The organism is Telluria sp. LT2P80, assembly GCF_059685955.1.
In genome coordinates, this window is sequence record NZ_JCASIO010000004.1 from 57,672 (window position 1) to 115,342 (window position 57,671).

At 63.9% G+C, this 57,671-nt stretch carries 43 protein-coding genes, 2 tRNA genes and 1 riboswitch (2 of these 46 cut by a window edge); of the genes, 24 read left to right on the top strand and 21 right to left on the bottom strand.

The window, feature by feature from the left end:
• Positions 1-617, top strand: partial view of a heme-degrading domain-containing protein gene (locus tag AC56LW_RS12045; RefSeq protein WP_499634553.1) — the 3' end only. Its footprint begins 1,561 nt before the window's first position; 617 of the gene's 2,178 nt are visible here — the last part of the coding sequence; its start codon lies off the left edge, out of view; it ends in the stop codon at positions 615-617.
• Here the strand turns inward: AC56LW_RS12045 and AC56LW_RS12050 are convergent.
• On the bottom strand, positions 593-2,620 hold the full coding sequence (locus tag AC56LW_RS12050) for a hybrid sensor histidine kinase/response regulator (protein WP_499634556.1): 2,028 nt from the start codon (positions 2,618-2,620) through the stop codon (positions 593-595). The genes AC56LW_RS12045 and AC56LW_RS12050 overlap by 25 nt on opposite strands.
• 179 nt (positions 2,621-2,799) lie before the next feature.
• Here AC56LW_RS12050 and AC56LW_RS12055 point away from each other — a divergent pair, with 179 nt between their 5' ends.
• From AC56LW_RS12055 to AC56LW_RS12115, 13 genes are all read left to right on the top strand, one after another.
• Positions 2,800-3,384, top strand: coding sequence for a hypothetical protein (locus AC56LW_RS12055; protein WP_499634559.1), 585 nt, complete (start codon positions 2,800-2,802; stop codon positions 3,382-3,384).
• 130 nt (positions 3,385-3,514) lie between these two features.
• On the top strand, positions 3,515-3,796 hold the full coding sequence (locus AC56LW_RS12060) for a hypothetical protein (RefSeq protein WP_499634561.1): 282 nt from the start codon (positions 3,515-3,517) through the stop codon (positions 3,794-3,796).
• Positions 3,797-3,801: 5 nt separating this feature from the next.
• On the top strand, positions 3,802-6,717 hold the full coding sequence (locus AC56LW_RS12065; RefSeq protein ID WP_332531326.1) for a monovalent cation/H+ antiporter subunit A: 2,916 nt from the start codon (positions 3,802-3,804) through the stop codon (positions 6,715-6,717).
• A complete protein-coding gene (locus tag AC56LW_RS12070; protein WP_332531325.1) occupies positions 6,717-7,061 on the top strand; it encodes a Na+/H+ antiporter subunit C in 345 nt (114 codons plus the stop codon). Before AC56LW_RS12065 ends, AC56LW_RS12070 begins: the two co-directional genes overlap by 1 nt.
• Complete coding sequence (locus AC56LW_RS12075; protein ID WP_332531324.1) at positions 7,058-8,740, top strand: monovalent cation/H+ antiporter subunit D; 1,683 nt, start codon at positions 7,058-7,060, stop codon at positions 8,738-8,740. The genes AC56LW_RS12070 and AC56LW_RS12075 overlap by 4 nt, the downstream gene beginning before the upstream one ends.
• A complete protein-coding gene (locus AC56LW_RS12080; protein ID WP_332531323.1) occupies positions 8,737-9,255 on the top strand; it encodes a Na+/H+ antiporter subunit E in 519 nt (172 codons plus the stop codon). Before AC56LW_RS12075 ends, AC56LW_RS12080 begins: the two co-directional genes overlap by 4 nt.
• Positions 9,239-9,517: a K+/H+ antiporter subunit F gene (locus tag AC56LW_RS12085; protein WP_183555197.1), complete on the top strand. Its 279-nt coding sequence runs from the start codon at positions 9,239-9,241 to the stop codon at positions 9,515-9,517. Before AC56LW_RS12080 ends, AC56LW_RS12085 begins: the two co-directional genes overlap by 17 nt.
• Complete coding sequence (gene mnhG / locus AC56LW_RS12090) at positions 9,514-9,888, top strand: monovalent cation/H(+) antiporter subunit G (RefSeq protein WP_183555196.1); 375 nt, start codon at positions 9,514-9,516, stop codon at positions 9,886-9,888. Before AC56LW_RS12085 ends, mnhG begins: the two co-directional genes overlap by 4 nt.
• 284 nt (positions 9,889-10,172) lie before the next feature.
• Positions 10,173-10,688, top strand: a complete 516-nt coding sequence (locus tag AC56LW_RS12095) for a gluconokinase (protein ID WP_499634566.1) — start codon at positions 10,173-10,175, stop codon at positions 10,686-10,688.
• 97 nt (positions 10,689-10,785) lie between these two features.
• Entirely contained in the window at positions 10,786-13,764 is a 2,979-nt protein-coding gene (locus tag AC56LW_RS12100) for a TonB-dependent receptor domain-containing protein (RefSeq protein WP_499634569.1), read from the top strand.
• 12 nt (positions 13,765-13,776) lie between these two features.
• A complete protein-coding gene (locus tag AC56LW_RS12105; RefSeq protein WP_499634572.1) occupies positions 13,777-15,093 on the top strand; it encodes a gluconate:H+ symporter in 1,317 nt (438 codons plus the stop codon).
• A 20-nt stretch (positions 15,094-15,113) separates the two neighbouring features.
• A complete protein-coding gene (locus AC56LW_RS12110) occupies positions 15,114-18,143 on the top strand; it encodes a glycosyl hydrolase family 28-related protein (protein ID WP_499634574.1) in 3,030 nt (1,009 codons plus the stop codon).
• Between the two features lie 10 nt (positions 18,144-18,153).
• The gene (locus tag AC56LW_RS12115) at positions 18,154-18,921 is read left to right on the top strand and encodes a ThuA domain-containing protein (RefSeq protein ID WP_499634577.1); all 768 of its coding nucleotides are present in this window, start codon (positions 18,154-18,156) and stop codon (positions 18,919-18,921) included.
• Here AC56LW_RS12115 and AC56LW_RS12120 read toward each other — a convergent pair whose 3' ends face one another.
• The 5 genes from AC56LW_RS12120 to AC56LW_RS12140 are packed head-to-tail and all read right to left on the bottom strand — an operon-like array spanning position 18,922 to position 27,626.
• On the bottom strand, positions 18,922-20,367 hold the full coding sequence (locus AC56LW_RS12120; RefSeq protein WP_499634580.1) for a PepSY domain-containing protein: 1,446 nt from the start codon (positions 20,365-20,367) through the stop codon (positions 18,922-18,924).
• 11 nt (positions 20,368-20,378) lie between these two features.
• A complete protein-coding gene (locus tag AC56LW_RS12125) occupies positions 20,379-22,475 on the bottom strand; it encodes a TonB-dependent receptor (RefSeq protein WP_499634583.1) in 2,097 nt (698 codons plus the stop codon).
• 5 nt (positions 22,476-22,480) lie between these two features.
• On the bottom strand, positions 22,481-22,807 hold the full coding sequence (locus AC56LW_RS12130; RefSeq protein WP_183555189.1) for a DUF2149 domain-containing protein: 327 nt from the start codon (positions 22,805-22,807) through the stop codon (positions 22,481-22,483).
• Complete coding sequence (locus tag AC56LW_RS12135) at positions 22,804-23,247, bottom strand: MotA/TolQ/ExbB proton channel family protein (protein WP_499634587.1); 444 nt, start codon at positions 23,245-23,247, stop codon at positions 22,804-22,806. The genes AC56LW_RS12130 and AC56LW_RS12135 overlap by 4 nt, the downstream gene beginning before the upstream one ends.
• Complete coding sequence (locus AC56LW_RS12140) at positions 23,244-27,626, bottom strand: cobaltochelatase subunit CobN (protein WP_499634590.1); 4,383 nt, start codon at positions 27,624-27,626, stop codon at positions 23,244-23,246. The genes AC56LW_RS12135 and AC56LW_RS12140 overlap by 4 nt, the downstream gene beginning before the upstream one ends.
• A 176-nt stretch (positions 27,627-27,802) precedes the next feature.
• Positions 27,803-28,021, bottom strand: a riboswitch (cobalamin riboswitch).
• A gap of 109 nt (positions 28,022-28,130) precedes the next feature.
• Between AC56LW_RS12140 and kynU the strand changes: the two genes are divergently transcribed.
• Genes kynU through AC56LW_RS12155 form a run of 3 tightly spaced genes read left to right on the top strand, consistent with a single transcriptional unit; the run spans position 28,131 to position 30,745 of the window.
• Complete coding sequence (gene kynU, locus AC56LW_RS12145) at positions 28,131-29,393, top strand: kynureninase (protein ID WP_183555186.1); 1,263 nt, start codon at positions 28,131-28,133, stop codon at positions 29,391-29,393.
• Between the two features lie 33 nt (positions 29,394-29,426).
• The gene (gene kynA, locus AC56LW_RS12150; RefSeq protein WP_499634594.1) at positions 29,427-30,314 is read left to right on the top strand and encodes a tryptophan 2,3-dioxygenase; all 888 of its coding nucleotides are present in this window, start codon (positions 29,427-29,429) and stop codon (positions 30,312-30,314) included.
• 26 nt (positions 30,315-30,340) lie between these two features.
• Positions 30,341-30,745 (top strand): VOC family protein, encoded by a 405-nt coding sequence (locus AC56LW_RS12155; RefSeq protein ID WP_499634596.1) that lies wholly within the window; start codon positions 30,341-30,343, stop codon positions 30,743-30,745.
• A gap of 9 nt (positions 30,746-30,754) precedes the next feature.
• Here the strand turns inward: AC56LW_RS12155 and AC56LW_RS12160 are convergent, their stop codons facing one another.
• The 4 genes from AC56LW_RS12160 to ssb form a co-directional block, all read right to left on the bottom strand.
• The gene (locus AC56LW_RS12160; protein ID WP_499634599.1) at positions 30,755-31,219 is read right to left on the bottom strand and encodes a hypothetical protein; all 465 of its coding nucleotides are present in this window, start codon (positions 31,217-31,219) and stop codon (positions 30,755-30,757) included.
• 526 nt (positions 31,220-31,745) lie between these two features.
• On the bottom strand, positions 31,746-32,606 hold the full coding sequence (locus tag AC56LW_RS12165) for a hypothetical protein (protein WP_499634602.1): 861 nt from the start codon (positions 32,604-32,606) through the stop codon (positions 31,746-31,748).
• A 663-nt stretch (positions 32,607-33,269) separates the two neighbouring features.
• Positions 33,270-33,437, bottom strand: a complete 168-nt coding sequence (locus tag AC56LW_RS12170) for a hypothetical protein (RefSeq protein WP_499634605.1) — start codon at positions 33,435-33,437, stop codon at positions 33,270-33,272.
• Positions 33,438-33,606: 169 nt separating this feature from the next.
• Positions 33,607-34,128, bottom strand: coding sequence for a single-stranded DNA-binding protein (ssb, locus tag AC56LW_RS12175; RefSeq protein WP_499634608.1), 522 nt, complete (start codon positions 34,126-34,128; stop codon positions 33,607-33,609).
• 469 nt (positions 34,129-34,597) lie between these two features.
• Here ssb and uvrA point away from each other — a divergent pair, with 469 nt between their 5' ends.
• Positions 34,598-37,459, top strand: a complete 2,862-nt coding sequence (gene uvrA, locus AC56LW_RS12180) for an excinuclease ABC subunit UvrA (RefSeq protein ID WP_499634611.1) — start codon at positions 34,598-34,600, stop codon at positions 37,457-37,459.
• Between the two features lie 63 nt (positions 37,460-37,522).
• Here the strand turns inward: uvrA and AC56LW_RS12185 are convergent, their stop codons facing one another.
• Both AC56LW_RS12185 and AC56LW_RS12190 read right to left on the bottom strand, forming a co-directional pair.
• A complete protein-coding gene (locus AC56LW_RS12185) occupies positions 37,523-38,545 on the bottom strand; it encodes a MerR family transcriptional regulator (protein ID WP_499634614.1) in 1,023 nt (340 codons plus the stop codon).
• Positions 38,546-38,715: 170 nt separating this feature from the next.
• Positions 38,716-40,581 (bottom strand): phosphoenolpyruvate carboxykinase (GTP), encoded by a 1,866-nt coding sequence (locus AC56LW_RS12190; RefSeq protein ID WP_499634616.1) that lies wholly within the window; start codon positions 40,579-40,581, stop codon positions 38,716-38,718.
• A gap of 369 nt (positions 40,582-40,950) precedes the next feature.
• Here AC56LW_RS12190 and AC56LW_RS12195 point away from each other — a divergent pair, with 369 nt between their 5' ends.
• Complete coding sequence (locus AC56LW_RS12195) at positions 40,951-41,943, top strand: D-2-hydroxyacid dehydrogenase family protein (protein WP_499634619.1); 993 nt, start codon at positions 40,951-40,953, stop codon at positions 41,941-41,943.
• Positions 41,944-41,961: 18 nt separating this feature from the next.
• Here AC56LW_RS12195 and AC56LW_RS12200 read toward each other — a convergent pair whose 3' ends face one another.
• On the bottom strand, positions 41,962-42,717 hold the full coding sequence (locus AC56LW_RS12200; RefSeq protein ID WP_183555178.1) for an L-asparaginase: 756 nt from the start codon (positions 42,715-42,717) through the stop codon (positions 41,962-41,964).
• Between the two features lie 145 nt (positions 42,718-42,862).
• Between AC56LW_RS12200 and AC56LW_RS12205 the strand changes: the two genes are divergently transcribed.
• Positions 42,863-43,348, top strand: coding sequence for an asparaginase domain-containing protein (locus AC56LW_RS12205; RefSeq protein ID WP_499634622.1), 486 nt, complete (start codon positions 42,863-42,865; stop codon positions 43,346-43,348).
• A 64-nt stretch (positions 43,349-43,412) separates the two neighbouring features.
• Here AC56LW_RS12205 and AC56LW_RS12210 read toward each other — a convergent pair whose 3' ends face one another.
• From AC56LW_RS12210 to AC56LW_RS12235, 6 genes are all read right to left on the bottom strand, one after another.
• A complete protein-coding gene (locus AC56LW_RS12210; protein WP_183555176.1) occupies positions 43,413-44,309 on the bottom strand; it encodes a recombination-associated protein RdgC in 897 nt (298 codons plus the stop codon).
• A gap of 75 nt (positions 44,310-44,384) precedes the next feature.
• Positions 44,385-45,491 carry a DNA polymerase IV gene (gene dinB / locus AC56LW_RS12215; protein WP_499634624.1) on the bottom strand — a complete coding sequence of 369 codons (1,107 nt, stop codon included), beginning with the start codon at positions 45,489-45,491 and terminating at the stop codon, positions 44,385-44,387.
• Positions 45,492-45,568: 77 nt separating this feature from the next.
• Entirely contained in the window at positions 45,569-46,840 is a 1,272-nt protein-coding gene (locus AC56LW_RS12220; protein WP_499634627.1) for an acetamidase/formamidase family protein, read from the bottom strand.
• Positions 46,841-46,967: 127 nt separating this feature from the next.
• Positions 46,968-48,770 (bottom strand): S8 family peptidase, encoded by a 1,803-nt coding sequence (locus AC56LW_RS12225; protein WP_499634630.1) that lies wholly within the window; start codon positions 48,768-48,770, stop codon positions 46,968-46,970.
• 358 nt (positions 48,771-49,128) lie between these two features.
• Positions 49,129-50,946: a S8 family peptidase gene (locus AC56LW_RS12230; protein WP_499634632.1), complete on the bottom strand. Its 1,818-nt coding sequence runs from the start codon at positions 50,944-50,946 to the stop codon at positions 49,129-49,131.
• A 345-nt stretch (positions 50,947-51,291) separates the two neighbouring features.
• Complete coding sequence (locus AC56LW_RS12235; RefSeq protein WP_332531302.1) at positions 51,292-53,529, bottom strand: TonB-dependent receptor; 2,238 nt, start codon at positions 53,527-53,529, stop codon at positions 51,292-51,294.
• Between the two features lie 375 nt (positions 53,530-53,904).
• Here AC56LW_RS12235 and AC56LW_RS12240 point away from each other — a divergent pair.
• Positions 53,905-53,980 (top strand) — tRNA-Val (locus tag AC56LW_RS12240).
• Between the two features lie 40 nt (positions 53,981-54,020).
• Positions 54,021-54,097, top strand: a tRNA-Asp gene (locus tag AC56LW_RS12245).
• Between the two features lie 85 nt (positions 54,098-54,182).
• Here the strand turns inward: AC56LW_RS12245 and AC56LW_RS12250 are convergent.
• Positions 54,183-55,334: a GGDEF domain-containing protein gene (locus tag AC56LW_RS12250; protein WP_499634635.1), complete on the bottom strand. Its 1,152-nt coding sequence runs from the start codon at positions 55,332-55,334 to the stop codon at positions 54,183-54,185.
• Between the two features lie 243 nt (positions 55,335-55,577).
• Between AC56LW_RS12250 and AC56LW_RS12255 the strand changes: the two genes are divergently transcribed.
• Both AC56LW_RS12255 and AC56LW_RS12260 read left to right on the top strand, forming a co-directional pair.
• Positions 55,578-56,063, top strand: a complete 486-nt coding sequence (locus AC56LW_RS12255) for a cyclic nucleotide-binding domain-containing protein (RefSeq protein ID WP_221290483.1) — start codon at positions 55,578-55,580, stop codon at positions 56,061-56,063.
• Positions 56,060-57,256: an AI-2E family transporter gene (locus tag AC56LW_RS12260; protein WP_332531300.1), complete on the top strand. Its 1,197-nt coding sequence runs from the start codon at positions 56,060-56,062 to the stop codon at positions 57,254-57,256. The genes AC56LW_RS12255 and AC56LW_RS12260 overlap by 4 nt, the downstream gene beginning before the upstream one ends.
• A 71-nt stretch (positions 57,257-57,327) precedes the next feature.
• On the opposite strand, the gene AC56LW_RS12265 is transcribed toward AC56LW_RS12260, so the two are convergent.
• Positions 57,328-57,671, bottom strand: partial view of a YgiQ family radical SAM protein gene (locus AC56LW_RS12265; RefSeq protein ID WP_499634638.1) — the end only. Its footprint extends 1,936 nt past the window's final position; only the last 344 of its 2,280 coding nucleotides appear in the window; its start codon lies off the right edge, out of view; it ends in the stop codon at positions 57,328-57,330.

The window sequence follows — 57,671 nt, forward strand, 5'->3', positions numbered from 1 at the left end:
CGTATCCGAGCAAGCTGCCGGCGCTGTCCTATCTCGACCACGCATGCAGCTACGCCGCCAACGAGGTCGCCATCAACTGGAACGCGCCGCTGGTGTACGTGACCGCGGCGCTGTCCGCACTCACGCCCCATGCCATGACCGACACTGCCACCGTCTCGCTTGCCGCGCTGCTGCGCGAAGAACAGCAACTGCAATTCGACCGCTTCGACGATGCCACCGCGCGCGCCGTCGGTGCGCAGCTCGTTGCACGCGCGGAGCGCGAACGCAAGACGGTGACGATCCAGGTCACGCGTGGCGACACTGTACTGTTCAAACAGGCGATGCCGGGCGCGTCGCCCGATCACGCGGACTGGATCCGCCGCAAGAACAACCTGGTCGGGCGCACCGGCCACAGCTCGTTCTATACCCACAACGAAGTGCGCCAGGGCGGGGGCGACCATGATGCGCTGCCGGGCCTGGACATGCGCGACTATGCGGCCCACGGCGGGGCCTTCCCCGTGATCGTGCGCGGCCAGGGCGTGGTCGGCACGGTGACTGTGTCCGGGCTGCCGGGACCGGACGACCATGCGCTGGTGGTCGCGGCGCTGAAGGACTACCTGGAGCCCGCCGCGCCCTGACGGGCGGCCATCCCCGCCAGCAGTGACGTGAGCTGGCGCATGTCGGCCGGCTTCACTAGATAATGATCGAACCCCGCCTGGGCCGCCGCCTGGCGGTCGGCATCGCTGCCGTAACCCGTCAGCGCGATCAGCAACGGGGCGGCATCGCCCATGTCTTCCTTGATGCGGCGCGCCAGCTCCCGCCCATCCATCTCGGGCAGGCCGACGTCGAGGATGCAGGCGTCCGGCCGTGCTGCCAGAATCCAGTGCAGGGCCGCGCGCGACGCATGCTCGACCTGCACCCGGTGGCCATCGGCTTCGAGCAGCAGCGCCAGCGACGTCGCGGCATCGGCATTGTCGTCCACCACCAGGACATGGCGGGCCGCACTGCGCTGCGCATGTTCAGCAGCTGGTGCTGGGGCGGGCGGCGCGGCCTGGTCGCTGCTGCGCGGCAGGATGACCGTGAACGTGCTGCCCCGGCCTGGCCCGGCGCTGTCGGCGCGCACCTGGCCGCCATGCAGCTCGACCAGGTTCTTCACCAGCGCCAGACCGACGCCAAGACCGCCCTGGGCCCGGTCGGGCGTGCGCTGGGCCTGGGTAAACAGGCCAAACACGTCGGGCAGCAGCGCAGGCGGGATGCCCATGCCGTTGTCCTGCACCGTCAGCACGGCGACGGCGCCCGTCACGCGCAGCGACACCAACAGGCTGCCATGTTCGGGCGTGTATTTCGCCGCATTGTTGATCAGGTTTGCCAGCACCTGGATCAGGCGCTTGGCGTCGCCGTCGACCGGCACGGGCATCGTAGGCAGCTCGGTGCGCAAACTGTGGCGTTTCAGCTCGATCAGCGGCTGCACCTGTTCCAGCGCCGCCGTCACCAGCTGGCGCAGGTCGAGCGGCGCGCGATCGAGTTCGATCATGCCGCGCGTGACGCGCGAGACGTCCAGCAGATCGTCCACCAGATGAACCATGTGCTCGACCTGGCGCGTGATGATTTCGCTGGTGCGCCGCACCTGCCCCGGATCGGTCGCATACACGCTCTTGAGCAGGCGGGCGGCGGTGCTGATCGGCGCCAGCGGATTGCGCAGCTCGTGCGCCAGCATCGCCAAAAATTCATTCTTGCGCTCGTCCGCCAGGTGCAGCGCCTGCAGCGCCTCGTTGCGTTCGCGCTCGGTCAGGCTGCGCGTGACTTCCTGGCGGTACAACTGCCAGGCAAAGCGCCACACCACCGCGATCAGGATCACCAGCTGGCCCCAGACGAACAGCCAGATCATCGTGGTCAGGTCGATGTCGCGATTGGCCGAGCGCACTGCGCCGGTGGCGATCATGCCCAGCACGACCGGCGCCAGCACCAGCGGCAGCACCAGCTGGCGCAGCGTGCGGCCGCCGGTGCTGGCGCCGGTCAGCGCGACGACCATGCCCTGGTCCGGGCGCAGCGATAGAATGGCGCCGCTGACAAGCACAAAGGCCAGCGCAGTGCGCAGCGAGGTGCCGCGCCCGGGCAGCAGCTGGTACAAAAAGGTGTCTTCGGCAGCGAAGCCCGCCAGTGTCAGCAGCGAAAACAGCGCGACGCCGGCAGCGAGCGCCTGCGCCAGGCCAACGGTGCGGCGCCCGCCGATCAGGTTCAGGCTGATGCCCAGTACAACGAACAGCCCCACCGTGAGCGGTGCCGGCAGGCTCCACGCGTTCCCCGCAGCGCCCAGGCCGAGCGACAGCGGCGCCGGCGCCCAACCGGCAAGGCGCATCGTCACGCCAGCCAGGCCAAGCGCCAGGACCAGCAGCGCCGGCACGTGGCTCGCCCGCGCGGCAGCCGGCGCCTCTCGCAGCATCAGCAGCAGGCTGACAGCGGCGCACGCGAAGCCGAGCGCACTGTAAGGGTACATCTGCGGCTGGCCGGGCGCCGCGCCGATCAGGAATGGCGCGTGCCATGCCCAGCCTGCGAGCGTCGCAGCCGCAAGCAGCAGGCAGACAATGGCAGCGCCAGCCGGAATGGCGCGGGAAACGGGAAACGTCATCATGAATCGCATGGGTTGTTCGAAGCGCCCCCGCAGATAGTCACCGGGACGAGCCCGACATCGTACCAGCCCCCGCATCGAGCACGGACAACCACCTGCAAGCCGGCTTTACGCCGCTTTACATTTGCTCCCCTGTTGCATGCCAGGTGCGCGGCCGTTAAAAAGAGACGACTCGCCACAGGACAGACATCATGGTTTCCAGCATCAGCAGCAGCACCCCAACCCAGGCAACCCAGGCACCGGCCGCGCGGAACAATCCGGACCCGACAGTTGCCACCACCGCCGTGGTCACCACGACCGACGATCAGGACAACGCTCCCGCGCCGACCCAGAGCGCCGAATCGGCCGCCAGCGCGCGCCTGGGCGACCAGTTGAACGCCCAGGCCGATGCATCGCGCGTGCAGCGCGCCGTCGATGACGCCAGTACTGAAGCCAGTACCGACAGCGCCACGGCCACGGACAGCGAAGCAGCCACCGCAACTGCAGCTGCAGCGGCTGCCGCCCCGGCCAGCGGCGCACCCGCCGCCGCCTCATCGGCCACATCGGCCACCACCAACGACTACGTCGCCGAGGCCGACACCGATTCGGACAAGACCGTCAGCGACGACGAACAGGCTGCCTACGACACCAAGCTGCGCCAGCAGGCCGAAGCGGCTGCCGCGACGAAGGCAGCGGCGGCAAAAGAAGTCGCGCCACAGGACGCGCTGACCGCCGAAGTGCGCGCCACGTATGGCGTCGATGAAGCTGCAGAACCGGTGCTCAACATCACGGCTTGATGCCCGAATTTGTTGCGCTGCACCCGAAGTTACAAGCAGTAAAATCGAAATAAACGACGAAACGCGTTGTAGTCAGGTCGTCAACTACGGTAGAGTGTCGCATTCCGAGAAGTATTTTACGAGGCGGCGCATGCCAGAACTTAGCCCAACTACGCCCCCCGGATCGTTGATTGCCAACCATCTGCACGCCTGCTTTGCCAGGCTGCCGGATGCCATCTGGCGCCCAACCAACCAACAATCACCCTCGCTGGTGACCACGCCGGTACGCAACGTACCCGTGGCGCCGGCGACGCACGCCCATGGCGCGGCGCATGCAGTACGCACGCGCGCGCCGGAGAACACCATGAACCAGCACCAACTTGCCCTGCGCCTGTGCGCACGCCGTTACATGTCGCACTGCCCCGAAGGATGATGTCGATGACCTCACTGCCACTGATCCTCCTCGTCCTTCTCCCCTTCGCGGGCGCCATCATTTCCGCCTGCCTGCCCAACACCTCGCGCAACAGGCCCGCCGCCGCTGCCGGTGTGTTCACCCTGGCAGCGCTCATCATCGCCATCTCCAAATTCGACGAACTCGGCGCCGGCCAGGTGGTACTGGAGCGTTATGAGTGGCTGCCGCTGTTCGGCCTGGACTTCATCGTGCGCATGGACGGCCTGGCCTGGCTGTTCTCGATCATGGTGCTCGGCATTGGCCTCCTGGTGATCCTGTACGCGCGCTACTACATGTCCAAGCAAGATCCGGTGGCGCGCTTCTATGCCTACATGCTGGCATTCATGGGTTCGATGATGGGCGTGGTCCTGTCCGGCAACCTGATCCAGCTGGTGGTGTTCTGGGAACTCACCAGCCTCACGTCCTTCCTGTTGATCGGCTACTGGCAGGACAGCAACGACGCCCGCCGCGGCGCGCGCATGGCGTTCACCGTCACCACCGCCGGCGGCCTGTGCCTGCTAACCGGCGTGCTGATCCTCGGCCACATCGTCGGCAGCTACGAGCTCGATGCGGTGCTCGCCGCCGGCGACCAGATCCGCGCCCATTCGCTGTACCTGCCGGCCCTGATCCTGGTGGCGCTGGGCGCGCTGACCAAGAGCGCGCAGTTCCCGTTCCACTTCTGGCTGCCGCACGCGATGGCTGCGCCGACGCCCGTATCGGCCTATCTGCACTCGGCCACGATGGTCAAGGCCGGCGTGTTCCTGCTGATTCGCCTGTGGCCGGCGCTGGGCGGTACGCCCGAATGGACCTGGCTGATCGGCGGGGCCGGCGTCATCACGCTGCTGCTGGGATCCCTGTTCGCGATCTTCCAGAACGACATGAAGGGGTTGCTGGCCTACTCAACCATCAGCCACCTGGGCCTGATCACGGTGTTGCTGGGCATCGGCACGCCGCTGTCAGTGGTGGCGGCCATCTTCCACGTGATGAACCACGCGATCTTCAAGGCCTCGCTGTTCATGGCTGTGGGCATCATCGACCACGAGACGGGCACCCGCGACATGCGCGTGCTGCGCGGCCTGCGCCGCGCGATGCCCGTCACCGCCGCGCTGGCGATCGTCGCGTCGGCCTCGATGGCCGGCGTACCGCTGATGAACGGCTTCCTGTCGAAAGAGATGTTCTTTGCCGAGACCGCACACGTGGGCGGCAGCGAAGACTGGACGATGTCGTATGCGGCAGTCGCGATGGGCATCTTCAGCGTGGCCTATTCGCTGCGCTTCATCAGCGTGTTCTTCGGCCAGCTGGCCAAGGACCTGCCGAAAGAGCCGCACGAGCCGGTGCGCTGGATGCGCTTCCCGGTCGAATGCCTGGTGGTGCTGTGCATCGCCGTGGGCGTGATGCCCGAGCGCGTGGTGGGCGACATCCTGGCCGTTGCCTCGAGCTCCGTGCTGGGCGCGGCCATGCCGGCCTACGACCTGGCGATCTGGCACGGCTTCAACCTGGCGCTCGGGATGAGCGGCGCGGCCCTGGTGCTGGGCGCCCTGCTGTACTGGGTGCTGCTGCGCCGCCACGACCTGCGCGAACGCACGCGGGTACCGGTGCTGCACCGCCTGAAAGGCGCGCAAGCCTACGAGAGCACAATGCTGGCGCTGTCGCTGGGCGCGACCTGGATCATCCGCCTGACCGGCACCCGGCGCCTGCAGCCGCAGCTCCTGGTGCTGATGTCGTTCATGATCGTCGTGCCGCTGCTGCTGGTCGATCCGTGGTTCAGCCTGCCGCCCGTGAACCTGCTGAATATCGAACCGCTGTTCGCCGTGCTGTGGCTGATCGGCGCCGCCTGCGCTGCCGGCGCGGCCTACAAGGCCAAGTACCACCGCCTGGCGGCACTGAGCATGGTTGGCGGCACCGGCATCGTCACCGCGATCACCTTCGTGTGGCTGTCGGCGCCCGACCTTGCACTGACCCAGCTGATGGTCGAAACCGTAACCACGGTGCTGATCCTGCTCGGCCTGCGCTGGCTGCCGCCGCGCCTCGTGCCGAAGGTCCTCAAATTGACCAAGGCGCCGCCAAGCACCTGGTTCCGGCGCTCGCGCGACAGCCTGATCGCCGTCGGCGGCGGCCTGGGCATCGCCGCGGCCAGCTACGCGGTGCTGATGCGCACCCCGCCGCCGTCGATCGGCGAATTCTTCGTGCTGCGCGCCCTGACCGAAGGCGGTGGCTCGAACGTCGTCAACGTGCTGCTGGTCGACTTCCGCGGTTTCGATACGCTGGGCGAAGTGACCGTGCTGTCGGCCGTGGCGCTGACCGTGTACGCACTGCTGCGCCGCTTCCGCCCGGCCACCGAATCGATCGCGATTCCCGTCCAGCAGGCCAGCGACGTCGATCCGACCAAGGATCAGGCGCCGGCTGCGCAGGCACGCCACGGCTACCTGATGATCCCGGCCGTCTACCTGCGCCTGCTGCTGCCGGTGATGGGCGTGATGGCCGCCTACTTCTTCATGCGCGGCCACAATCTGCCCGGCGGCGGCTTCGTCGCCGGCCTGATTTTTGCCACCGCGCTGATCGTGCAGTACATGGTCGCCGGCACCGACTGGGTCGAATCGCACCTGCGCCTGCGCCCGCACCGCTGGATTTCGTGGGGCCTGTTCTGCGCCTGCTTCACCGGCATCGGCGCCTGGTTCCTTGGCTACCCGTTCCTGACCAGCCACACGGCCCACCTCGACCTGCCGCTGCTGGGTGAACTGCACGCGCCGAGCGCATTCATGTTCGACGTGGGCGTGTTCCTGGTCGTCGTGGGTTCGACCATGCTCACGCTCGTCGCGCTGGCCCACCAGTCGCTGCGCAGCCACCGCCTGGCCGCCGACGCCACGCGCGTCACCATTCCACCTGCCAAGGAGATCCTCTGATGGAGCTTGTTCTTTCGCTTGCCATCGGCATCGTGTTCGCCTCCGGCATCTGGCTTGTCCTGCGTCCGCGCAGCTTCCAGGTGCTGTGCGGCCTGATGCTGATGTCGTACGCCGTCAACCTGTTCATCTTCGCGATGGGCCGCCTGTGGGTCGATGCGCCGCCGCTTACCCCGGCCGGCACGCTGCCCAATCCGGCCATCCTGGCCGACCCGCTGCCACAGGCTTTGGTGTTGACCGCGATCGTGATCGGCTTTGCCACCACCGCCCTGTACCTGGTGGTGATGATCGGTTCGCGCGGTCTGACCGGCACCGACCACGTTGACGGCCAGGAGCCCGATTTATGAGTCTGCACTGGACACAGCACCTGATCCTGGTGCCGGTAATACTGCCGCTGCTGGTCGGCGCCGCACTGGCCCCGCTCACGCAGGGCTGGCACCGCCTGAAGTTCTGGCTCAGCTACGCGTCGATCCTGGGCCTCGTGGCCAACGCGCTGGCGCTGGTCCACCTGACCGACGGCGGCGCCTGGCAAGATGGCATGGGCATCTACCTGGCCGGCAACTGGAGTGCGCCGTTCGGCATCGCGCTGCTGGCCGATCGCCTGAGCAGCATCATGCTGCTGCTGACCGCCCTGCTGGGCCTGGCCTCGCTGCACTTCACCAAACAGCGCTGGGGCCGGATCGGCGTGCACTTCCACACGCTGTTCCAGTTCCTGCTGATGGGCATCAACGGCGCGTTCCTGACGCACGACCTGTTCAACCTGTTCGTGTTCTTCGAAGTGATGCTGGCCGCCTCGTATGGCCTGGTGCTGCACGGGTATAACGCCGAGCGCATCCGCGCCAGCATGCAGTACATCGCGATCAACCTGGCCGCCGCCCTGCTGTTCCTGCTCGGCCTGGCGCTGATCTACGCGACCACGGGCACGCTGAACATGGCCGATGTGGCGGGCCGCGTGCCGCTGCTGGCGGGCGACGACCTGGCGCTGTTCAAGATCGGCGCGACGATGATGGCGCTGACCTTCCTGACCAAGAGCGCGATGTGGCCGCTGGGCTTCTGGCTACCGACCACCTACGCTGCCGCATCGCCGCCGGTCGCGGCCATGCTGGTGCTGATGACCAAGGTCGGCGCGTATGTCGTGCTGCGCCTGTGGCTGCTGATCTTCTCGGACGACGCCGGCGCCGCCGCCGGATTCGGCCAGGATGCGCTGCTGTATGGCGGCATGGCCACCATCGTGTTCGGCGCCGCCGGCATGCTCTCGACCGACACGGCCGGACGCATGGCGGGTTACGCGGCGATCATCTCGTCCGGCACGCTGCTGGCGGTGATCGGTTACGGCCAGCCGAATCTGGTCACGGCCGGCATCTACTACCTGATCGGCTCGACGCTCGCAGTGGCTGCGTTCCTGCTGTTGATCGAGCTGATCGACCGCATCCGCACGCCGCGCTCGGCCATGCTGGCGCTGACCATGGAAGCCTACGCGGTCGAAGACGCACCGGCCGAACCGGTCGGGCGCGGTGTGCCGGCCGTGATGGCATTCCTGTCGCTGGCCTTTGCCGCGTGCGCGCTGATGATCGCCGGGCTCCCACCGCTGCCGGGCTTCATCGCCAAGTTCGGCATGTTCCATGCGGTGCTCCATCCGCAGGTCGTGGCCACGGCCGCAAACGGCGTCATGACGGGGCCGACGACGATCCCGACCGCCGGCTGGGTGCTGATCGCGCTGATCGTGCTGTCGGGCCTGATCGCCGTGATCTCGATGATGCGCTTCGGTGTGCGCACCTTCTGGGCCAGCGGCGTGCTGGTGCCGCCCAAGCTGCACCGCACCGAAGTGATGCCGATTATCTTCCTGCTGGGACTGGCGATCGGGATGACGATCCAGGCCAACGCGCTGTTTGGCTACCTGGCACGCGCCAGCGACGCGATCCATCGCCCGGCAACCTATATCGGCCGCGTGCTGTCCGAACCGACCCTGCCCGGGCCGGCCTCATCGCCCGCGCCTACCCTCAACCTGACACCGGAGGCGCCATGAAGCGCTGGCTCCCCCACCCCGTCGTCTCGCTGCTGCTGTGCGGCCTGTGGCTGCTGCTGAACCAGACGTTCTACCCGGGCCATGTCCTGCTCGGCGCCCTGCTCGGCATCGCCGCGCCGATCCTGACGCGGCATCTCAACCCGCTCGGCTACCCGCGCATGCGCGCACCCGTCGTGGCGCTGCGCCTGCTCGGCTTCGCCTCGGTCGAGGTCGTGCGCTCGTGCTTCAACGTCAGCCGCGTGATCCTGTTTGCCGATTACGCCAACCTGAAGTCGGAATTCATCCGCGTGCCGCTGACGATGCGCGACGAGTACGGCCTGGCCGCGCTGTCGTGCCTGATCAACATGACGCCGGGCACGGTATGGACCGAGATCCAGCCCGACACCCATGAGCTGGTCCTGCACGTGTTCGACCTGCACGATGCGGCCTGGTGGATCGACACCATCCAGACCCGCTACGAGCAACCCCTGATTGAAATCTTCGAGAAGAAAGGCCCCCATGGCGACCCTGCTTGAACTGTCGATCGGCTACGCCCTCGTGTGCGCCATGGCGGCAATGCTGCTGTGCGCCATACGCCTGCTGATCGGGCCCTCGGCCCACGACCGCGTGCTGGCGCTCGATACCCTGTGGATGTGCGGCATGCTGCTCGCGCTGGTGCTCGGTATCCGCTTCGGCACGCAAATCTATTTTGAGGTGGCGATGCTCATCGTGCTGGTCGGCTTCGTTTCGACCATCGCAATCGCCAAGTTCCTGATGCGCGGGGAGATCATCGAATGAATGGCATCGAACACTTGCCCGACTGGGCCGCCCTCGTCGTCTCGCTGCTGTTGATCGTGGGCGCGAGCATCGTGCTGATCGGCGCGCTGGGCCTGCTGCGCCTGCGCACCTTCTACCAGCGCATCCACGGCCCGGCCATCACGGTCACGATCGGCGCCGGCAGCCTGCTGCTGGCCTCCATGCTGTACTTCACGGTCGCGCAATCCCGTCCCGTCGTGCATGAAGTGATCATCACGCTGTTCATCCTGCTCACGGCGCCCGTGGTGTCGATGATGATCATGCGCGCCGCCGTCTACCGCGATCTGCGGGCCCGCCGGCCCGATGCCGGCGCCACCGCCGGCGACGTCTACTCGATCGTCGACGAAGAATAAGTCACGGGCCGGGGCCGATACGCGCCCCGGCCTGCCTCTCCCGTAGAGTAAATACAACACTCCTGTCATGACGTTGGCGCATCGCAGCAATGATAGCGCTATCAAGTTACGCCCTCGCGCGTCCAGTCAGCAGCCCCGAGCGATCTCGAAATTTCCTGCGAGACACCCACGCTGCCCCGCCGGATTGCATTGCGTTGCAACATCGATATCTGGTTTACAAATTTCATCACCTCGACAACACTGAAAAAAGCGCGATGTTAGCGCTAACGAATTGAGGAGATACGATGTCGGCAAGCAGCACATCCCCGGCCCTGCGCTGGGTTGTCATGGGGGTCAGCGGATCGGGCAAGAGCACGGTGGGGGCCTTGCTGGCCGCCCATGACGGCGTCCCGTTCCTTGAAGGCGATGCCTATCATCCGCCCGCCAACGTCAGCAAGATGAGCGCCGGCATCCCGCTCGACGACGATGACCGCGCCGGCTGGCTCGCCAGTCTGGCCGGCGAAATCCGCACAGCGCGCGAACAGGGTCATGGCCTGGTGCTGTCCTGCTCATCGCTGAAGCGGCGCTACCGCGACCTGCTGCGCGACGCCGATCCTGCCCTGCGCTTCGTCCATCTGGCCGGCCCGCGCGAGCTGATCGCCACGCGCATGACAAGCCGCCCCGGCCACTACATGCCGCCATCGCTGCTCGAGAGCCAGCTGCGGATCCTCGAGCCACTGCTGCCCGACGAAGCCGGCCTGACCCTCGACATCACGCTGGCGCCGCAAGCGCTGGTGGAACGCATCACGGCCAGCACTTGACCATCAGCGCAGCCTTTACCGATTTGCCAGCAGGCGCAGCCACCCACCCATAGAGGCGGCGCGCTTTCATCCAACGAGCATCGAGGAGACAACCATCATGCGCACACCCGTTCAACGCACTCTCATCAGCCTGGCCGTGGCCAGCGCCTGCTGGATGGTCGGCGCCGCCGCCCACGCCCAGCAGGCGCAGACCGAGCCTGCCACCGACATCACACCCGAGGCCACCGCGCCGGAGGCCACGCCGGCAGCGGCAGAACCGGCCTCCACGTCCGTGGTGCGCATCTCGGGCTCGCGCATCGCCGCGCGCGGCTTCTCGCAGCCGACGCCCACCACCAGCCTGAGCGCGGCCGACCTCGAAAAGGCGGCCAAGCCGAACCTGTTCAACACGCTGACCGAACTGCCGGCGCTGCAGGGCAGCACCGGCCGCACGACCAGCACCAACAGCACCAGCAGCGGCATCCAGGGCCTGAGCTCCCTGAGCCTGCGCGGCCTGGGCACGATCCGGACCCTGACGCTGCTCGACGGCCAACGCGTCGTCGGCGCCAACGTCACGGGCGTGACCGACGTCAGCCAGTTCCCGCAACTCTTGGTCAAGCGCGTCGACGTGGTCACCGGCGGCGCCTCGGCCTCGTACGGCTCGGACGCCGTGGGCGGCGTCGTCAATTTCGTCACCGATAAAACCTTCACCGGCTTCAAGTCCAACGTCCAGCTGGGCCAGACCAAGTACGACGACGACCGCGGCGCCACGGTGCAGGCAGCCTGGGGCCGGGCCTTCCTCGACAACCGCCTGCACGTGACGGCCAGCGGCGAGTTCACGAAAGAAAATGGCATTGAATCGCCCGGCATCGGCGGCGTGGGGCCGAACGGCCGCACCTGGTACCAGAACCCGGCCTATTCGGTGCGCCCCCTGAGCCAGACCGGCGACGGCTTGCCGCAATACCGCGTGATCTCGAACGCGCAGCAGTACCAGTATTCGAAATACGGCCTGATCACGAACGGCCCGCTGCAGGGCACCGCATTTGGCGACGGCGGCGTGCCGTACCAGTTCCAGTATGGCTCCAATGGCCGGCCCACCGGCACGGGCGCCGTCACCGGCTGCGTCAATCCGTTCTGCATCGGCGGCGACTTGAGCGGCAGCGTGGGCTCGGGCACCAACCTGGCCATGAACTTCAAGCGCCAGGTGGCCTACACCCGCGTCTCGTACGATCTCGATGCGAACAACCAGGTCTACTTCACCGCCAACTACGGCCAGGTCGCCTCGCGCTTCTCGCCCAACCCAGGCGCGGCCAAGAACGCCAACCTGACCATCCAGTGCTCGAACCCGTTCCTGCCGGCGTCGATCCTGGCCGCCTGCGCGCAGAACAACATCACGAGCTTCCAGTACGGCACCGCGAACGCGATCTTCCCCGAAAACATCGACGTGCAGCCGACCCGCACCCAGCGCCGCTTCGTCATCGGCGCCGAAGGCCGGTTCGACCTGTTCGGCAAGTCATGGGGGTATGACGCGTACGTCACGCATGGCGAGAACAAGACCAATCTCGATGCGAACAACATGACGATCAACCGCCGCTACAACGCCGCGATCGACGCCGTGCGGGCGCCGAACGGGCAGATCGTCTGCCGCAATCCGGTGGCTGCCGCCTCGGGCTGCGTGCCGCTGAATATCATCGGCAACAACGCCGTCGATCCGGCCGCCTGGGCCTACATCGCACCAGAAAACGGTCCGCGCCAGCGCACCACCCAAAGCCAGGACGTCGGCAGCTTCAACGTCAATGGTGAATTGTTCGAAGGCTGGGCGGGCCCGGTCTCGGTCGCCACGGGCGCCGAATACCGGCGCGAGAAGTACCGCGTGCGCGGCGATGCGTACGGCAACGGCGTCACGCCCGCTTCGCCGAACAACGCCATGTATCCGGTCGACCCGCTGCTCGACACCACGGTCGGCAACAACTGGTACGCCGGTAACTTCCACAATGGCGACGGCAGCTACAACGTCCGTGAAGCCTACGTGGAGCTGAACATCCCGCTGCTGAAATCGGCCACCTGGGGCGAAGCGAACCTGAACCTGGCCGACCGCGAAACCAAGTACAGCACCGCCGGCAGCGTGGGCAGCTGGAAGATGGGCGCTACCTGGCAAACACCGGTCGACGGCTTGCGCCTGCGCGGCGTGACGTCGAAGGACGTACGCGCACCGAACCTGAGCGAGCTGTATGCCGCGCCGGTGGTGGTCAACAACGTGGTCCAGTACCAGGGCAACACGATCAGCGTGCAGGAGCGCACCGTCGGCAACACGGCGCTGCGGCCCGAAATCGCGCGCAACAATTCGTTCGGCATCGTCCTGAGCCAGCCGACGTGGGCGCCCGGCTTCTCGGTGTCGCTCGACTACTTCGACATCAAGGTCAAGGGCGTGATCGCCGCGCTGACGATCCAGCAGGAAGTCGACCTGTGCGTGGCCGGCAACCAGGAAATCTGCGCTGCGATGGTGCTCAACAACCCGGGCAACAACTACGTCACGGTGCAGAACTTCAACCTCGCTTCACTGCAGACCAAGGGCTTCGATATCGAGACCTCGTACAGAACAGGACTCGAACGAGTGAACCTGCCGGGACGCTTCACGTTCCGCGCGCTGGGCACGCGCAACCTGCACTTCATCACCGACACGGGCGTGGTCGGCACGATCCCGGTGGACGCAGCCGGCTCGAACATGGGCAACACGCCGAAGTGGAAGGTGCTGGCGCAGCAAACCTGGGAGCACGACAAGCTCAGTCTGACGCTGACCGAGCGCTGGGTCAGTGATGGCACCTACCGCAACGACTTCATCGAGTGCCAGACCGGTTGCCCGGTGTCGACGCTGATCCACCCGACCATCTACGACAACCGGATGAAGGGCGCGACCTACTTCGACCTGGGCGGCAGCTACAACGTGTCCAAGCAGTTGCAGCTGTACTTCAAGATCGACAACCTGGCCGACAAGGACCCGGAACCGGCGCCGCAGACCAATGCCAGCTACGGCATCAACCCGGCGCTGTATGACGTGGTCGGGCGCACGTACCGGGCCGGCCTGCGCTACGGCTTCTGACCGGCCGCCTGCATGCTCGATATCGTCTCGGTACTGCTGGCGGTGGGCCTGCTCACGCTGCTGATCGCGTGGGGCAAGGTCCAGCCCCTGCTGGCCTTCGTGGCGGCGTCGCTGCTGGCGGCGCTGCTGCTGGGGGTGCCGCTGGCGCGCATCCCCGGCGCCATCGAAAAAGGCATCGGCGACCTGCTTGGCTCCCTGGTGGTGATCATCTGCCTGGGCGCCGTGTTCGGCAAACTGATCGCCGACAGTGGCGCGGCGCGCCGCATCGCCACTTGCCTGGTCGATGCGCTGGGGCCGCGCCGCCTGCCGATCGCGTTGACGATCACCGGCTTCGTGGTCGGCATCCCGCTGTACTACAACGTCGGCTTCGTGCTGCTGGTACCGCTGATCTTCTCGCTCGTCTACAGCTCGGGACGGCCGGCCGTGGCGCTCGCAATCCCGCTGCTGGCGGGCCTGTCGATCGCGCACGGCTTCCTGCCGCCGCACCCGTCGCCGGTGGCGCTGGTGGCCGCGATCCACGCCGACATGGGCACCACGCTGCTGTACGGGATCCTGGTGGCGGTGCCGACGTTGATCATCGCCGGCCCGGTGTTCGCCATGACGCTCACGCGCATCGAGGCCAAACCGGCCGCCATCTTCCAGGAGAGCCAGCAGGCGCCGATAGCGCAGCTGCCCGGCGCGTTCAACAGCTTCGCCACCGCGCTGCTGCCCGTGCTGCTGCTGGGCGCGACGACGCTGCTGACGATGGCGCGGCCTGACCTCGATGGCGTGCTGGCGTTCTTTGCCAATCCGCTGGTCGTGATGCTCGTGTCGTATGCCGTAGCGATCGTCTCGCTTGGCCTGGCGCAGGGCCGCTCGTTCGTCACCGTGATGCAGGGCCCGGCCGAGGCGATGCGCGAGATCGCACCGATCCTCCTGATCATCGCCGGTGCTGGCGCGCTCAAGCAGGTGCTGGTGGAATCGGGCGTGAGCGCCGATCTCGGCGCGCTGCTCTCCGGCTTGCCGGTGTCTCCGCTGGTGCTGGGCTGGCTGGTGGCGACCGTGATCCGCATCTGCCTGGGCTCGGCCACCGTGGCCGGCGTGACGGCCGGCGGCATCGTCGCCCCGCTCGTCCACAGTTCGGGCGTCGACCCGAACCTGATGGTACTGGCCATCGGCGCCGGAAGCCTGATGTGCAGCCATGTCAACGACTCCGGCTTCTGGATGTTCAAGGAATATTTTGGTCTGTCGCTGCAGGACACGTTCCGCTCCTGGACGCTGATGGAAACACTGGTCGGTGTCTTCGGCCTGCTGTTCGTCCTGCTGCTGTCCCAACTTCTATCGCTGTGATCCGTTTCAAGGAAACCACCATGATGACCAGGCTGTTTGTACTGTCGCGCGCCCTCGCGTTTTTGCTATTCCTCTCCGCCACCGCATCCGCCGCGTCGCCGTCGGCCTACCCCGCCATGCCGGTCGACCCGCGCGCGATCGTCGTGCGCGCCACTGGTGACGGCGTCACCGACGACAGCGCCGCGCTGCAGGCGGCGATCAACAGCGCGGCCAACGGCGGCCAGGGCGGCGTGGTGTTCCTGCCGTCCGGGCGTTACCGCGTCACGCGCTCGATCCTGATTCCGCTGGCGGTGCGCGTGTATGGCGTCGGGCCGACACGCCCCGTGTTCGTGCTGGCCGAGAACACGCCCGGTTTCCAGAAAGGCGTCGCGAACATGGTGATCTTCACCGGCGGCGACCAGTACAGCGTGGGCAAGGTGCCGATGCCGGTGCCGAGCGCCGTGCCGTTCAGTGCTGAAGACGGCAAGGCGGTACGCAACGCGAATTCATCGACCTTCTATTCGGCGCTGTCGAACGTCGACTTCGAGATCAAGGACGGCAACCCGGCCGCCGCCGCCGTGCGCATGCACACGGCGCAGCACTCGAACCTGAGCCACATCGATTTCCATATCGGCTCAGGGCTGGCGGGGGTCTACCAGGTGGGCAACGTGGCCTACAACCTGCGCTTTCACGGCGGCCGCTACGGCATCCTGAGCGAGAAGACCTCGCCCGCCTGGCAATTCACGCTGCTCGATTCGACCTTCGATGGCCAGCGCGACGCCGCCATCCGCGAGCATGAAGCGAGCCTCACGCTGGTCAATGTCGACATCCGCAATACGCCGGTGGGCGTGGAGATCAACCGCGGTTATGGCGACTGGTTGTGGGGCAAGGACGTGCGCTTCGAGAACGTCAGCCGCGCCGCGCTCATCGTCAGCAACGAGAACAATGTGTACACGCAGGTCGGCATGGAAAACGCCAGCGCCCGCAACGTGCCGACGTTCGTGCGCTTTCGCGACAGTGGGAAGACGCTGGCCGGCAAGGGCCGCGACTACCTCGTGAAAGAATTCAACTACGGCCTGTTCATCAGGCAGATGGGCGAGCCAGGCCAGTTCTCGACCAACTACAAGACGGCGGCGCTGCCGGCCAATGCGGCGCCAACGCGTGCGCTACGCGCGCTGCCGGCATCGAACGACTGGGCCAATGTCCTGGAGTACGGCGCGAAGGGCGATGGCAGCACCGACGATACGGCGGCGCTCCAGAAAGCCATCGACAGCAAGCGCACGGTGTACCTGCCGCTGGGCTTTTACGTCGTCAACGACACGATCCGCATGAAGCCGGACACGGTGCTCATCGCGCTGCATCCGGGCCTGACGCAACTCGTGATTCCGAATGGCTCGCCGCAGTACCAGGGCATTGGCAGCCCGAAGGCGCTCCTGGAAAGTGCGCGCGGCGGCGACGGCATCGTCTCGGGTCTGGGCCTGGCCACCGGTGAAGTCAACAACCGCGCCGTGGCGCTGCTGTGGCGTGCGGGCGAACAGTCGCTGGTGGACGACGTGCGCATCCAGGGCGGCCACGGCACGCGCCTGTACGACGGCAGCCGCGCCGACCCGTACAAGAAGGACGCCAGATTCGACACCACGGCGCACTGGGACCGCCAGTATCCGAGCGTCTGGGTGACCGATGGCGGCGGCGGCACGTTCTCTGGCATCTGGTCGCCCAGCGGCTATGCGCAGGCCGGCTTCTACGTCACCAATACGACGACGCCCGGCAAGGTCTACGAGCTCTCGGCCGAGCACCACATCCGCGCCGAGATCGTGCTGGACAAGGTGCAGAACTGGGAATTTTTGGCGCCGCAGACCGAGGAAGAAGTGCGCGACGGCGCCGACGCGGTGTCGGTCGAGATCCGCAACTCGAAGAACATCCTGTTTGCCAACTACCACGGCTACCGCGTGACGCGGTCGTACAAGCCGATGCCGGCCGCGATCCTGGTCACCAATTCCAGCGACATTCGCTTTCGCAACGTGCACGTGAACGGCGAGAGCGGCTTTGCCAGCTGCGACGACGCCGGCTGCGCCACCTATCTGCGCGCCAGCAAGTTCGCCTACGAGAACGCGATCCGCGACGTGACCAACAAGCTCGATGTGCGCGAACGCGAGTTCGCCGTGTTCGACTACAGCGGCGCGCAGCGCAAGGCGCCTGCACCGCTCGGCAAGGTGGCCAAGCTCGAAAGCGGCTTCTATTCGATCGCCGGCGGCGTTGTCGATGCACAGGGCAAGCTGTACTTCGTCGACCGTCACTGGAAGCGCATCTTCAGCTGGACCAGGGATGAAGGCCTGGTCGTGGTGCGCGACGCGCCGCTCGATCCGGTCAACCTGGCGATCGACAACAGCGGCAACCTGATGGTGCTGTCGTCCTACGGCCCGCAGGCGAGCGTGTATGCGTTCGATCCGCGCCAGCCCGGCCTGGACATGACGATGATCCAGCCGACGCCGGTGGCCACGCGCAACGGTGGCCGCATCGCGGTGCCCGTCAACTTTTGGCAGAACGGTGAATTCAAGGACCAGCTCAATCCGGATACCTACGAATTCACGACACTGGCCGAGATGTTTGCCCGCGACGTGGCGCTCCCGAAAGCGAATGAATACGTCTCGCCCGACGGCAGCCTCGCACTGCCGGCCTACCGCGTGCTGCGCCAGGGCGCGGCGGACCACCTGGGCTGGCGCTGGGCCGATTCCCTGCAGACACACGGTTTCGTCACGGCCCCGGTGGGCGGCCGCGTGGTGTTCACCAACGGCTCGGAAAACCGCACCTTCAGCGGGGTGGTGGGCGCTGGCGGCGGGATCACTGACCTCAAGCTCGTGGCCAACCGCGGCGGTGAAGGCGCGGCAGTCGCGCCAAATGGCGACGTGTATGTGGCCAATGGCCAGGTCTTCATCTACGGCAAGGACGGCAAGCAAAAGGGGCGCATCGACGTGCCGGAGCGCCCGCTGCAACTGCTGTTTGGCGGCGCAAACAAGCGCACGCTGTTCATCCTGACCCACCACGCGCTGTACGCAACGCAGATCAACTGAGGACACCAATATGAGACGCATCACCAGGGCGCTGGGCGCAGCGCTGCTGCTGGCAGCGGCAGCGGACGGCATGGCCGAGGACCAGTTCAAGCTGCTGGTGCTGGCCATGCCCGGCAAATACCATTACGAGTACATCCCCATTGCGCGGGACAGCCTGGAGCGCATGGCCAAGCTGCACGCGTTCGAACTCACCTATACCAACAAGCCGCAGGTGTTCGAGGGCGACCTGACGCAATACGCGGCCGTGATGTTCCTGAACACGCCGGGCGAAGAGCTGAACGCGGCGCAGCGCGCGAAGTTCGAGGCGTACATGCGCGCCGGGGGCAACGCGATCGTCGTGCACCGCGCCGCGATCACGCCGCCCAACGACTGGGTCTGGTACGAAAAGATGGTGGGCCGCTCGGTCGGCCCACACCCGAAACTGCAGACCGGCGTGGTCACGGTCGTTGACCAGAACTTCCCCGCCACCTTCGGCCTGCCTGCGCGCTGGATCTGGAGCGACGAGTTCTACGTCACGACCAATCCGTATCAGGTGAAGATCGACACGGTGCTGAGCGTGGACGAGTCAAGCTACGACACGACGAAGATCTGGCCGGGACAAACCGTCAAGGGCATGGGCAAGGACCACCCGATCGCCTGGCACCACCGGCACGAACAGGGGCGCGTGTTCGTCACCACGCTGGGGCACAACGGCGAGATGTACCGCGATCCGCAGTACCTGAATCATCTGCTGGGCGGGATTTACTGGAGCGCGACGGGGTTGGGGCAGAAGCGCTGATCACGCCACGCGCGTGCGCTTGCGCAGACGCTTCCACCCCAACACCAGCCCGGTCGACGTCAACGCAGCCCCCAGCGTGCACAGGACAATCACGGCCACATCCCACACCGGTCGGCGGCGCAGGAACGCGAAATCTATCTGGTGCATGCCGTTGAACAGCCAGCGGTTCCAGCGCGTATCGCGGTCGACGAAACCGGCCACGCGCCCGTGGACCGCGTCGATATAGAAGACCGGTGCATCGGGTGACGCGAAGCGTGTGCGCAGCACCGGGAACGTGGCTTCGCGATGGTGGCCGTAGTAATAGTCGTCGGCATCGCTCAGCATCGTCGTCGTCATCGCCACGCCGGGCCGGATGGCCTGTGCGCTGCGCAGCAGCAGCGCTCGCGGCAGCACGCTGGACACGGCGCCATCCTGCGCGCGCAGCAGCGTGCGGACGGTGCGCCCCAGGGCGCTCAGGTACAGCGTGCCGCCCACGCGGCGCCATTCCAGTTCGAGCGTGCCGGGATGCGCTCGCAGCAATGCGGCCGCATCGATCGCCAGGTCATCGCTGCCCAGCGCCCCGCCTGCGAACGCGAGGCGATCCTGCGCGGTCGCGCCCGGGTCGGATGGAAAGCCGAACGGGCCGACCGACAGCCAGCCGCTGAACAGCCAGGTGATGACGAGTACACCGCCGCTCAGGCCCAGCCAGTGATGCCAGCCCTGCCAGCCTTTGTACGGCGACATGCGCCCGCCCGCGTAACGGCGTTGCACGCGCAGCCGCTGGATGCCCAGCACCATGCCGGTCACGGCCAGCAGCAGCGCCACGCCGGACGTCGACATCACGGCCAGGCGCCATGCTTCGTTGTGCTTGCGCAGCGGCGTCACGTAGATCCAGTGGACGACGGCGCCGACCCAGTTCCAGGCGCGCTCGCTGCGTATCGTGTCGCGCACCAATTCGCCGGTGCGGCTCGAGACATACACCACGCTGCCAACGTCATCGTCGGCCGTGACGCGCAGCAGTGGCTGGTGCACGCGCACCGCGCCAAACGTCCACTGGTCCACGTCGATGGCTTCGAACGACAGCGCGCGCGCATCCGGCGCCGCGCTACGCGCACTGCTCGACGCTACCTGCTCGTCGACCACGAGCGCCTCGCCATCATCGGCCCATACCGAGTTCCAGGTGCCGTCATGGCCAAAATGCCAGGCCGGGCGGCCCGCCACCGTGTTCAGGCGCACCGCATCGGGCATGCCCTTCAATGCCGTCTCGCGCCACGCCGCATCCGCGCTCACCTTGACCCGCGCCGGATCGAGCGGCGCAAGCCACGTGCGGCGCTCCGCCTCAGTGAGCTCGGGATACGGGACATACATCATCACGATGCCCGAGCCAAACCACAGCAGCACCAGCAGGCCGATACCGATCCCAAGCCAGCGATGCCACAGGTGCAGCTGGCGCTTCATCGAAGCCATCGCAATCCCGATCAGTAGCGCCAGTGGACCGTCAGCTCGGCATGCCGCTCGTCACCCAGCAGCGACTGGCTCGGACCGTAGCCGGTAATCGCATACAGGCGGTCGGTCAGGTTGCGCAGATTGAGCTGCACCTGCACGTTGCGGTTCACGGTCCAGCCAATCGACGCGTCCAGCGTCGTGTACGCCGGCAGCGTTTGCGTATTGGCGTTGCTGATGAAGCGCTCGCCCACGTAACGCAGGCCGGCGCTCGTGCGCCAGGCGCCGGCGCGGTGCGTCAACCACAGGTTCGACGACAGCTTCGGCACGTCGGCTGGCCGGTTGCCAGCGCGCGAGATGCTGCTTCCCGCTGCGCCCGACTCAAGCAGCGCATCGAATTCGGCCTTCGTGTACGCCAGATTGCCTTCGATCCGCCAGGCCTGCGCCAGGCGCACGCTGGCACTGACTTCAGCACCCTCCGATGTTTGCGAACCGCCCTGCCTGGAGATGGCGGCGTTGTCCGGGTCGCGCGTGATGATGTCGTCCTTCTCGATGCGGTACAGCGCCGCAGTCCATTCAGCTGCGCCGCCATCCAGCACCCCCTTGACGCCCGCCTCGACCTGGCGCGCGTCAGTGAGTTTGAAGCGGCTGTTGGCCAGGTTCATCGACAGGAGGCTCGTGACCGGGTCGCTGCCGGTGCTGACCTGGCCGTACAGCGACGTGGACGGATCCAGCTTCCAGCTTGCGCCCAGACGCACGGCGGTCGAGCGCAGCGTCGCGTTGTGATTGCCGCTTGCAGTCCGCAAGTCCTGATAATCGACCCGGTAGCGGTCATGGCGCGCACCGGCCGTGAGCAGAAGGCGCTCGTTCACGCGGTACGCGTCTTCCACGTAGAACGCGTGCGTCAGCGTGTCGGTGGCGAAGTTCGGTACGAAGGCATCGGTCGCGTCGCTGAAGCTGCCCGGAGCGAAGCCGGTCGGCGCCACGGTCGACGCGCCGCCGTACGGCGCATTGTTCGTGTGCCGGAAGTTGATTGTCGAGACTTCCCAGCCTGCGACGATCTGGTTCGCGCCGTGCTGGTAACGCGCTTCCAGACGGTTTGCAGTCTGCTCCTGGTTGTGGCGAATGCCGATGTAGTCGCTGCGGTCGACCACGTTGCGCACCGGGTCATAGGAGTACGATTCGATATTGCGCCAGTCGCGGCGCGCCTTGAAGTACGCCAGCTCGTTGCTGATGGCAAGGTTCGGGGCAGCCTGCCAGTCCAGGCGCGCGACGGCCTTGTCGTCGACGTAGCGCAGCACGGCGTCGCCGGCGTTGTAGTTCTCGTCGCGCAGCGCTTTGGCCAGGCCACCGTTCACCAGCGGCGTACCGAAGTAGCGTACCGGTTCCTGCTCGGCGTGATCGAGTTGCGCCGACAGCGTCACACCTGGCGCCAGCGTCGTGGTCATGCTGGTCAGGATCTTGCCGTGGCGCGCTTCGCCGCGCTCGATGAAGCCGTCGCTGCGACCGGCATAGGCATCGATGCGGAATGCGCCCTGCTCGCCCAGCGCGCCGGTGGCGCCCACGCCCGCGCGCAGCGCCTGGCCACCGCCAACGCCGCCCATGACTTCAAGCGACGCTTCACGGCGCGGGGCCTTGCGCACGGCATTGATGATGGCGCCGGTCGTGCCGCTGCCATGCACCACCGACCCCGGGCCGCGCAGCACCTCGATGGTCTCGTAACCCCATGGATCGGACGGATAGGTGGCCGTGCCGGAACCGACCAGCAGGCGCTGGCCGTTTTCCAGCAGCGCGACCGAGTTGTTGCCATTGAAGCCGCGCGCCGAATAGCTGATGCCATTACCGGGCGAACTGCTGTCGGTCAGGCCGGTGGTGCGCGTTACGGCGTCCTTGACCGACAGGTCGCCGCGCGCCGCGATTGTCGCGGCGCTGAGGGTTTCGGCGCTGGCTGGCAGCTCGAGCGTGCTGATGTCCAGGCGGCTGCCGGTACTGTTGGCACGGTCGAGCGCCAGGCCGTCGGTGCCCGCGCCGGCGTGGATGGTGACGGTGGGGACGGCCTGGGCGAAGGCGCTGGTGGCGCACAGCAGGCCGATGGTGGCCGGCAGCGCGCGCAACAAGGTTGTTTTCATCATCTGCTTTATTTCTTTGCGGGGGTTGCCGTGGGCTCGATCAGCACCAGCTTGCCGGTCTTGGGATCGCGATAGACTTCGCCGACGCGGTCGTAGCCGCTGCCGTCCTGCGTGACGCCGCTGGCGGGGCGCTCGATCTGGCGGCCTTTCTCGACCGGTTGCGGCGGTTTGATGGCGCCTTGCGAGCCGGCGATTGCTGCGATCAGGCCGCAGGCAAAGACCAGCATCACATCGACGAGGTTGACCAGGCTCGCGCGCGGGTCTTCGTCGCTCTGGTCGAAGCGTGCGTCGAGATGGCGGTACAGGCGCAGACGCCCACGTGCCGGGGCGCTCATGCCAGCGGCTCCATCGCGTCGAGCGTCTCTTCGTACCAGCGGCGACGCAGCTTGCCGATCACCAGACCGGCGATGCCGGCAATAAGGCCCAGCACGGTCGCATCGAAAGCGACTGTCACGGCGCTGGCCAGCTTGGCGGGGTCGCCTTCACCAAGCGCGGCCAGCCCAGGCCCGAGCGGAATGATGGTGGCCATCAGGCCGAGCATCGGCGGGATGCGCGCCAGCAGGTCGGCGCGCTCCAGACGGTGACGGGCAAGCTTCTGCACGTGCTCGACGTTGCCGGATGCGCGCAGTCGGGCCAACCCGTGAAAGCGCTCGCCGACGGCGATGCCCGATTCGACCAACGCAATGGCGCAGCCGGCCAGCAGCGCCACCAGCGAAGGCGTGAGCAGCCAGCTGACGGCGTCGTGCAACCAGGCATAGGACAAGTGATCGATCATGAGGTACTCCTTACAGGTTGAGGGATGCTGCGGCCGCGCCACAGGCCGAGCGCAAACAGGGCAAAGCAGGCGGCCAGGATGACCAGGACCTGCACGATGCGCAGGCCAGGAAGCGGCGCGGGTTCGGGTGGTTGGTTGAGTTCATAGACGCGCATGGCTGGCGGGGCCGCCGGTGCGGGCGCAGAAGGCGCCTGGCCCTGCTGCGCGTCGGCACGTGGTGGCGCCTGCGGGGCCGACGCTACTGCCGGCGCGCCAGCCGGCGCCGAAACCGCAAGCGCCGGCAGCATTTCGCCGCGCGCCTTCGCCAGCGTCACGCCGAGCTGCTGCGCGTCGCCCCGATCGAGTTGCGGCGCCAGCCAGCCCCACATCGGGTGATCGGGCGACGTGTGGCCGCTGCCCGGCAAGCCGTTGGCGGCAACCAGGCGCGCCAGCTCGCCGCCCATCGTGCGGATTGTTTCCGGGTCGGTCTTCCAGAAGCCTTTTTCGGCCGCCACCATGAACACGGCCAGCATGTGCGCCTTGACGTGCGCGTTGTGGCGCTGGCCCAGAAATTCTGGCAGGCCAAGCTTGTGCGCATCGTCGAAGTAGACGGCCTTGACCTCGTCCCAGGCCCAGTTCTTCACGAGGTCCGGGCGCGTGACCTGCCAGCCCCACAGGTTCTCGATGAATTCCTGGCCCATCGTGCGTGCGCCCGAGTAGCCGTTGTCCATCAACGGGCGCAGCCACGCGGGGTTCAAAAAGCGCCCGCGCAATTCGCCCAGCAGCGCGGTGGCCAGTGGCTCGACGTCGGCCTGACCCGGCCGCCCGTGCTGCAGGATCAGCGCGTCCGGCACGCGGCCGGTGCGCGTCTCGACGGCCAGCGACAGGCCGCCCAGATAGTCGAAGGCGTCGTTGTTGTCGAGCAGGCCGTACAGATTGCTGGCGCGGCCGTGGTAGGTGCGGTGGATGCCGTCCAGCGCCACGTCGAAGGCGCGGTGCTGCGCGTCGCCATCGGCATCCAGGCCATACGCGTGGCCCATGCGGTTGCGGTAGGCACGGCCGATTTCCTCGCGCTCGCGCCAGGCGCCCGAGCGTTCGGTCAGGCGATTCACGCCCGTGCCGTACGCGCCCGGCGCATCGCCGAACACGCGCAGCGCAGCGCCCTGCCCCGCTTCGATGGTCGATGCACCGCCGGCGACCAGCGCGCGCTGGCGCACCAGCCATTCGCGCGCAACCCGGTTGTCCTGCACGGCTTCAACGCCCCAGGCGGCGCCCTGCAGCGGCGCCAGCGCCGCTTGCAGCGCCTCGCGCAGTGCCGGGTCCTGGCGCGCCATCGTCTCGGCGGATGCCGCCAGCGCCAGCCGGCCGGCGCGGTCGATCAGGCGGATCAGGTTCGGGTACAGATCGCGGAACAGGCCAGACGTGGTCACCAGCGCATCGCGCCGCACGGCGCCCGGCACCAGGCGCACATCGGTGACGATGCCGCGCGCATTCCAGACCGGCTCTGCGCCCATCATGGCCAGCGCGAAGCCGACCATCACGCCTTCATCGCGTACCGCGTCCGACGCCCACAGGATGATGCCTTCGCTGCCCTGCTCCCGCGCGGCGTCGCCTTTGCTGCGCGCCATCGCCTTGGCCGCCATTTTTTGCGCCAGCCCGAAACCCAGGCGCGTTGGCAGAATGTCGCCATCGACCGCGTGGAAGTTGCGGCCCGTCGGCAGCGCTTCAGGCGAGCGCAGTGGATCGTTGCCCTTGCCCGGCTCGATGTAGCGGCCATCCAGGCCCGCGAGCAGGCCGACCATCTCGCGCCGCGGCGAGTCGCGCAGCTTGTCGGCGATGGACGGGTCGTCGATGCCGCTCTTGGTCATCGAATCGAGCATCAGGTCGAGGGACTTCTGGTCCCACGGCCGGCCAAACACGTGCAGACCGAACGGCATGAACTTCTCCTGCAGCTTGGTCAGGTAGTGGCCGACCTCGTGCGCCAGCAAATCGTCGTCGGCAGCGTCGAAGCCGATGCCGCGCACTTCGAGCACGTCGGACATCGACGCTTCGAGTTCGGCGCGCAGGTTCAGCGCCACGACGCGCTCGCGCATCAGTTGCGCGGCCTGCGTCTTGAGTGACTCGGACGACGCAGCTTCGAAACTCTCGACGATCTGGCGCAGCGACAGCAGCTCGTCGTACAGCGGCGTCGTCGCCAGCGGGGGCGTCAGGTGGTCGACGATGATCGCCAGGCCGCGGCGCTTGGCCTGCGTGCCCTCGCCCACGCCGTCAACGATGTACGGGTAGATACCGGGCAGGTCGCCCGCGATCAGGCTGGGATAATCGTCGCTCGACAGGCCCACGGCTTTACCGGGCAGGAATTCAAAGGTCGAGTGGCGCCCCACGTGCACGACGGCGTCAGCCTTGAAGCGGTCGCGGATCCAGTGGTAGAAGGCCAGGTACTGGTGCGGCGGCGTGATGCTGGTATTCGCGTGCAGCAGTTCTTCATCGACTTCCCAGCCGCGCGGCGGCTGCGGGCCGATGAACACATTGCCGAACGTGAGGCCCGGCACCAGCAGCTTGCCGCTGTCGACCATTACCTTGCCCGGCACCGGGCCCCAGCCGCGCATGCCTTCGATGCCGTAGCCGATCAGGCGCCGGTACAGTGGCGCGAGCGCCTTGCACGGACTGGGTTTACTGTCGTCGAGACAGGCGCGGTAGCCGTCTTCGAGCGCATGCAGGTCGCGCGTGGCCTGCACGCGCTGTGGATGGTCGACACCCTCGACCAGGTGCAGCAATTCCTTGATGATCGTCTCGGCCTGCTTGCGGCCCGGCGCGCGCTCGCCCTGCGCTTCGGCGACCAGCACGTCGGCATGCAGGCGGCCCAGCATGCCGTCCTTCATCTCGCCCTGCACGCGCGGTGCAAGCGTCGCGAACCAGCGCGCGTAGTCGGCCGCGCTGACGCTGTTCACCACAACGCTCATCTCGCGCAGCGCGGCGCGGTCTTCCGGCAGGTTTACGCCGTGCGCCATGATCATGTCGAGCAGCGCTTCGGGCGTGGCGGGTAAATCGCCGACCGTGTAGCCGGCGGCTTTCAGTGCATGCAGCATGTCGAACAGCGACGCCGGCACGTTCAGGTTGTCGGCGCCGATGTTCTGGCGGCCCGGCGGGTGGTTGTAATAGACCATCGCGATGCGCTTGTCGGCATTGCGCTTGGCACGCAGCGCCAGCCAGCGGCTCACGCGCGCCGTCATGCGATCGACTTCGGCCGGCAGCAGCACCGGCGGGCGGTTCTCGATGCCGGTCAGGCGGTCGCGCTGCGACTGGCCCAGCGCCGCCACCACCATCGGCTGGCCGATGCCCTGCAGTTCGGGCAGCGCGACGCGGTACTGCACCGAATCCGGCGGCAGCCCATCGGGCGAAAGCTGCCACTGAATGGCAGTGCGGTCCGACAGGCGGATCGCCTTGAACACGGGGATATCGAGGCGTTTGAAGGCTTCGCTGACGACTTCGCGCCCTTCGGCGGCGCCGACGACGAAGTCCTGCAGCACCACCAGCGCTGCAGGCTTCGCTGGCGCGATCAGCTCCGGCAGGCGCACCAGCGCTTCGCGCGAGGCGCCGCCCCAGCGCGTGAGCAGCTGCACGCAGGCCTGGCCCTGTTCTTCGATGCGGCGGCACAGCGCGGCCGGCACCATGCCATCCATGTTCGCCAGGTCGAGCACGACGACGGTCGGGCGGTCCTTCAGGCCGAGTTTTGCGGCGTTGCCCCAGGCGGCAGCATCCTGCAGCTCGTTCTGGCCGACGCGCAGGCGCAGTGTTGGCTCGGGCAGCGGGGCGCCGAGCGCTGTCGATGGATGCAGCAGGTGGGCGATGAGAGCCGTGGTGTTGTCCACGCCGCCCGCTTGCCAGACGCGCCGCGCCGCGAGCCAGTGACGGGCCGCGGGATTCGCCTCTGCCGCCTGCAGTGCGGCTGGCGCCGGTGCTTCGGCTGCCAGTTCGCGCAGCAGCTCGGGCGCGAAGCCGGCCAGGCTGCCGTGCGCCGCGCGCGTCATCAGGTTCAGGCTTGCTTCGCCATTGAACGCCAGCACCGCGGTGCCTGGCTTGGCATGGCGCGCCAGCACATCCTTCATGCGGCGCGCCGGATCGCCGAACAGCGACACGGCCAGCACCGTGTCGGCGCCGGCGATCCACTGGCCTACCTCGCGTTCACTCGCGGCCATCAACTGGGCCGGCGTGCGCAACTGAATCCGGTCGCGCGGGTGGCTGGCCAGGTGGCGGTGGGCGGCCTCGATCGCGCCTGGCGCGGCGCGCTCGGTGACCAAGGCGAACATGGTAGCGGCGTGGCTGTGGGCGCAGGCAAGCAGGGACGCGAGCAAAAGCACCAGCGCAGTAGAGGCGCGGGCAAGCGAAGCAGTGTTCATGTGAACGTCGACCTTTCAGCTGCGCGCCAGGGCGCGCATGACAACGGGCAGACGTCTTCCTTCCACGCTGGACGCAGCAAGCCATGCGCACGCGCGCACGAACGCTGACGCGACCGCGATGGCAACAAAAAAGGAACGACGAACTACCAACAGGCACGCCCACACCCCGGGACGTACGCAATGCATCGTGATTGGCCGGTCTTCTGGCTTGCCGTCATCCTTCCCGGGTCCTGCCTTCCCGTGCACGGGGCACAGTGGCGTTCGACGAGGGTCGTCAGGCATACAGCAGCGGGGGCTGCGCCGGACTGGCGTGCGATGGATTCGCACACGTCACCGGCTTCCCGTTTCACCTTCCTGCAGACGAGCAGGACGGCACCATTCACTTGATTGGGCGCGATTCTACAGCCAGGGTGCGCCACTGTCACCGCATTCTTTGGCCTCTAGCCTAGAATGGCGGTATCGTCCGGCCAGGCCGGCACCCACTACTTCTTCGCGACCGTTCACATGATCACACGACAAGACTGCCTGGCCCTCGACGCGGCCGACCCGCTGGCGCCCCAGCGCAATGCCTTCGCGCTGCCGGACGGCGTGATTTACCTCGATGGCAATTCGCTCGGCGCCCGCCCCCGCGCGGCCCTGCAACGCGCGCAGGACGTGATCGCCGCCGAATGGGGCAATGACCTGATCCGCAGCTGGAACACGGCCGGCTGGTACGACCTGCCGCAGCGCCTGGGCACCCTGATCGCGCCGCTGATCGGCGCCGCGGCCGATGAAGTGGTGGTCACCGATTCGACCTCGGTGAACCTGTTCAAGGCGCTGGCCGCGTCGCTCAAGATGCAGGCCGACGCGCCGGCGCACGCCGCCCGCCGCATCATCCTCACCGAGCGCGATAACTTCCCGAGCGATATCTACATGGCCGAAGGCCTGATCGGCTGGCTCGAGCGCGGTTACGAGCTGCGCCTGCTCGACAGTTGGGCCGACCTGCCCGCTGCTCTGGAAGGCGACGCCGGCGCCCAGGTGGCGGTCGTGATGCTCACGCACGTGAACTACCGCACCGGGCGCATGCTCGACATGAAGACGATCACGGCGCAGATCCACGCCGCCGGCGCGTTGGCGATCTGGGACCTGGCCCATTCGGCCGGCGCAGTGGAAGTGGATCTGAATGGCGCGAACGCCGACTTCGCGGTGGGCTGCACCTACAAATTCCTCAACGGCGGCCCGGGCGCGCCAGCGTTCATCTGGGTGCCACAGCGCCATCATGCGCAGTTCACGCAGCCGCTCACGGGCTGGTGGGCGCACCGCCAGCCGTTCGCGATGCAGCCGGCGTTTGCGCCGGTGGCCGGCATCAAGCGCGCGATGTGCGGCACGCAGCCGGTGGTGGCGCTGGCGCTGATCGAGTGCGGGCTGGCCGTGTTTCAGGACGTGACGATGGCGGCGCTGCGCAAGAAGTCGCTCGCCCTGTCGGATCTGTTCCTGGCGCTGCTCGAACAGGAATGCGCCGCGCATCCGCTGGAGCTGATCACGCCGCGCAATCATGCGGACCGTGGCAGCCAGGTGAGCGTGACGCATCCGCATGGCTACGCAGTGATGCAGGCCCTGATCGCGCGCGGCGTCATTGGCGACTACCGCGAGCCGCAGGTGATGCGCTTCGGCTTCACGCCGCTGTACACGGGGTATGACGATGTGTGGCAGGCGGTGATGGTGCTCAAGGATATCCTGGACCGCAGCGACTATCAGGTCGATGCCAAGCGCACTGCGGTGACCTGAGCGATTCTCGGTCGATTCTCAAGAGAGGACACGATGCCCTGCCCTGTTACCCCGGATTCGTCCGCCAGCAATGCCGATGTGAGTGGCTGCCCTGTCTCGCAGCCCGGCTATCACGGCGCCAAGCTCGATTTCAGCAAGGACATGAGCTATGGCGACTACCTCTCGCTCGACACGATCCTCAACGCCCAGCATCCGCTGTCGCCCGAGCATAACGAGCTGCTGTTCATCGTCCAGCACCAGACCAGTGAACTGTGGATGAAGCTGATGCTGCACGAGCTGCACGGTGCGCGCGACAACATCGCGCGGGGCCAGTTGCCCGCGGCGATGAAGATGCTGGCGCGCGTGGCCGCGATCATGAACCAGCTCGTGCATGCATGGGATGTGCTGGCGACGATGACACCGCCCGAGTACACGGCGATCCGCCCGTATCTTGGCGCGTCGTCAGGATTCCAGTCGCACCAGTATCGCGAGATCGAATTCATCCTGGGGAACAAGAACGTCACGCATTTGCAGGTGCATCAGCACAAGCCTGACGCGCATGCGACGCTGCAGGGCGTGCTGGATAAACCGTCGCTGTATGACGAAGCAATCATGGTGATGGCGCGCAGTGGATTGGCCGTGGATGCGGCGCGGCTTGCGGGACCGTGGCATCAGGCGACGCGGTCGGATCCGTCGGTGAAGGCGGCGTGGATGGTCGTTTATCGCGATACTGACCAGTATTGGCCGCTGTATGAGCTGGGCGAAAAGCTGGTGGATATCGAGACGGCGTTTCGCTTGTGGCGCTTCCGGCATGTGACGACGGTGCAGCGCGTGATCGGTTTTAAAACCGGCACGGGCGGCACGGACGGCGTGGGGTATCTGCGCAAGATGCTCGATGTCGTGCTGTTCCCGGAATTGTTCGAGTTGCGTACCGAGTTGTAATCATCTTCATTCAAGGACCGCTTGCCATGATTTCTCATCTCGACCACCTGGTGCTGACGTGCACCGACCTCAATGCAACGAAGCATTTTTATACGGACGTCATGGGCATGCGTCTGGAAACCTTTGGCGCGGAGCGGATTGCCTTCACGTTCGGCAACCAGAAGATCAACCTGCATCAGCGTGGCGCCGAGTTTGAGCCGAAGGCGCATCTGCCGGTGCCGGGGGCGCTGGATCTGTGTTTCATTGCGGCGGTGCCGCTTGGTCAGGTGATTGCGCACCTGAGCAAGTGCGACTGGCCCATTGTCGAAGGACCGGTGGAGCGGACTGGGGCAACCGGCAAGATCCGCTCGGTGTATGTGCGTGATCCGGATCTGAACCTGATCGAAATTTCAGAGATTTTGCTGACGGCGTGGCGGCCTTTCACTGTGTGAAAGAATTTACTAACGTTCAGTCCTTTGACGCACAACAATTTGATTCAAAATTCGGCGATTTATTTTAATTTTCCATGCTATCTGAGCAGTGCTTAACTTCCTTTTTCGGATCGTAGCACGCAAAAAATCTGGTTCCTTCTCGAAAAGAAATCCTTTAAATTCAGCATATTCAATGACAGCCAAATTAGCGTTTGCATTAGAATCACGTTGAATTCTTTTTAGACCATCAAACAATGTTCCTGTATCAATTCCGATGAATCTATTGACACATATGTTCCCAACATAAGTCTGGTGCCCAGTAAATTTATTGCGAATGTAGCAATGCTCTTTTATTTCCTGCCCACATGGACATGAATCAAATTCCTCACTAACTTCTACAGCTTCAAGAATCCATTCGGATTTCGCCACTTCAAAATTATCAGCTAGAGAAAGAGGAAGAATATGATCACGAAGGCGTTCAAAATTCTGAGTCATAAATTACCTATTTTAGTTAGACACGTGCAAATAGAATTATTTTATTTTGATATATTACGACCATAGAACGTCTACTCGAATCGAATAAAATTTCAGTTATTCAATTTGGCGAGAGAAAATATTTCAAATCATGCTTTTTACCACCAAAAAGTGAACTCACATCAGGTATTTTCAGACTCTAAAGAAGAACTTTCCTTTCGACGAAAAATTAAAACGACACAATATATTGAGAATTATATGATTGATAAATACAATCTCACACACTCTCGCATCGTAAGCTTTAGCAACAAGGCGAAACTCTAAAATTAAACCTGTTATGCACACGAGAACATAGATACAGCATGACAGACCAACCGCGGTATTGACGGCGTAGTAGTGCAGCAAAACTGCGACCAAGTTTCGGTTTGGTGATGTAAGTAAGGCGGCAAGTAAAATACCTCAAAAATCGACATATCTCCGATTCTCTTTCAAAAGAGAGGACGTTTATTTTAGCCAGTACATTGTGCGTTTTCTAAGACAGTCTCTACTATTCCTTTTTCGTGCCAAGTGGAGGGAATACTGACTTTGTTTCTATTGCTGCCGTAAATTCAGCAGTGGAATAAATATACCGCATTTCGCTCTCTTTTTTTTGAAGCAACAGCAGCACTCCATCAGCGCTTGCTATTACAGCCGCTTTGCCCACAAATTCTTTGGTCACAATAGAATGCTCCTGTTGATCCCGTAACAAACTTGCTCTCATAGTACCCATGAAAAAGGCGACAATAATAAGAGCCGATGTTGTTGTGACAAAAGCAGCAGATGCTGCACGTCCTGCGCGAACCGGACGTGCTTTAATCTTTTTAAGGAAAATTCTTGGCTTAGGCTGTAGAAAAAATCCTGATCTTAGAAGTCCGGTCATTATAATTAATATTATAGAGGCAACCAGTCCCGCGACCGATGTCCAAGTGCCTGAAAATTCGACATATATCGAAAGCATCATCAAGAGAAACATCAGTGATTGAATGGCGACCCAAATTAGGCCTTCCCACTTAATGGTGCCGCTATGTGACCGAACAAAGCGTCTTTGACGAGACCAATCCATTTTTCGATAAAAATCAGGGCTTCGATCTGCAGCTCCTATAAATGGAAGAACAGCAAGCTGCAAAATGGATGTTAGTACACGTGCGAAAACAGCACAAAAGAACACATAGAATAAAAAAGTCGCAGTTACCCCTTTAACTAAGGGCATTCCGGCTACCGCTACTATCTGAAGCGGCACCTTCATTAGAAAACCTGCATAATGCGCAAGCGACAGAGAGATAACTGCCAAAATTCCGCCGATGACGGAGGTTTTATGATGCCATGCCCCATAAAACCATCTGAATCCAAACAAAGATATATTTAACATAAGAAAATTTTTAGAATTAATATTCTATGGATGCACAACGCACTTGTGCCGAGCCTTGCTTCATCGAAATGGAAAATTTTAAAAAACATCATTCGTTAGTAAACTTTATCAGAATAATGTAGCTAACAGTAAATAATGCTGGCATGGGGATTGTAAAAATTTTCGATAATTTCGACGTATTAGAACGCAGATCATCCCGAGTGGGCTGTTTTTATTATTTAGCCACTAAATTTTAAGCATCAAAAAATTCTTTTCCATTGCACCATTGCACCATTGTCCTGGCCGTTACAACGATGGCTCATGTAGTTAGCGATTTATAAGCCTCAAGCAGGTGCTGGAAGATCAGCGCTAACGGATGCGCCTGTTTTTTCCAACCCGCTTCGGCGAGATTGAGCACGTCTAGGCTGCTGTCGGTGTACCAGTAGCTGTCGATCTCGTTGCTCTATCTGGCAGCATCGGGAAAGTCTAGCCATGCCTCACGTGCTGCTCCGGTAAAGCAAGGATGCTACAGCCATCGGGCGTGTTCTTCCCCGACTACCCATATCTCATGGCGAATTGCGTAATGCACCACATTCGCATAATCACCGCCGCGCCAAACGTGGGTCAGGTGCAATTGAATTTCGGTGGCCAGATGAAGCGACAAGCGCGTTGCACCGGACAATTTCAGTATGCCCAGATATTAAGTGAAAATTTCGCTAGCAAGGCGTTATCGGTAAGCGAGCGGAATTGAAAATGTACGTCTGCAAACATGGCATGGTGGTGCCAGTCCTCGAGCGTGTTGGCATTCCGAAGAAAGCGCGTGCCGTAGGCGACTAATGCCAGTTTGCGCATGATCGATCGTCTACCCAAGTGTTTTCTCCGAATAGTCATTCAATCAGTGATGGACCGGTATCACAAGTAGGCCGCGCCACGCGACAGATTTACCCGCACCCTACATGCATAAAAAAAGCGCCGTGAGTCACAGACCCACGGCGCTTGATCGCTTCAACAACATTCAGTCCTAGAACGGAATGTCGTCATCCATATCCGAGAAGTTCGGTGCTGGCTTCGGCTGCGGACGTGCCGTCGGTGCCGGTGGCGCCTGGCGTGGCGCTTGCTGGCGTGGTTGCTGTGGCGCCGAGTAGTCGTCGTCCATGCCGCCACCGCCCATACCGCCACCCATGCCGCCGCCGTCGCCGCCCATGCCCTGGCGACCGCCCAGCATTTGCATGTTTTCAGCGATGACGTCGGTTGCGTAGCGCTCGATGCCATCCTTGTCGGTGTACTTGCGGGTCTGGAGGCGGCCTTCGACGTAGACCGACGAGCCTTTTTTCAGGTATTGCGCGACGATCTCAGCCAGGCGGCCGAAGAACGAAATACGGTGCCACTCGGTCAGCTCTTTTTGCTCGCCGGTGTTGCGGTCTTTGGATTTGTACGAGGTGGCGACCGCGATGTTCGCGATGGCGTCGCCGCTCGGCATGTAGCGCACTTCCGGATCGCGGCCGAGGTTGCCAACGATGATGACCTTGTTAACTGATGCCATTTGATTACTCCTGCTGGGTATGATCAGCCCTGACTCTGCATGCTTCTAGGCGTCAGGGAACGTGGTGGTACAGCCTACTATTATGAGGCCGGCGCCCGGATTTGCCACAACAATTTGTTGTCACCCGTCAGCCGTAACGCAGCGTCATCCCGTCGATTTTATTGTCAATCCGACCTCATCCATAGCTCAGCAGGGAAATTTATTTTGCGAATCTGAACGCTTTGTCATTGAACCGTTCAGAGGGCGACCCACATACGGCGGACATGTCGTTGTCCAGGCCATCGCGCCATCCGGATGCGCTTGCCGAACCAGCAATGCGCACATTAGAACCACTGGACAAATATACAGCCGTAACAAAAACCAGCTACACTAACGGGTTCTCCCCGATTGGCCCGCTGACCCGGTCGCTTAGCGTTCGCGGCTCCGCCACGGTGGCCCACATAAACTAATAGAAAGTCTGCCCAACTTAATGGAAGAAATTCGCATTCGTGGTGCCCGCACGCACAATCTGAAGAACATCAACCTCGACCTGCCGCGCAACAAGCTGATCGTGATCACGGGTTTGTCGGGCTCGGGCAAGTCGTCGCTCGCTTTCGACACCTTGTACGCCGAAGGCCAGCGCCGCTACGTCGAGTCGCTGTCGGCCTACGCGCGCCAGTTCCTGCAGCTGATGGAAAAGCCCGATGTCGACCTGATCGAGGGCCTGTCCCCGGCGATTTCGATCGAGCAGAAGGCGACCTCGCACAATCCGCGCTCGACCGTCGGCACCGTCACCGAAATCCACGATTACCTGCGCCTGCTGTACGCGCGCGTCGGCACGCCGTATTGCCCGCAGCACCCGCACCATCCGCTGGCCGCGCAGACCGTGTCGCAGATGGTCGACTCGGTGCTGGCCATGCCGGAAGGCACCAAGCTGATGATCCTGGCGCCCGTTGTAGCGGGCCGCAAGGGCGAGCATGGCGACCTGTTCCTGGCAATGCAGGCCCAGGGTTTCGTGCGGTTCCGTATCGCCAGCGGCGTGGCTGCGGCCAAGATCTACGAGATCGACGAGCTGCCCAAGCTGAAGAAGACCGAGAAGCACACGATCGACGTCGTGATCGACCGTATCAAGGTCAATCCGGACATCAAGCAGCGTCTGGCCGAGAGTTTCGAGACCGCACTGCGCCTGGCCGATGGCCGCGCGGTTGCGTACGAAATGGACACCGAAAACATGACGGTGTTCTCGAACAAGTTCGCCTGTAATGTCTGCGGCTACTCATTGCAAGAGCTGGAACCGCGCCTGTTCTCGTTCAATAACCCAATGGGCGCCTGCCAGGAATGCGACGGCCTGGGCCACATCGAATTCTTCGATCCGAAACGGGTCGTGGCCTTCCCGCACCTGTCGCTGGCGTCCGGCGCCGTGAAGGGCTGGGATCGCCGCAACCAGTTCTACTTCCAGATGCTGCAGAACCTGGCCTCGCACTACGACTTCGACCTCGACGTGCCGTTCGACAAATTGCCGGCGGCATCGCAGGATGCCGTGCTGTTCGGTTCGGGCACGACGGCGATCCCGTTCAGCTATGTGAACGAGCGCGGCCGCACCGTGATTCGCGAGCACACGTTTGAAGGCGTCGTTAACAACCTGCAGCGCCGCTATCGCGAAACCGATTCGATGGCGGTCAAGGAAGAGCTGGCGAAGTTCATCAACGAGAAGAAGTGCCCGTCGTGCGAAGGCGCGCGTCTGCGCACCGAAGCGCGCTACGTGAAAATCGGTCAGGGTGCCCAGCAGCGCGCGATCTATGAAGTATCCGATAAGCCGCTGCGCGATACGCTCGAGTTCTTCGAAACGCTGGAACTGACCGGCGCCAAGAAAGACATCGCCGAGCGCGTGATCAAGGAAATCATTTCGCGCCTCAAGTTCCTGAACAACGTGGGTCTGGATTACCTGTCGCTCGACCGCAGCGCGGACACCTTGTCCGGCGGCGAAGCGCAGCGTATTCGCCTGGCGTCGCAGATCGGCTCGGGCCTGACGGGCGTCATGTACGTGCTCGACGAGCCGTCGATCGGCCTGCACCAGCGCGACAACGATCGCCTGATCGCGACGCTGAAACACCTGCGCGACATCGGCAACAGCGTGCTGGTGGTCGAGCACGACGAAGATGCAATCCGCACCGCCGACTACATCGTCGACATGGGACCGGGCGCGGGCGTACACGGCGGGCAGATCATCGCCGAAGGCACGCTCGAGCAGATCATGAAGAATGAGCATTCGGTCACGGCCCAGTACCTCGATGGCCGGCGCCGGATCGAAGTGCCGAAGAAGCGCACCAAGGCCGATCCGGCCCGCCAGCTCGTGATCACGGGCGCCAAGGGCAATAACCTGAAGGACGTGACGCTGACGCTGCCGGTGGGCCTGATGACCTGCATCTCGGGTGTCTCGGGTTCGGGCAAGTCGACCCTGATCAACGACACGCTGTATCCGGCGCTGTCGCGTCACCTGTACGGCTCGCAGACCGAGCCGGCCGAGCACACGTCGATCCACGGCCTGGAACACTTCGACAAGGTGATCTCGGTCGACCAGGCGCCGATCGGCCGCACGCCGCGCTCGAATCCGGCGACCTACACGGGCCTGTTCACGCCGATCCGCGATCTGTTCTCGACGGTGCCGACTGCCAAGGAACGCGGCTACAGCGCGGGCCGCTTCTCGTTCAACGTCAAGGGCGGGCGCTGCGAAGCGTGCCAGGGCGATGGCGTGATCAAGGTCGAGATGCACTTCCTGCCGGACGTGTACGTGCCGTGCGATGTCTGCCACGGCAAGCGCTACAACCGCGAAACGCTGGAAGTCAATTACAAGGGCAAGAACATCACCGAGGTGCTGGAACTGACCGTCGAGGATGCGCACGAGTTCTTCAAGCCGGTGCCGGTGATTGCGCGCAAGCTGCAGACGCTGCTGGACGTGGGCCTCGGCTACATCAAGCTGGGGCAGAGTGCGACGACCTTGTCGGGCGGTGAAGCGCAGCGCGTGAAACTGTCGCTCGAGCTGTCCAAGCGCGACACGGGTCGCACGCTGTATATCCTGGATGAACCGACGACCGGCCTGCACTTTGCCGACATCGACCTGCTGCTGAAGGTGATCCACCGCCTGCGCGACCAGGGCAATACGCTGGCGATCATCGAGCACAACCTGGACGTCATCAAGACGGCGGACTGGGTGGTCGACCTGGGACCGGAAGGCGGCGCCGGCGGCGGCGTCATCGTGGCAACGGGTACGCCGGAAGACGTGGCCAAGAACAAGGGCAGCGCCACCGGCAAGTACCTGAAGCCGTTGTTGAAGGTGTCGGCGAAGGCGTAATACGCCGCTTCAGGCAGCACCATCAAACAGGGGCAACGCCAGCGGCGCTGCCCCTGTTTTTTTTTATGCGCGCAAGGCCTGCATTGCCGCGCTGATGAACGCGCTCATGCGCTCGTCGACCATCCCGGATTGCCGCAGTGCCGGCTCATTCTGCAAGGCTTGCCGGATCTTTTGCTGGGTTGCCGGCTTGTCGCCTGCAAACGAACGGAACAGATCGAACCACGCCAGCGCCAGCGCACGTGCCTGCGGCGATTCGGGCGCATGGCCTTCGTCCATCGCCGTGCGAACCTGCGCCACCAGTGGCGGCCACTCGGCATCGCGCTTGCCAAAGTTGGCGCGCATGAAGGCAAACTCATCGTCGTCGAGATAATTCCGGTAAATCGACAACTGGTGCGCTTTCGATGCCGCCAGGATGAACGCCATCATCTGCGGTGAAATGCCGGTGCGCTCTTGCACGCTGGGTTCGTGTTCGTGCATCGCGTTCAGCTTGGCGAACAGGATCGGATTGTCACCGGTATCGCGCCGGACTTTGGTCATCCACGCCATTGACAAGGCCTGCGCCTGCGGATCGCCAGGCTCGGTGCCGGCATCCATCAGCGCCTGCACCTGCGCCACCAGTGCCTGCCACTCGGGCTCGACATCATCGGCCTGGGTATAGATTGGTAATTGCGTGAGTTCTTCCTGCGAAAAATACTTGTCGTACATGGTCATGTGCTCCAGCGTTGTCAGCCAATCGGCCAGATCCGGTTCCTGTCCGTCGGCCAGCTGCCCCTGCAGTTGCGACAGGCGGCTGCGCAAGGCTTTGGCCTGCTGGATCTGCTCGGTCAGCAGGCCGATCTGGCGCGCGACGACCGTGGCCAGCGACAAGTCGGCTCTGGTGAGGGTAGTTCCGATGTCGGCCAGCGCCAGCCCGAACCTGCGCAATGCCAGAATGCGGTGCAGGCGGGCGATGTCGGCTTCGTTGTACAGCCGGTAGCCGGCGTCGGAACGCGCAGAAGGCGATAGCAACCCGATCGCGTCGTAGTGGTGCAAGGCACGGACCGTCAAGCCAGTGCGTTTTGCCAGTTCCCCAATTTTCAGCAGCATCGTCGTCACCCTTTCTTCATGCGTGAAGACAGGATGGAGCCTGACGCCACGTGAGGGTCAAGCCTACAATGAATCAGGGGCAGCGCCACCGGCGCTGCCCCTGTTCTTTTTTTTATATTTTCACCGCCATGAAGACGGCGCCTCCCCCACCAGGCAGTTCGAGCTTACGCTCAAGCAGCCAGTTGTTTCTCCAGCCGGTCACGCGTGGCCACCAGCTCTTGCGGCAGGTGGTAGGCCAGCTTCTCGAACAGCTCGGTATGCAGTTTCAGTTCTTCGCGCCAGGCATCCTTGTCGATCGACGTGATCTGCGCAAATTGCTGCTCGCTGAAGTCCACGCCTTCCCAGTTCAGGTCGGTGTAGTTCGGCGTGGTGCCGAACAGGTGCTCGGTGCCGCCGGTGGCGCCGGCGGTGCGGTCCAGGATCCACTTCAGGACGCGCATATTGTCACCGTAACCTGGCCACACGAAGTTGCCCTGCGCATCGGTGCGGAACCAGTTGACGCAGAAGATCTTCGGCAATGCTGCCGGATCAATTGCTTCGACCTTCTTGCCCAGATCGAGCCAGTGCTGGAAGTAGTCGCTCATGTTGTAGCCGATGAACGGCAGCATCGCGAATGGATCGCGGCGCACGACGCCCATCTGGCCGGCAGCGGCGGCGGTGGTTTCGGAACCCATCGCGGCGGCCATGTAGACGCCTTCCACCCAGTCGCGCGCTTCGGTCACCAGCGGCACGGTGGTCGAACGACGGCCACCGAAGATGAACGACGAGATTGGCACGCCGGCCGGATCGTCCCAGGCTGCATCGATCACCGGATTTTGCGTTGCGGCGACCGTGAAGCGCGCGTTCGGATGCGCCGCCTTGGTACCCGATGCCGGCGTCCAGTCCTTGCCCTGCCAGTCGATCAGGTGGGCCGGTGCTTCCTTGGTCATGCCTTCCCACCAGACGTCGCCGTCGTCGGTCAGCGCGACGTTGGTGAAGATGACGTTGTCACGCAGCGAGGCCATGCAGTTCGGATTGGTCTTGTCGTTGGTGCCCGGGGCCACGCCGAAGTAGCCGGCTTCCGGGTTGATCGCGACCAGCTTGCCATCGGCGCCCGGCTTGATCCAGGCGATGTCGTCGCCGATGGTCGTGACTTTCCAGCCGTTGAATGCCTGTGGTGGGATCAGCATCGCGAAGTTGGTCTTGCCGCAGGCCGACGGGAATGCGGCAGCGATGTATTTCTTGTCGCCTTGTGGCGATTCGACGCCCAGGATCAGCATGTGTTCGGCCAGCCAGCCGGTGCCGCCCTGCTGCGCTTCTTGATAGCCCATGTTCGACGCGATACGCAGTGCGAAGCACTTCTTGCCCAGCAGCGCATTGCCGCCGTAGCCCGAGCCGAACGACCAGATTTCGCGGGTGTCCGGATAATGGACGATGTACTTGGTGGCATTGCATGGCCATGCGACATCGGCCTGGCCATCGACCAGCGGCATGCCGACCGAGTGCACGCATGGCACGAAGTCGCCATTCTGGCCCAGCACGTCGTACACGGCGCGGCCCATGCGCGTCATGATGCGCATGTTGACGGCGACGTACGGCGAGTCGGACAGTTCGACGCCGATGTGCGCAATTGGCGAACCCAGTGGGCCCATCGAGAACGGCACGACGTACAGCGTGCGGCCGGTCATGCAACCGTCGAACAGGCCGTGCAGCGTGTTGCGCATTTCAGCCGGTTCCATCCAGTTGTTGGTCGGGCCGGCTTCTTCTTTCGTGGCCGAGCAGATGTAGGTGCGGTCTTCGACGCGCGCCACGTCCGACGGATCGGACCAGGCCAGGTAGGAATTTGGACGCTTGGCCGGGTTCAGCTTTTTCATCGTGCCAGCGGCAACCATTTCGGCGCACAGGCGGTCGTATTCATCTTCCGAACCGTCGCACCAGTAGATGCTGTCAGGCTTGGTCAGCGCAGCAATCTCAGCCACCCAATTGATGAGTTTTTGATGTTTGATGTAAGCTGGGACGTTTAGTGCGGCGACGCCGCCCATCACGGGTTGGTTCATGGGGATACCTCCAAATGCCAATTAAGAATTCGGGTGGACCGTTACCTTGCATCGTCTTCAGCCGGGGCGCCCTGCGGTCGATCACGACGTTGGGCAGGCACTCTGCGGCAGAAGCAGGCGTCAACACTTGACGACACAGCGGGCAGGTCGGCAGCTTCGAATGAAGCTGTGCGGTGCGTCTCGTGAGCACCGTTGGATACGTGTCATTCGCTTAAGTTCTGCGCCGATTGTACACCCGCAAAACGGCGTTTCGACGGGTTTCACTACAAAAAAGTAGGAAAAATGCCCGACTAATGTAGTAGGCTATTTGGGCATTTGCCCTATCGTGTTATTTGTTTACAGGCAGATCATACAATTGTGACAACACCAATGAAAATCGCGATTCTTGACGACTATCAAGACGCTGCACGCCGTCTGGCGTGCTATCCCCTGCTCGATGGCCACGAGGTCAAAGTGTTCCAGAGCTCGACCCGCGGCCTGGGCCAGCTTGCTATCCGGCTGGCCCCGTTCGATGCGCTGGTGCTGATCCGCGAACGCACCGCCTTCTCTGCGGCCCTGCTCGCCAAGCTGCCCAACCTGAAACTGATTTCGCAAACCGGCAAGGTCAGTGGCCATATCGACGTCGCCGCTGCGACCGCACGCGGTATTGCAATTGCCGAGGGCGTTGGCTCACCGATTGCACCGGCAGAATTGACGTGGGCCCTGATCATGGCGGCCAGTCGCAAGATCGTGCCGTATGCCACCAATCTGAAAGAAGGGCTGTGGCAGACGGCCTCGACCAATCAGGTACTCAACGGCGTGGGCCGCGTGCTGCACGGCCGCACGCTCGGGCTCTGGAGTTACGGCAAGATCGGCAAGCTGGTGGCCGGCTATGCGCGCGCGTTCGGGATGCGCGTGGTGGTATGGGGTAGCGAAGCGAGCCGGCAGGCCGCGATCGCCGATGGCATTGAGGCGGCGCCGTCGCGCGAGGCGCTGTTCGAAATGGCCGATGTGCTGAGCCTGCACCTGCGCCTGGCTGAATCGACCCATGGCATCGTCACGGCAAGCGATCTGGCCCGCATGAAACCGGACGCGTTGTTCGTCAATACCAGCCGCGCCGAACTGGTGGCCGATGGCGCATTGGAAAGCGCGTTGAAGAAAGGCCACCCGGGCATGGCAGCGCTGGACGTGTTCACGAGCGAGCCGCTGGGACCGGATTCACCATTGCTGCGCATCCCGACCGTGCTGGCGACGCCCCACATCGGCTACGTCGAGCAGGACAGCTACGAACTGTATTTCAGCGCGGCGTTCGAGAATATCGTGCAGTTTGCGCAGGGTACGCCGACCAATATTCTCAATCCGGAAGCGTTGCATAACCGCTGAGCAAAAGACGCCGCAAGCTCAGCGTAGTTCGGGTTCGCCTTTGATGTTGATCTTCGGCGCCGGCAGCACATGCGTGCCGGTCCAGAGGCCGGCCCAGCCTGGCGGCCAGCCGATGTCCGGCCCGGCATAGGGTTTGAGGCCCGCGCGCACCGGCACGATCGGCACCGGTGGCGCTTCGATCAGGCCGCCACCTGGTGGCCGCTCCATGTTCAGGCTATACATGTAGCCGGGCAGCAGCAGGTCGCATGCCTGCGCGAACCACGCCGTGTGGTCTTCGTCGCGGCCCAGCGCCTCGGCAAGTCCTTGCGGATCGAACTTGGCCAGCGCGTGGATCAGCTCATCGGTGCTCGCACCCGGCACATCGTTCCAGCCCATGACCGGATTGTTGTTGTACTCGGCGCCCGAGCCATACCAGCCTTCGCGCCAGGTGCGCTGCATCCAGTTGCGCGGTCCCGTGAACAGGTGCCAGCGCCAGTGCAGGCCGGATGGCTTGGGCCACGAGTACAGATACAGTTTCTGGTAACCGGCCTCGTGCAGCGCGCGCACGACGGCCATCAGGCGCGCGTGCGGCATGCGGTCAGGCGGGGCGCGCCGGAACAGGATCGGCTCGCCGTCAGCGTGCTGCACCTCGTCGTTCGACAGGTTCAGGTCTTGCGCGCGCGACTCGTTGCCGAAGCGCGCCGACACCCACCCGGTGAGCAGGTTGACATGCGTGATCACGCCATAGCCGCGATGGCGCTGGAAGATCACGGTTCCGGGGGCAACTGCTTTCATGGCAAATATAGAAATAGACTGTAGAAAAGGAAAATGGTGGGGGAAATACTCATCCGATCCGGACGATTCTAGCGCAGTCGCCTGGAGATCGCCGGTGGTTTGGCGATATCATGGGGACCTTTTTTCAGCGAGTGGATAAACCAACATGACTTTGCGACTCATCGCCACCGGCGGCACTTTCGACAAGCATTACAACGAACTTAATGGCGTGCTGGGCTTCGCCGAAAGCCATTTACCAGAGGTCATCCAGCGCAGCCGCATGACGGTGCCGGTGGCGCTGGACGTGCTGCCGCTGCTCGATTCGCTCGAGATGGGCGACGCCGACCGCGAGCGTGTGCTGACGACCTGCCGGGCTGCCTCCGAGAAGGCCATCGTGATCGTGCACGGCACCGACACGATGCGCGAGACGGCTGCTGTGCTGGGCGCGGCGGGCCTGGACCAGACCATCGTGCTGACCGGCGCCATGATCCCGTATGCGATCGCCAATTCCGACGCGCTGTTCAACTTGGGCTTTGCCTGCGGCGTCGCGCAGGTGCTGCCGGCCGGTGTGTACGTGGCGATGAACGGTCAGGTGTTCCCTTGGGATAACGTGACCAAGAACCGCAGCGCCGGCGTGTTCCAGGGATTATAAACAGAAACGAAAAACGAAAAACGGCCGGACACCAGGTCCGGCCGTTCAATGCACCTGCGCCTGCTTATGCCTTGGCTTCGCCGCCCAGCGCTTCGACGATATCAGCCAGCATCTTCGACAGCTCGCCCGTCATCAGGACGATATCGTTGTCGAAACGTTCGTCGTCGTTGTGGGTTGCGCTTTCGCCTTCCTTGATCACGTCCAGAGGCTTGATGCCCTTGATGGCCAGCGACTCGGTCAGCACGAAGCTGACGCGGTCGTTCCAGGTCATGGCCAGGCGCGTGCACTGTTTGCCGGCAGCGATGTGGCGGCGGATGTCGTCCGGTTCCAGCGTGTGCTTCACGTAGCGCACTGCGGCGCGGCTCTCGCCGGTGGCGCGCAGTTCGGTGTCCTGGTCGATCGTGAAGCCGTACGGCGCTTCATCGGCTTCGAGCCAGCCGGTCATCACGGCCACCGGCGAGCGCTGCACACGGAGCGACTCCAGCGGCATCTTGTCGACGGCCTTGAGCAGCAGCTTGACGACATCGTCGGCCTTGGCCGGGCTGGCCGCATCGACCACGAGCCAGCCATTGACCGGGTCGATCCAGGTCCAGACATTGCTGCGCAGCGTAAAGGCGCGCGGCAGCAGTTCGTCGGCCACGCGCTCCTTCAGTTCCTTCATGGCTTTTTTGCCTGGCGGGAAGCCCTGCGCTTCTTCCATTTCGGCCGCCTTGGCCTTGGCCACCTGGTTGATCACCGATGCCGGCAGCAATTTCTTTTCGGTGCCCAGCATGATCAGCATCTGCTTGTTCACGACATGGACCAGGCCGCCATTCGGGCGCGGCGCATCCCAGCCCTGGCGCAGCAATTCGTTGCTGTTGGCAGGCACGAAGCTGCCCGGCTCGAGGGCCTTTTCCAGCTGTTCAGGGGTGTAGGCCCAAGGGGCCGGCAGGCGGTAGATCTGGAGATTCTTGAACCACATAGGCTTAATCCGATTGTTTCACTAATACAAGGGAACGACATTCTACGCTGCACAGGAGCCGCAGCGTCAAAAATGTCAGGGGGTTGTCGCGTCGTCCAGAGAATCGTCGAACAGCCGTAACTGCTCGACAATCTCGGTGTCGCCCAGGCGCACGCCGACGCCCAATAATCGCACCGGCCGGCTGGCGCGTGCCCAGCCGGTCTCCAGTAAACGTCCATATGTCGGAATGTTGGGCGCATATCCCACACATTCGACCGTTGTCTGCTGGAAGTCCGAAAACTTGATCTTCACGAACAGCTTGTTGATGAGTTTTTCAGCATTTGCCCGCTTGATCCGGCCCAGCAGATGCTCGTGCAGATCAGGCAGCAGCTTCAGGCAGGCGGCCAGGTCGGGCACGTCCGGCGTGTAGGTTTCCTCGGTGCTGATCGACTTGCGCTCGCGCGAGGTATTCACTTCGCGATGGTCGATCCCGCGGCTCAGGTCATACAGCCGCACGCCGAAGCTGCCCATATGTTCTTGCAGCTTGTCCAGGCTCCAGCCGCGCAGGTCGGCGCAGGTCTGGGCGCCGAGCCGGTTCAGTTTTTCAGCCGTGACCTTGCCCACGCCGTGCAGTTTCTTGACCGGCAGCGCCGCAACAAACGCGTCGACTTCTTCGGGCCGCACCAGGAACAGGCCGTCAGGCTTGTTCCAGTCGCTGGCGATCTTGGCGACGAACTTGTTCGGCCCCACGCCGGCCGAGGCCGTGATGCCCACCGTCTCGACGATGCGGCGCCGGATCTCTTGCGCGATCAGCGTCGCGCTGCCCTTGCAGTGCGGCGAATCGGTCACGTCCAGATAGGCTTCGTCGAGCGACAGCGGCTCGACGATCTCCGTGTAATCCTGGTAGATGGCCATGATCTGGCTGGACGCGATGCGGTACTTTTCCATTGCCGGCGGAATCACCACCAGCTCCGGACACAGCTTCATCGCCTGGGCCGTGGCCATCGCCGAATGGATGCCGAAGCGGCGCGCCTCGTAATTGCAGGTGGCAACCACGCCACGCTGGTCGGCGCGCCCGCCCACTGCCAGCGGCCGGCCGCGCAGCGACGGATCGTCGCGCATCTCGACCGATGCATAAAAGCAGTCGCAATCGCAGTGGATGATTTTTCGGGCTGGGGCGTTCACGCTGGCGGGCCGCCCCATGCGGTCACAAACTGCCGGGGTCGCTTACTGTAATTGCATACAGTATCTTCTAAAAATCTTCCCCATGCAAATCTTGCTTATTTCTTGGCATTCTTCCCGGTGAAGCCGTTCTTCACCTTGCTGAAGTCGGCCTTGCGGATCATCCCGTGCACGCCCTTGGTGCCGTCGACCACCTGGCTGACCTGGAAGTCGCTGGCTGCGCTCAGATAGGCAAATGCGGTGGGACGGTCCATGCCCAGCATCTCGGTCAGGAAGCGGATCGATTCGCGCGTGGCATCCTTCATCGCTTCGTCCAGATCGGGGTTCAGGCCGATCGTCACCCAGTGATCGGCCGTCTCGCCAAGCGGCCTGGCCAGGCTGCCCGAGCGCGATGGAATGCCGGGGTCGCCTTTTTTCAGCACCGTGATGCGGAAGGTCGGGCGCATCGAATGCTCGAGTGCGGTCAGCGCCACCTCGCCATCGCCCTGCGCCATGTGTGGGTCGCCCGTGTAGAAATTGCCGCCCTTGACCAGCACCGGCAGGTAGACGGTCGAACCGACGCCCAGGTCGTTGATGTCCATATTGCCGCCGTACAGGCCGGGCGGCACCGAGTGCACCGGCTTGGTCGTGTCAGCCGCGACACCCATCACGCCCATGAACGGCGCGGTCGGGAACGTCACTTCGGTGCCGTCGGCGGTCTTCATCACGGCTTCCCACTTGCCCGCCTTGGTGCGCCGGATCGGGGTGAACACCGATACGTTGTTGTAGGCGCCCGGGTTGGCGGCCGAGGCATCTGCTGTCGGCTTCGGCGTTTCCGGGAATTCGCCGGGCAATGCCCCCTTGCCGTGGCGATTCGAAATCACGCCATACGGCACGCGCGGCACGGCCGACAGCAGCTCGACCTTGAGCACATCGCCCGGCTCGGCGCCGTCGATCGCAACCGGCCCGGTCACGATGTGCGGCCCGTCCTTGGCAAAATCATGGGCCATCGACGAGCCCGTGATGGCGATGCCATCCTTGAGGACCATATTGGCAGGAATGCCCTTGCTGCCAAAATACGCCAGCGGATTGCGGCCCTGGTCCTCGACCAGGCCTTCATGCGACAGCGTGTCGAAGACAATCGTCGCACCGGATGGCACTGACAGCACCGGCTTGGTGGCCGCATTCGGCAAGTAGCCCCAAGTGACCGTTTCCACCGTCGAGGGCACGTAATACACCTCGTGCCTGGTGCCGGGGACGACGACCCGCCCCGGCTTGTCGGCCAGCGGTTGCAGCGGGAGCTTGTCGGCGGTCTGGGCGAACACCGCCGTTGCGGGTGCAAACACGGCCAGGGCAAGGGCGGTCGCGAGCGTAATGGTGCGCAATTTCATGATGGACTCCGGTCGATGGCTGCTTGGCAGGGAACCCTGTATGCATGCAATCAACGTGCCATGTGAAATCAGGCAGATCACGCGGCAGCCCGGCCATATGCGCACCGGCGAGGCGCGCAGGCGCGGTCTACCGTATCACTGACAGCGCATACCGGCCATTGCTGGTGCCGGTGCCGCCACTGGTAAAGAGCACGCGCAGATAGAGGACCGCCGTGCTGGTGCTGGTATTGGCGAAGGTGGCGGTGTCGGCCACGCCGGCGCGGTTCACGCTCGCGCTCAGTTGCTTGCCTGCGCTGTTGTACAGCTGCAGGTCATAGTTGGCCGTTGCCAGCACCGCGCTCAAGCTGGCCTTGAGCGTCTTGCCGGCCGGCAGATCGACCCGGAAGTAATCGGTATCGGTCGTCGTGCCCAGGTTGCCGGTAACGCTGGCATTGACAGGCGTGACGGGATCGGCGGTGGCGATGGTGTTGTTCGCTTCGCTTTCAGCAACCACGACAGGTGCAGCGCTGTTTTTGGCCCATGCGGCAGCGGCCGCCGCATTGACGATGCCGGCGCCGCATCCCGTGCAACTGGCCGGAAACGCGCGCGCCGTTGACTTCAGCTGCGCTGCGATCACGTCCGGCGTCAGGTTGGTGTTGGCCGCCAGCATCAGTGCTGCCACGCCGGCCACGTGCGGCGCGGCCATCGACGTGCCCTGGTAGAGCGCGTAGGTGTCCGCCAGCGGCCCGCTCCGGCCGCTGTTGAGCGTGGAAAGCACGCCTGAGGCGCCATCGCCGCCCGGTGCGGCCAGCGCGACCAGGGTGCCGAAATTGGAATAGCGTGCCCGCCCGCCGGTGCGGCCAGTAGCGGCCACCGCGATCACGCCGGTGCAGTTGGCCGGACTCGCGTTTCTGACGTCCATGGCCGAATTGCCCGCTGCGGCCACCACCACCGCGCCGCGCGCGCGCGCCCCGTTGACCGCGTTCTGCATCGTCGCGCTGCAGGCCCCGCCCCCGCCCAGCGACAGGTTCAGCACGCGCGCCTTGTTGGGATTGGCCGGCACGCCGGAAACGGTACCACCGGATGCCCAGGTGATCGCATCGGCGATATCGGAGGTGTAGCCACCGCACTTGCCCAGCACGCGTACCGGCAGGATCTTGGCGTTGTACGCCACGCCCGCCACGCCGGCGCCATTGTTGGTGCGCGCTGCCACCGTACCGGCCACATGCGTGCCGTGCCAGCTGGATGGCTGGTCGGAAAATGGCTGACCGCCACCGCAGGCGCCGGCCGTGATGCCGTCACCCGGGTCGCTGGCATCGTTGTCGCGCCCGTTGCCGTCATTGCCGATGGCGGCGGTGCTGATGAAGTCGTAGCCCGGCAGGATCTGCCCGCTCAGATCGGCGTGCGGGCGGTAGCCGGTGTCGATCACGGCCACTACCACGCCGGTACCGGTCGAGATATCCCAGGCGGCCGGCAGGCGCAACCCGCCAACGGTATCGTAGTAATGCCACTGGTCGTTATAACGCGGGTCGGTCGGCGTGGCCGAGTGCGTCATGATGCGGTCTGGCTCGGCATATTCGATCGACGCATCGCGCATCATCATCTCGGTCGCCAGCGAGCGCACCTCGGCCAGATTGTGCCGGCGATCGAGCTTGAACACCTTTGCGCCGTTCGACAGCGCATGGCTCTCCCGGACCAGCACGCCAAATTGCTGACCGGCGCGATCAATCCTGGCCTTGCGCGCGCTGCTCCCACCTTCCACGATCACCGTCGATCCATTGGCGGCGGGTTGGGCGTCGCGGTACTTCACGATGACGCGGTCGGTTTCCAGAATGGATTGCGGCTCTTGGGAGCCTGCGGCGGCGGCGAACGCCGGGAGGGATGCCAGCGCCAGCCAGAGTGCAGCGCGCTGCGTCAAGGCCACGGCGTGCATCGAATGCGTTTGTTTCATGATTTTTCCCGTTCAAGTTCTGCATCAGGCATGTCGATGCGCCTGAGTCATGACAAGACCAGCTGCACCGGGTGCCGCACGATAGCGGCAGGTTCAAGAGTAGCCCCAAGGAAACATATTGTCGCGTGGAAAATCACACCCGTTCAGCATAGTTACAACACTTGTACTGGTCGTTTCCTCATTAACATTTTTTCTTTGGCGTAACTTTTTGAACGCGAAATATGTAACGGCTTATTTTTGTTGATTAATAATCATGAACAGAGAATCTTGAACCGAAAAAAAACACGCGCGAACGAATCGCGCGTGTCCTGGATCCAAAAAACGACCCTGGCCATGAAGATGGCGCAGGGTCACCGGCTTACCAATTCAGCTTCAGCGAATAGCGGCCGTTGGTCGTGCCCGTGCCGCCACTGTAATAGGTCACCCGGACGTAACGGATCGCCGTGCTGCTGGTGGTATTGGCCGAATTGACGGTATCGGTCGCGCCGGCGCCGTTCTGGCTGGTGCCCAACTGCGCACCGGTGCTGCTGTACACGTACAGGTCGTAGTCGGCCGTCGTCGATGTCGCGGTCAAGCTCGCCGCCAGTGTCTTGCCGGCTGGCAGATCGACGCGGAGATAATCGGTGTCGGTCGTGCTGCCCAGGTTGCCGGTGACGGTCGTGTTGCTGGCCGCGACCGCATCTGCCGTGCCCGTCGTGTTGTTCGACTCGCTCTCGGCCAGCGTGGTGACCGGTGTGCCGCCACCGCCCCCTGTGGCCGACGCCACGGCAGCGGCGGCATCGACGATGCCGGTGCCGCAACCCGAGCAACTGGCCGGGAACGCGCGCGCCGTCGACTTGAGTTTCGACTCGATCTCGTCCGGCGTCAGGTTGGTATTGACCGCCAGCATCAGCGCCGCCACGCCGGCCACGTGCGGCGTGGCCATCGACGTGCCCTGGTAGGCTGCGTAGCTGTCCGCGGCCGGTGCGCCGGTGCCGCTGTTGAGCGTCGACAGCACGCCCGAGGCGCCGTCGCCGCCAGGCGCTGCGACGTCCACCAGCGTGCCGAAGTTCGAGTACGACGCGCGCCCGCCGGTACGGCCGGTGGCCGCCACCGCGATCACGCCCGAGCAGTTGGCAGGACTGGCGTTGCTGACGTTGACGGCGTCGTTGCCGGCAGCGACCACCACCACCGCGCCGCGCGAGCGGGCACCGTTGATCGCGTTTTGCGTGGTTGCATCGCAGGCGCCGCCGCCGCCCAGCGACAGGTTCAGCACGCGCGCCTTGTTGGCATTGGCCGGTACGCCCGACACCGTTCCGCCGGACGACCAGGTGATGGCGTCGGCGATGTCGGACGTGTAGCCACCGCACTTGCCCAGCACGCGTACCGGCAGGACCTTGGCGTTGTAGGCCACGCCTGCGACGCCGGCGCCGTTGTTGGTGCGTGCTGCCACCGTGCCGGCCACGTGCGTGCCGTGCCAGCTCGATGGCTGGTCACGGGTTGGCTGGCCACTGCCGCAGGAACCCGCGGTGACGGCGTCGCCCGGGTCGCTCGCGTCGCTGTCGCGGCCGTTACCGTCGTTGCCGATGGCAGCGGTGCTGATGAAGTCATAGCCGGCCAGTTGCTGGCCGCTCAGGTCGGCATGGGGCCGCGAGCCCGTGTCGATCACGGCCACGATCACGCCGGCGCCGGTCGAGACATCCCAGGCGGCCGGCAGGCGCAGGCCACCCGCCGTTTCGTAGTAATGCCACTGGTCGGTATAGCGCGGGTCGGTCGGCGTGGCCATGTGCGTCATGATGCGGTCCGGCTCGGCATATTCGATCGACGGATCGCGCGCCATCATCTCGGCGGCCAGGGACTTCACTTCGGCAAGATTGCGCTTGCGGTCGAGCTTGAACACTTTCGCGCCGGTGGAAATCGGGTGACTTTCCTGGACCACCATGCCGAACTGCTGGCCGGCACGGTCGAGCTTGGCCTTGCGCTCGCTGCTGGTACTGGCCACGCGCGCAGCGATGCCATTGACGGCCGGTTGCGCGTCGCGGTACTTCACGATGATCCGGTCGGTTTCCACAATGAACTGTGGCCCCGGGGACGCCGCATCGCCCGCAGCCGCCAGGGCTGCACTCGAGGCCAGCGCCAGGGATACCGCGGCGCACATCTTCAATACGACAGGACGAATCGAATGCGTTTGCTTCATTTTTCTTCCTTGTTCAAGGTTTTCCGTCGGGCGAAAGGGCTCGCCCGTATCGTTGTAAGTCCGGACGTTGCCGGCGCCGCATCGAGGCGGCTCAGCCAGCGTAGCGCGAAAGAAAGATTTGACGGAACGCAAACCTGAAGAAGTGAAGCGTGCATACAACGGTTACATGCCTAAATTTTGCAAAACCATGTTTTGTTCGGTGAAACACAAATTTAACAGAATACTTGACACCTAAAATTTGTTGACGAAGATTTATCGCATAGTTCTCAGATGCAAAAAAGGGCCGCGCAATGCGCGGCCCTTTTCGTTTGTGACACGCAAGCCTCATGCGAGGCCGGTCAATTCTTAGAAATTACCCTTGAATTGCATGCCCCACTGGCGCGGCTCGTTGGTGAAGCCGGTCAGGTTGTTGAAGTCGATGGCGCCAGTGATACGGCGCTGGTCGAGCACGTTGCGGCCGAAGGCTGCCACTTCATACTTGCCGTTGCCGAAGATGTAGCCGACGCGCACGCCGCCTTCGGTCAGTGGTGCACCGGTGAACTCGGTCGACTCGTACAGGAAGAAGTTGACCTTGCTGCGGTAAGACCAGTCGGTGTAGAAGTACAGCTCGCCGTCACGGAACGGTACGCCGTAGCGGGCCGTCGCGTTGAAGGTCCAGCGCGGTGCCTGTGGCAGTGCATTGCCATCGATCACGACACGGCCGGCGCCGTTGATCGGATCGGTGATCGTGCACTGTGCGCAGCGGTTGACCGACAGGCTGCCGTCACGGATCTGCGTGTAGTTGTAGCTCGCGCCGGCGCTCATGCGCAGGGCGGTGCTGATCGCCGCTTCGAAGTCGAACTCGGCGCCACGGCCCTTGGTCTTGTCGGCGTTGATCAGGCGGTTGACGTTCGAATTGCCACCCACCACGGTCAGCTGCTGGTCGTCGATCGTGTAGTCATAGATCGAGAACGAACCACGTGCGCGGCGCTCGAACAGGTCAGCCTTGATGCCCAGCTCGACCGACTTGATGGTCTCGGCATCGGCCACGGTGATCGGCACCGACGCCGACGCAGCAGCGATACTCGGAGCGCGGAAGCCCGTGGCCGCGCGGCCGTACACGTTCACGTCAGGCGTGAGCTTGTAGGTGGCCGACAGATCCCAGCTGACCTTCTTCTTGTCCGCTTCGACCGACGACGGGCCGATCTGGACGACGTTGGTCGCTTCGATGGTGCGGAACTCTTTCTCGTCCTTGGTGTAGCGCACGCCGCCGCGGATGGTCCAGTCAGGGGTCAGGTTGTACGTTGCCGAAGCGAACGCGGCCCAGGCCTTGTTCTTCTGGGTCGACACCAGGCGCGAGGTGCGCGCGTAGGTGGTGCTGTCGAAGTTGTCGCTGCCGCCGGTGACATCTTCATCGAAGAAGTAGACGCCGGTCTGCCAGTTGAACGGGCCGGTGTTCTGCGATTCGACGCGGAATTCCTGGCTGTACTGGTCGAGGTTGTTGATGTAGCCGTTGGTCTCGACCTGGAACGGGATGAAGCCCGGGCCGGTCGGCGTGCCGCCGTCGATGTCGCCGCGGCTCGAGTAACCGATGATGTGCTCGTAACCGGTGATCGACGACAGCTTGTAGCCGCCCAGATCCCATTCCAGACGCAGGTTGATGCCGTTGGTTTTCAGGTCCTGGTCATTCATCGCGTTGGTGACGATCTGGTCCAGATCGGTACCGTCGGCGAAGGTGTTGCTGCCCTTCTTGATCAGGTTGGCGCGGAACAGACGTGCGCTGCCATTGGTCTGACGCTGGTGGAAGCCCAGCAGGCCGGTAACACCATCTTTGCTGTACAAGAACTGCACGCGCTCGGCGTGTTCGTTGTAGCCGTCGAGCTCACCGCGTTTGGTGGTCTTGGCCGGGGTGCTGTAGTTGTCGACGTAGTCGTCGCGGTGCTGGCCGACGGCCGACACGCGCATTGCCACGTTGCTCGACAGCGGCACGTTGACGGCGCCTTCGGCATTGAACGTGTAGTGCGATGCCGCCGACACGTTGTAGTAGCCTTCGGTGCTGTTCAGGCGTGGCTTTTCGGACTCGAACTTGACGACGCCGGCCGGGGTATTACGGCCGAACAGCGTGCCCTGCGGGCCGCGCAGCACTTCGACGCTGGCCAGGTCGAAGATCGGGAAGCCCTTGAGGATCGGGTTCTCTTGCACGATGTCGTCGTACACGAGCGAGACCGGCTGCGAGGCGAAGGTGTTGAAGTCGGTATTGCCGTAGCCGCGGATGTAAAAGCGCGGGAAGGTACGGCCGTTCGACGATTCCACGTTCAGGCTCGGCACTTTGCCGGCCAGCAGGCGGATGTCGTCGCCACCCGAGACCAGGACGTCCAGCTTGTCACCCTTGAGGGCCGTCACCGACACCGGCACGTCGCGGATGTTCTCGGTACGGCGCTGCGCGGTCACGGTGACCGATTGCAGCTGCAGGGACTCGGGCGCCGGTTCGGCCGGGGCCGCCGTCTGGGCTGCAGCCTGGGCGATCGGCAGCAGGACGAGGAACGCCAGCGCTGCGCCATGGGAGCAGGTGACGCGCTTGTGCATCTTGGACATCTTGGTCATGGAGTATTTTCCTGGTGATGATAAAAGAACCGGTGTCTCCGTTCTTCTTTTCCAACGCCCCCCCGCCGGGTGCGCGGGCGGTGCTACCCCGCCCTTGGCAACGCGCATCTGTGGCGCCCATCTTTGCGATGTTTTAAGGTTGCCGACTTGCTAAAGGCGGTATTGTCCGTGATGGTTATCAGTCGGGCAAGCAAATAACTCGTTGACGCCATGATTACAACACATGCAGATCGTTGGCTGCGGACGGGGCCAGCAACCAGAAAAAATAGCGCTTTCGATATTTTTTCGAAAAACCCCTTGCAGACCCTCAAACGCACCCTCTATAATTCGGTCCTCTTCGACGCAATGACAAGCGTCAGTAGACATCAACGAGATGGGCGCTTAGCTCAGTTGGTAGAGCGGATCCCTTACACGGATTAGGTCGGGAGTTCGAGCCTCTCAGCGCCCACCAAGCATCTCGACGATGGATCGAAGGCTGATCTTAGTAAAACGGAGTGGTAGTTCAGTTGGTTAGAATACCGGCCTGTCACGCCGGGGGTCGCGGGTTCGAGCCCCGTCCGCTCCGCCAGCATCACTGAAGAAGGGTCCGATTCGTCGGGCCCTTTTTCTTTTTCTGCGCGCGTTTGCGTGACGGCTTGCACACCGCTGCCACGTTACGCCCGCTTGCGCATCAACTCCCCGATTTCCACCCGATCCCGCCCCGCGCGCTTGGCCGCGTACAGCGCATGGTCGGCACGCGCCATGGCCCCACCCAGATCTTCGTGCGGATCGAGCACCACGACGCCGATGCTGACCGTCATCCGGTAGGTCGGACCGCTGGTGATGACCGTCGCTTCGCGGATCGCCCGACGCAACCGCTCGGCAGCCTGCACCGCCGCATCGAGATCGGCCCCGGGCAGCAGCAGCGCGAATTCTTCGCCACCCACGCGGCCGATCGTTTCGTGTTCGCGCAGGAGTTGCCGTATGGTGCGTGCAAATACCACCAGCGCCTCGTCGCCGGAAGCATGGCCCCAGCGGTCATTGATTTGCTTGAAGTGGTCGATGTCGATCATCAGGAGGCCCAGGCCGGTACGCTGACGCTGGGCCAGCAGGCGCGCGCCGTCGGCCTGTTCAAGAAATGCGTGGCGGTTTGGCAATCCTGTCAGGGAATCGGTCGTGGCCAGCTTCGCCATCCGGCTGTCGTCCTTCTGCTTGCACAGCAACAAAAAGCCGAAGCCGTTGACGATCATGAGCACGTAGCCCGTCAGGTACGCCACCTGCTGGGCAGCGCTGTGGTCGAGCGGGCCCTTGTTCAGCCATCCCGAAACGACCCAGACGGCGACAGCCGTGGCGAACAGCGCGTCGTTGATGCCGATGATCCGCTGCAGCAGCGACGCGCTGCGCCGGCGCAGCAGCGCCCACGCCATGGCAGCGGCGAAGAACGCCACCACGACGCCCACGAGTACACTGAGCTGAACGTGACTGGCCCCACGCACTGCGCCAGCCAGCATGATGGCAGAAGACAGCAGCGTGATCGGCAGCAGCACCCGGCCCCAGCGTGCGAAGCCGAAGAACACGCAATACGCCGCCATTTCAAGGGACATGGCGAGAATCCAGACGAGGCCCTCCAGGCCGACGATCAGCGGCAGGCCCAGTACCGGACTGGCCCAACCGATCAGCTGGCTCACGCCCATGCCAAGCCGCGCCCACATCCACAGGCGCAGCCCGGCACTGGGCGCGGCGCCGTGGGTGTATCCCGCCATCAGAATCGCAAAGCCGACGTTGCCGATGCCGAGTGCAAGAAGAAAAGTCTGTATATCAATCACTGCCTGTCCTTGAAAAGGCACTTGCACCCGCCTCGCCTCATCACGCGCGGCTTTACAAAAAAACCACTGATGTTGCACTAGGGAATTATGTTACACGTTTTTTAATACAGGTGAGCGCACGCTTGACCTGCCTTATGGACGCGCCGCCACACCGCCGCGCGCACGCGACGCTTTTTGATGCGTGGCAGCATCCGATCGCGGATAATCAAACAGACAACAGACCGCACCACCCTGGAGCACGCCTTGATTTTTCGTTTTCTCAAACCCCCGCGCATGTCGCCGCGCCTGCATCGGCTCAAGAGCTCATCGCTGTTTGCTGCGCTGACGCCGCTGGAACTGAAGATCGTCGATGGCTTGCTGCACGAGCGCCGCTATTTAAAAGACGAAATCATGTTCGACGAGGGCGAAGAGGGCCAGGCGCTGTATCTGTTGATGAGCGGCCGGGTGCGCATCAGCCGCCTGCACGAAGGCATGACGCAGGTCGTGGCCGAGCTCGAGCCGGGCGGCTTTTTTGGCGACCTGGCGCTGCTCGACAATTCGCCCCGCAATGCCCAGGCACGCGCCCTCGAGCCATGCGAAGTGGCCGTGTTCTTCCGCGCCGACTTCCTGGGCCTGATGGAAACCGACGCCGTCATCGGCTACAAGATCTCGCTGGCACTGGCGCGCCACATTGGCCTGCGCCTGCGTGAATGGATGGGCACCGGCCGGCCACAGCTGGAAGCGTTGTGAGCACCCACCTCGACCCTGCCCACGGCCCCGAGCGCGCCGGCCCGGTCGTCTGGACCGGCATCATCGGCGGCACCTGCCTGCTGCTGCTCGTCGTCCAGAAGCTGCTATGGCTCGCCCTGCCCTTCATCTTCGGCGCCGTCCTGTATTACATCCTGCTGGGCCCGATGCAGCGCATGGTGCGCGCGGGCTTTGGCCGCAACGCTGCCGCGCTGTGGGTCTGCACGCTGTTCTTTACACTGACCGCGCTGGCGCTGACGGCCGCCATGGCCTGGGGCGACGGCCCCGAAGAAGATTCATGGGAAGCGACGATCAGCCTGTACCTCGACGGTGGCGTCGCCTTCGTACGCAATTCGATGGGTTTGCTGGAAGCGAAGTTCCCGCTGCTGGCCGAGATGCGCCTGACCTCGACCGTCAATCGCGCGTTCACCAACTACACCAGCGACTTCGCGCAGAACCACCTGGGCGACATCGTCGTGGGCATCGTGACCTGGGTGCCGTCGCTGTTCCTGGCGCCGTTTCTCAGCTTCTTCCTGCTGCGCGACGGTGTGCGCTTCAAGAAGTTCCTGGCGCGCGCGGTGCCGAACGCCTACTTCGAACCGGCGCTGTACCTGCTGCACGAAGTCGACCAGACCGCGCGCCGCTACTTCGAAGGCCTGCTCAAGCTGACGGTGCTCGACACGATCGTGCTGGCGCTGGGCCTGTGGATCATCGGCGTGTCCTCGCCCCTGCTGTTGGGCCTGATCTCGGCGGTGCTGGCCTGGGTGCCGTTCGTCGGCTCGATCGCCGGCTGCGCGCTGGTCGTCATCGTCGCCTCGACCGATGCGCCGGGCAACCCGCTGATGGCCTATGGCGCGATTGGCGTGTTCGTGCTGGTGCGCCTGCTGGACGACTTCATCTTCATGCCGGCCACGCTGGGCCGCAGCCTGCACATCCATCCGCTGGTGACGGTGCTGATGATCTTTGTCGGCGGCATGCTGGCGGGCGTGGTGGGACTGATGCTGGTGCTGCCGCTGCTGGGCGTGGTGATGGTGATCGGCGAGACCCTGGGCGTCCTGGTCACGCACCCGCGCCTGCGTGCACGGCACCGCTATGCCAATTCGCTGCGCACACGACAGGCCAGCATGGACCTGGACATCGCGCGCGAGCGGCGCGGGGCGCCGACGCCGAATGCGAAATTGAAGACCAAACCGTAACGGACAACATCGCACTATCGAAAAAAAACCGGCGCCCCAGGCGCCGGTTTTTTTTATCCCATCGATCGTGTTTATTTGCGCACGGTCTTTGGCTTGGCCTTGATGGTCGACAGGATCGACGGCTTGACCTTCGACGGCGGCGCCATGAACGGCGTGGTGGCCGGCGTGCGGTCGGTGCGGCCGCGTGGAGCGCCGGCGCCCATTGGACGCTTCTGCGCGCCATCGGCTGGCCGCCCTTTCGGCGCCATGCCCGGGCCGCGGCGCTCTTCGCGCAGCGAGCCGCTGGCCATCTCGCCGCCCGGGGCCGGGATCAGGTGCCGGTCGCTGTTACCGATCAGGTCGCCACGCCCCATGCGATACAGGCCTTCGCGCAGGATCGGCCAGTTTTCGGGATCGTAATAGCGCAGGAACGCCT

What these genes read in the sequence shown, in the direction of transcription:
- AC56LW_RS12200 (WP_183555178.1), bottom strand. Translation starts at nt 42,717, where the DNA reads ATGAAAGCAGTTGCCCCCGGAACCGTGATCTTCCAGCGCCATCGCGGC.
- AC56LW_RS12235 (WP_332531302.1), bottom strand. Translation starts at nt 53,529, where the DNA reads ATGACCAAGATGTCCAAGATGCACAAGCGCGTCACCTGCTCCCATGGC.
- uvrA (WP_499634611.1), top strand. Translation starts at nt 34,598, where the DNA reads ATGGAAGAAATTCGCATTCGTGGTGCCCGCACGCACAATCTGAAGAAC.
- AC56LW_RS12165 (WP_499634602.1), bottom strand. Translation starts at nt 32,606, where the DNA reads ATGTTAAATATATCTTTGTTTGGATTCAGATGGTTTTATGGGGCATGG.
- AC56LW_RS12225 (WP_499634630.1), bottom strand. Translation starts at nt 48,770, where the DNA reads ATGAAACAAACGCATTCGATGCACGCCGTGGCCTTGACGCAGCGCGCT.
- AC56LW_RS12170 (WP_499634605.1), bottom strand. Translation starts at nt 33,437, where the DNA reads ATGCGCAAACTGGCATTAGTCGCCTACGGCACGCGCTTTCTTCGGAAT.
- AC56LW_RS12070 (WP_332531325.1), top strand. Translation starts at nt 6,717, where the DNA reads ATGGAGCTTGTTCTTTCGCTTGCCATCGGCATCGTGTTCGCCTCCGGC.
- AC56LW_RS12190 (WP_499634616.1), bottom strand. Translation starts at nt 40,581, where the DNA reads ATGAACCAACCCGTGATGGGCGGCGTCGCCGCACTAAACGTCCCAGCT.
- AC56LW_RS12060 (WP_499634561.1), top strand. Translation starts at nt 3,515, where the DNA reads ATGCCAGAACTTAGCCCAACTACGCCCCCCGGATCGTTGATTGCCAAC.
- AC56LW_RS12055 (WP_499634559.1), top strand. Translation starts at nt 2,800, where the DNA reads ATGGTTTCCAGCATCAGCAGCAGCACCCCAACCCAGGCAACCCAGGCA.
- dinB (WP_499634624.1), bottom strand. Translation starts at nt 45,491, where the DNA reads ATGGGGCGGCCCGCCAGCGTGAACGCCCCAGCCCGAAAAATCATCCAC.
- AC56LW_RS12105 (WP_499634572.1), top strand. Translation starts at nt 13,777, where the DNA reads ATGCTCGATATCGTCTCGGTACTGCTGGCGGTGGGCCTGCTCACGCTG.
- ssb (WP_499634608.1), bottom strand. Translation starts at nt 34,128, where the DNA reads ATGGCATCAGTTAACAAGGTCATCATCGTTGGCAACCTCGGCCGCGAT.
- AC56LW_RS12085 (WP_183555197.1), top strand. Translation starts at nt 9,239, where the DNA reads ATGGCGACCCTGCTTGAACTGTCGATCGGCTACGCCCTCGTGTGCGCC.
- AC56LW_RS12095 (WP_499634566.1), top strand. Translation starts at nt 10,173, where the DNA reads ATGTCGGCAAGCAGCACATCCCCGGCCCTGCGCTGGGTTGTCATGGGG.
- AC56LW_RS12185 (WP_499634614.1), bottom strand. Translation starts at nt 38,545, where the DNA reads ATGCTGCTGAAAATTGGGGAACTGGCAAAACGCACTGGCTTGACGGTC.
- AC56LW_RS12195 (WP_499634619.1), top strand. Translation starts at nt 40,951, where the DNA reads ATGAAAATCGCGATTCTTGACGACTATCAAGACGCTGCACGCCGTCTG.
- AC56LW_RS12210 (WP_183555176.1), bottom strand. Translation starts at nt 44,309, where the DNA reads ATGTGGTTCAAGAATCTCCAGATCTACCGCCTGCCGGCCCCTTGGGCC.
- AC56LW_RS12140 (WP_499634590.1), bottom strand. Translation starts at nt 27,626, where the DNA reads ATGAACACTGCTTCGCTTGCCCGCGCCTCTACTGCGCTGGTGCTTTTG.
- AC56LW_RS12230 (WP_499634632.1), bottom strand. Translation starts at nt 50,946, where the DNA reads ATGAAGCAAACGCATTCGATTCGTCCTGTCGTATTGAAGATGTGCGCC.
- AC56LW_RS12080 (WP_332531323.1), top strand. Translation starts at nt 8,737, where the DNA reads ATGAAGCGCTGGCTCCCCCACCCCGTCGTCTCGCTGCTGCTGTGCGGC.
- AC56LW_RS12115 (WP_499634577.1), top strand. Translation starts at nt 18,154, where the DNA reads ATGAGACGCATCACCAGGGCGCTGGGCGCAGCGCTGCTGCTGGCAGCG.
- mnhG (WP_183555196.1), top strand. Translation starts at nt 9,514, where the DNA reads ATGAATGGCATCGAACACTTGCCCGACTGGGCCGCCCTCGTCGTCTCG.
- AC56LW_RS12050 (WP_499634556.1), bottom strand. Translation starts at nt 2,620, where the DNA reads ATGCGATTCATGATGACGTTTCCCGTTTCCCGCGCCATTCCGGCTGGC.
- AC56LW_RS12065 (WP_332531326.1), top strand. Translation starts at nt 3,802, where the DNA reads ATGACCTCACTGCCACTGATCCTCCTCGTCCTTCTCCCCTTCGCGGGC.
- kynU (WP_183555186.1), top strand. Translation starts at nt 28,131, where the DNA reads ATGATCACACGACAAGACTGCCTGGCCCTCGACGCGGCCGACCCGCTG.
- AC56LW_RS12135 (WP_499634587.1), bottom strand. Translation starts at nt 23,247, where the DNA reads ATGATCGATCACTTGTCCTATGCCTGGTTGCACGACGCCGTCAGCTGG.
- AC56LW_RS12125 (WP_499634583.1), bottom strand. Translation starts at nt 22,475, where the DNA reads ATGATGAAAACAACCTTGTTGCGCGCGCTGCCGGCCACCATCGGCCTG.
- AC56LW_RS12130 (WP_183555189.1), bottom strand. Translation starts at nt 22,807, where the DNA reads ATGAGCGCCCCGGCACGTGGGCGTCTGCGCCTGTACCGCCATCTCGAC.
- AC56LW_RS12205 (WP_499634622.1), top strand. Translation starts at nt 42,863, where the DNA reads ATGACTTTGCGACTCATCGCCACCGGCGGCACTTTCGACAAGCATTAC.
- AC56LW_RS12100 (WP_499634569.1), top strand. Translation starts at nt 10,786, where the DNA reads ATGCGCACACCCGTTCAACGCACTCTCATCAGCCTGGCCGTGGCCAGC.
- AC56LW_RS12160 (WP_499634599.1), bottom strand. Translation starts at nt 31,219, where the DNA reads ATGACTCAGAATTTTGAACGCCTTCGTGATCATATTCTTCCTCTTTCT.
- AC56LW_RS12220 (WP_499634627.1), bottom strand. Translation starts at nt 46,840, where the DNA reads ATGAAATTGCGCACCATTACGCTCGCGACCGCCCTTGCCCTGGCCGTG.
- AC56LW_RS12110 (WP_499634574.1), top strand. Translation starts at nt 15,114, where the DNA reads ATGATGACCAGGCTGTTTGTACTGTCGCGCGCCCTCGCGTTTTTGCTA.
- AC56LW_RS12075 (WP_332531324.1), top strand. Translation starts at nt 7,058, where the DNA reads ATGAGTCTGCACTGGACACAGCACCTGATCCTGGTGCCGGTAATACTG.
- AC56LW_RS12120 (WP_499634580.1), bottom strand. Translation starts at nt 20,367, where the DNA reads ATGGCTTCGATGAAGCGCCAGCTGCACCTGTGGCATCGCTGGCTTGGG.
- kynA (WP_499634594.1), top strand. Translation starts at nt 29,427, where the DNA reads ATGCCCTGCCCTGTTACCCCGGATTCGTCCGCCAGCAATGCCGATGTG.
- AC56LW_RS12155 (WP_499634596.1), top strand. Translation starts at nt 30,341, where the DNA reads ATGATTTCTCATCTCGACCACCTGGTGCTGACGTGCACCGACCTCAAT.